Below are 56764 nucleotides of genomic sequence, written 5' to 3'. Positions count from 1 at the left end.
TACCGGACGTGCCGGCCAGCCGAAGAACGTGGTGATGCTGGCGGCCGACGCCTTCGGCGTGCTGCCGCCGATCGCAAAACTGACGCCGGCGCAGGCGATGTACCACTTCCTGTCCGGCTACACCGCCAAGGTCGCGGGCACCGAGCGCGGTCTCGGCAACGAGCCGCAGCCGGAATTTTCCACCTGCTTCGGCTCGCCGTTCCTCCCGCTTGATCCGTCGGTCTACGGCAACATGCTGCGCGAATTGATCGCCAAGCACGATGTCGATTGCTGGCTGGTCAACACCGGCTGGACCGGCGGCAAATACGGCACTGGAAGCCGGATGCCGATCAAGGTGACGCGGGCGCTATTGACCGCGGCCCTGAACGGTTCGCTGCGCAACGTCGAATTCCGCACCGACAAGTATTTCGGCTTTGCGGTGCCGACGGCGCTGCCGGGCGTGCCCAGCGACATCCTCAACCCCGTCAACACCTGGAAGGACAAGGCCGAGTTCGACAAGACCGCGCGCGCGCTGGTCGGCATGTTCCAGAAGAATTTTGCGAAATTCGAAGCCCAGGTCGATGCCGACGTCCGCGCTGCTGCCCCTGAGGTCAAGCTCGCGGCGGAGTGATCCGAACGTCATTTCTCGGAAATGAAGAAGGGCGACCGCAAGGTCGCCCTTCTTTTTTCACAGAACGCTTGTTCTTGATGCGGCCGCTCTAGTTATCGTCCTTGCAGCATCGCGTTTGTCGGCGTCCGGCGGTCGGTGATCTGCAGGCCGAACAGGCTGCCGATCAGTTCCACCGCGACGCGCGCGGTGCGACCGCGTTCGTCGAGGAACGGGTTGAGTTCGACGATGTCGACCGAGCGCACCAGTTCCGAATCATGCAGCAGCTCCATGATCAGATGCGCCTCGCGGTAGGTGGCGCCGCCGGGCACGGTGGTGCCGACACCCGGCGCGACCGCCGGATCGAGAAAATCGACGTCGAAGCTGAGATGCAGCACGCCGTTCTTCGCCTTCACGCGCTCGATGACGCGCCGGATCAGCACGCCGACGCCGAATTCGTCGAGCGCGCGCATGTCGGCAATGGCGACGCGGCGGTCCTGGACCAGCTTCTTTTCCAGGGGATCGATCGACCTGATGCCGAACAAATCGAGCTGGTCCGGCGTGATCGACGCGCGCGGCTGATCGCCGAGCAAATCGTCAAGCCCGCCTTCGCCGCACAGGAACGCCGAGGACATGCCGTGCATGTTGCCGGTGATGGTGGTGTCGGGCGTGTTGTAGTCGGCATGCGCATCGAGCCACAGCACGAACAGCGGCCGGCCCTGTTCTTTCCAATAGCGCGCGACGCCATTGACCGATCCCATCGAGAGCGAATGATCGCCGCCCATGAAGATCGGCACCGCGCCGGAACGCGCCAGGTGGTAGGCGCGCTCGCTGAGCAGCCGAATCCAGGTTTTCACCTCATCGTAGAATTTGGCGTTGGCAGGCGGCGGTCGATCCGAAATGACTTTCGATATCGAAAGGTCGCCGTGATCCTCGACGGTAAATCCCAACTGGTCGAGCACGCGTGCGATGCCCGCGGTCCGCAATGCCGCCGGTCCCATCAGCGTTCCGGCTTGCGAAGCACCGATTTCGATGGGGATGCCGAGCAGGGCGATATCGGGCTTTTTGACGTCGGGTTCGGACATGAGCCGCCCTCATATTCGGAATGCGTAGGGTGGGCAAAGCGCAGCGTGCCCACCATTCAAGACGTCACTGTGGATGAATGGTGGGCACGGCGCAAACGCGCCTTTGCCCACCCTACGCAGACTCGAACGGAATTGTTCCCTTACGCCTTGAAATACGCGATTTGCGTCGTCGTTGCGAGCAGGCGTCCGTTCGGCGACCACAATTCGCCGTTCTGGTCGCCATAAGACTTGTGGAAAATCTTGGCGTCGGCCACCGCCAGCACGCGGGTGATGTCTTCGGCGGCGAGATCGGCGGCGTCGGCGTGGAAATAGGTCGTGATCGACACCGTGCCGAACGGCACCAGTTCGCGCCTGGCGTGGAAGATGCGGCCAAAAAACGCGTCCGACATCGACATCAGCGACAGCGCGTCGATCTTCCGCGGCACCCGGTCGCCGATCCACAGTTTCGAGAACGAATTCGGCTCCGCCGACGACGTCGAGCCCCAACCCGGCTCGCCCTCGACGAAGCGGAAATCATACTGCTTGACCCAGGGGGCGGCGACCTTTCCGTAAGGCAGCGTCTGCTCGTAGGGTTTTGACGACGGGAACGGCGCCTGCGGGTGCGACCATGACGGACGGCGCTCGGCGAACACCGCGGTGGCCAGCGTCGCCACCTCGCCGCCGCCTTGCGTCATCTCCACGCACCAATGCTGCGTCGAGCGGTTGGCCTTGACCAGCCGCACGTCGAGATCGAAGGCGCCTTGCGCGACCGGCGCGCAGAAATTGACCGTGAGCGACAACGGATCGCCTGATCGTTGCGGGTGGTCCATGAGAGCGCGCAGGATTGTGGCCGCGGTGCAGCCGCCGAACGGGCCGACAAAGGCCCAGTAATCCTCGCTGGTCTTGCCCTGCCAGCGGCTGTCGCCGGCGGTGACCTGCGTGGCGTCGTCGAACAGATGCGGTGTCTTGGTGAGCATGGATACTTCCGTCGTTGTCTGCAACAAACGCAAAGCGTTTGTGCATGAGAGCGCAAGCGAAGCAATCCAGCGGCGACAAAGCAAGACTGGATTGCTTCGTCGCTGCGCTCCTCGCAATGACGCCCTGTGGTCAGGCCGGCACTATCACCACCCTCATCGCACATTCAATGATGTGGCAGGTAATGGCTTTGGGGAAGTTTCTCCGTCATGCCCGGGCTTGACCCGGCCATCCACGTCTTTGTGGCGGCGACACTGTAAGAACGTGGATGCCCGGGACAAGCCCGGGCATGACGACCGAGAGAGAGCGCCGGAATTCAGCCTGACACGCCGCGCTGGGCATCCTGCTCCTCCACGGGCGCCATCGGGAGCACCGGCACGTGCCAGATATCCTCGGCGTATTCGCGGATGGTGCGGTCGGAGGAGAACCACGGCATCCGCGCCACGTTGAGAATCGAGGCCCGCGTCCACGCCGGCATCACCTGCCAGCGCGCATCGATGCCGCGCTGCGCCTCGTAATAGGAATCGAAATCGGCGCTGCACATATAGTGGTCGAACTGGCGCAGCGTATGACCGATCGCCTCGAACCGGGCGGGGTCGCCCGGCGAGAAGTCGCCGCTCTCGATCGCGCTGATCGCCCGCGACAGTCGTGGCGAGCGGCGGATCACGTCGGAGGCATCCAGTCCCTGGCGCCGCCGGACCATGACGTCGCCGGCCTCCATGCCGAAGATCGCGATGTTTTCCGCGCCGACATGGTCGCGGATCTCGATGTTGGCGCCATCGAGCGTACCGATGGTCAGAGCGCCGTTGAGCGCGAGCTTCATGTTGCCGGTGCCGGAGGCTTCCATGCCGGCGGTCGAGATCTGTTCGGACAGGTCCGCCGCCGGGATGATCACTTCGGCCAGGCTGACATTGTAATTGGCGAGGAACACGATCTTCAGCCGTCCTGCGACCACGGGATCGTTGTTGACGATCTCGGCGACGTCGTTGATCAGCTTGATGATCAGCTTGGCGGTTCGGTAGCTCGCCGCCGCCTTGCCGGCGAAGATTTTCACCCGCGGCACCCAGTCGCGCTGGGGTTCATCCTTGATCGCCTGATACAGCGCCACCGCTTCAAGGATGTTGAGCAACTGCCGCTTGTATTCGTGGATGCGCTTGATCTGGACGTCGAACAGCGCCGACGGATCGACCTTGACGCTGAGGCGCTCGCCGATCACCCGCGCCAGCGCCAGCTTGTTCTGCAGCTTGACGTCGCGGAACTGCTGCTGGAACGAATTGTCGCCGCAATGGTCTTCGAGACGCTTGAGCTGCGAGAAATCGTCGAGCACCGCTTCGCCGCAGGTCTCGCGCAGCAGGCCGGTCAGTTTCGGATTGGCCAGCATCAGCCAGCGTCGGAAGGTGATGCCGTTGGTCTTGTTGGTGATGCGATGCGGATAGAGATGGTTGAGATCGTGGAACACGGTCTCCTTCATCAGGTCGGAATGCATCGCCGAGACGCCGTTGATGCGGTGCGAGCCGACAAAGGCCAGTTGTCCCATCCGGACCCTGCGGCCGGACCGCTCGTCGATCAGCGACACCGAGGCGCGGAAATCGACGTCGCCGGGGCAGCGCGCCTCGGCCAGCGCCAGATGCGCGGCGTTGATGCGGTAGATGATCTCCAGATGCCGCGGCAGCAGCCGCTCGAACAATTCGACCGGCCAGGTCTCGAGCGCTTCCGGCAGCAGCGTGTGGTTGGTGTAGGACAGCGTCGCGACCGTGATCTTCCAGGCTTCGTCCCAGCGGAAATTATGCAGGTCGACCAGCAGCCGCATCAGCTCGGTGACGGCGAGGCTCGGATGGGTGTCATTGAGCTGTACCGCGGCTTTTTGCGCGAGGCTGCGCAGCTGCCCGTCAGCGGCGAGGTGCCGCTTGACCAGATCCTGCAGCGAGGCGGAGACGAAGAAATATTCCTGGCGCAGCCGCAATTCGCGGCCCGCTGCGCTCTCGTCGTTCGGATAGAGGAATTTGCAGATCGATTCCGCGCGCGCTTCTTCGGCGACGGCGCCGAGATAGTCGCCGGCATGGAAGGCGTCGAGCCGCAGCGGATCGGGCGAGCGCGCCGACCACAGCCGCAGCGCATTCACATGCTGGCCGCGCCAGCCGACGATCGGGGTGTCGTAGGCGACGGCCTGCACGGTTTCGCCGGGATGCCAGCTGGCGCGTTCGCGGCCGCGGTCCGCGATATGGGTGACGTGGCCGCCGAAATGCACCTGATAGACCACCTCGGAGCGCTGGAATTCCCAGGGGTTGCCGAAGCCGAGCCACTCGTCGGGATATTCCTGCTGCCAGCCCTGCGCGATGATCTGGCGGAACAGGCCGAAATCATAGCGGATGCCGTAGCCGATCGCGGGAATGGCGAGGGTGGCCATGCTTTCCATGAAGCAGGCGGCCAGCCGCCCGAGGCCGCCATTGCCGAGCGCCGCATCCGGCTCGCAATTGCGCAGGTCCGACAAATCGACGCCGAGATCGCCCAGCGCCGCCTCGAACAGCGGCAGCAGGCCCATATTGTTCAGCGCGTCGGTAAACAGGCGCCCGATCAGGAATTCGAGCGAGAGGTAATAGACCCGCTTGCGGCCGGCGTCGTAGTTATCCTTCTCGGCCGTCAGCCAGCGGTGCACGATGCGGTCGCGCAGCGCCAATGCTGCGGCCTTGTACCAGTCGCGCTTGGTCGCCATGCCGGTGTCCTTGCCGATGGCAAGCCGCAGCTTGGCGAGGATCGCGCCCTTGATTTCGGAAAGCGCCAGTTCGTCGATCGGTTGGCCCGGCACCGGAAAACTCCCTGCGAATGCTTGTTCTTGCAACGCGTCAATCCCTGCAGTTCAGATTCACAAAAGGATACGCGCCTTGCACCACAACCGAAACCATCCAGACGTTTGTTGTGCACCGCGCTGGTATGTTTTTATGCAAGGACCGGGCCGATTTGGTGGCGTCGGCGTCCGGATTTCGGTGCTAGAATGGCATTCGAAAGCGATGATATCACGCCAGTTGAGGGGAGGACGCGCCATGAGATTGATCATCGAGATCGCCGCCGCGACGCTTCTGGTGTTCTGCATCAGCGCCACCAGTGCCGCGTTCGCCGCCGGCAAGGCGGGCAAAACCGCCGATGGATTGGGCTGCTCGTTCAGCGTCGCGAAGAATGCGTCCCCCGCCGCCCGGTGTGCGGCGATGAAGCGGCAATGCGGCGGAAAATTCTACGCCAATTATTGCGGCGGCAAGATGCTGTCGGCGATGTGAGGTAGTCGTAGCCCGGATGGAGCGAAGCGCAATCCGGGATGGGGCCTAACCACACATGAATGGTTCCCGGATTACGCTGGCGCTTCATCCGGGCTACGGGGCACGGCGTCGTTCCGTGCCACCAGATCGATCCGAGCGCGAGTCGTCAAAACATCACATGCCTCTGCTAGCAGGCGGCATGACCTATCTCTATTTGGGCATCGCGATTCTCTCGGAAGTCGTGGCGACAACCTTCCTGAAACTGTCGGACGGTTTCAGCAAGCCGCTGCCATCGCTGGTGACGGTCGCGGGTTACGCGGTCGCGTTCTATTTTCTGTCGCTGACGCTGCGAAGCCTGCCGACCGGCGTGGTCTATGCCGTCTGGTCGGGCGTTGGCGTCGTCCTCATCGCCACCATCGCCTGGGTGTTCCAAAGCCAGAAGCTGGACACCGCGGCGCTCTGCGGCATGGGCCTGATCGTCTCCGGGGTCGTTGTCATCAACCTGTTTTCCAGCGCGTCATCGCAGTAATTGCCGGCCTGCGGCGCTGATCTCCTGGGTTCATCGACCTGTCAGCCGCACCTCGCTATGCCGCCATGCGCGGAGATCGCCCACGCCCTCGATACTTCCGGATTCGGCCAATGCCTGGATGCGTGCGCTCAGCACGTCCAAATCGATGGGCCATGCAAGCGCTTTGCAGCGAATGGCAAGGTTGCCAATAACTTGGGCGGTCTTCTGCCAATTCGGTTTCAGAGCGGAAAAGATCAGCTCGTCGAGATCGGCCTGGGACACGGACTTGGGGAGCACGACATCCGCCCATTGCAGGGTCGAATCGATCGAGGACTCTTCGTCCGATGGCGGTCGCAAATCCGGATAGCGATCGTAAATAGCTCGCAAAAGTCCGAAATGCAGCGCGGAAACGATCTCTCCAAGGGGATCGGCGAGTGCTGCCCGATCCGGCTGATCAAGGTCAGCTATGATGGTGCCTGCTCGGTCCATGGCTGCGGCTGCATCGTGCAAGTGCCTGGCAATGTCGGTAGCCTGCGTCCGGTCCATGTCGAGATCCCACAAACTCAACTGGAACAAATTAAGAACACTTTAGCAAGTCTTTGATATATCATTGTGATTCGGCGCAGTGCCGACACAATATCTATGGTCTATCGCCAGTATCGGGGACTACATGTCCATGTCCACCATCGCCTTCGATCAATTCGCGCTCACCCGTATCGCCGACTTTGCGCGCTCGCTGTCGCGGCTGCATCAGGCCTCGCGCCGCCAGCCGGTCGATGACGACGCCATCGACCGTGAGTTCAACGCCGTCTGCATGTCGGTGTGGGGTTACACGACCGACGATTTCAGCGACGAGCTGTTCTCGATCGCCGATCACGCCTGGCTCGATTCGCTCGATGAGGCCCATGCGCGGATCTTTGCCGCCGAGCAGGGCTACGACCTCGTCGACGATCAGGGCATGCTGACCGACTGGTGGGGCTATTGCTGGATGATCCTCGCCGAAAAGCGCGGCCTGCTGACGCCGGAAAACCGCGCCGCGGCGCGTGCGGCGATCGAGGAAAAATACCTGTCGGCGCCGAACGTGATCGGGGTGATCGTCGGACGGTGATTCATTCCGTCATTCCGGGGCGATGCGAAAGCATCGAACCCGGAATCTCGAGATTCCCCGAGCGCAATTGCGCTTCTGAGGTCTGGTCCTGCGGACCATCCCGGAATGACGGCCTTGAGATGCACTGATGCTGTCTTCGGCTCGTGCGATCGGCCGTCAGTTCACTTCCGCCCGCTTCGCCGCCTTGGGGGCTGTGCTCTTCGGCACCACCGTCGCCGGCATCGCGATCTCGTTTCGCGTCTCGGGCATCACGGTTTCACCGACCATCTCGGCGCTGACAGGTGCGACCTTCATTTCACCGAGCCGTGCGCGGACGCTGGCGGTGAGGCCGGGATAGGAGGCGACGGGCGTGAATTCGGCGGTCTGCTCGGCGCCGAGGCGGACGCCGGTATAGGCCACCAGGCCGTCGGTGGTGGCGACGACGTCACCCGAGCGCAGCGAGGTGTCGAGCGCGAGGTCGACCGGCGCTAGGCCCGACGGGCTTCTGCCGTTGCAGGTGCAATCGGCGCGCAGCGCCTTGCGGTAGGCGAAGGCGTTTTCACTGTCGGCGTAGCGCTCGCCATTGCTGGCCGACGCGCTGTCGATGTTGCTGCCGTAGAACACCTTGGTGGTGCTGGCGGGGCAGAACGCCTGGCACATCTGAACCGGCGTGGCGTTGCCGCGCGTGGTCAGCGGAAAATATTTGCCGTCGCAGCTGCGGACGCAGAAGGCGGGTCCGGAGCCGGCGACACGCGGCGCCGGTGCGGGCTGTGCTGGCGGCTGATTGAGGCCGAACGGATCGGCAAAGAAATTCGCCTGGGGCGGGGCTTGCCGCGCCTGCTGTTTCTGGCCACCGCCAAAGAACATGTCGAACAGGCCTTCGGCCGATACGCTGCCGGGCACCAGCATGAAAGATGCTGCAAGCATGGCGGCGGCAATAGAGGTCGCGCGGCGCCGCATGCGCGAAAAAGCCAACTCTGTACGCAACGCTAACTCCACCCAACGCAACACTTACGCACCGACGCGCGACAGGCGTCAGTGGATTCACCATAATCCGGGATGGTAAACGAGCTATGAGCAAGCGCTCGGCGGCGGGAAAGAATTGCGGGCGACGCACTCCTGAATCTCTTCGTCATGGCCGGGCACAGCCGTCTGAAGGACGGCGTCGCTTCCGCTCGCCTATGACCCGGCCATCCACGTCTTTCTTTCCCGAGTTACCGAAGACGTGGATGCCCGGGTCAAGCCCGGGCATGACGGCTGAGAGAGCGCGGCGAAAAATACCGACTCAACCCTTCAAAAATTCACTGGCCTTGTAGAGCGATCGAAACTGTATGCCCGCTTCGGCAAACGCTTCCGTCGCGCCTTCCTCGCGGTCGACCATGGTGAATACCAGCACGATCTCGCCGCCGGCTTCGCGCACGGCCTCGGCGGCCTTCAGTGCCGAGCCGCCGGTCGTGGTGACGTCCTCGACGATCACGATGCGTTTGCCTTGCAGGCTCTCGCCCTTGGCAAGGCCCTCGACCGCAAGGCGGGCGCCATGCTCCTTCGGCTTCTTGCGCACGAAGAAGGCCGCGATCGGATGGCCCTTGATCCACGATAGCTGCGCGATCGCGCCGGCCAGCGGCACCGCGCCCATTTCCAGGCCGCCGACGTAGTCGAGCTCGTCGTCCTTCAGCGCCTCGTAGGTCAATTCCGCCAGCAGCGCCGCACCCTCGGGGTCGAGCATGGTCGGCTTGAGGTTGAAGTAGAAGTCGCTCTTGCGGCCCGAGGCCAGCGTGATCTCGCCGCGGCCGAACGATCGCTTGCGGATGATCTCGGCGAGGCGGGCGCGGGAGGCTGACTTGGACAAGGCGTATTCCCAAAGGTTTGAGGCGGGCGGCAATCTATCGGTGCTTACAGTCACATTCCAGAGCCGATCTGGCCCAATCAACAGGGCGCGGCAATGTGCCGGGCCCCCGCCGGGCGCAGGGAAGCCCCCTCGGAAACGGCGGTTGTAGGGCCGCAAGCTTCCGCGCTACGGGAAGTCCAAGCCTTATTGGGGGAAACCGTAGATGACCATTGAACTGCACACCTGGAACACGCCGAACGGCCGCAAGATCTCGGTCGCGCTGGAGGAAATGGGGCTGCCCTACAAGGTGATCCCGGTGAACATCAGCAAGGGCGAGCAGATGGCGCCCGCCTTCCTCAAGCTCAGCCCGAACAACAAGATTCCCGCGATCGTCGATCCCGATGGCCCGGACGGCAAGCCGGTCAGCATTTTCGAGTCTGGCGCGATCCTGCTTTATCTCGGCGAGAAGACTGGCAAGTTCCTGCCCAAACCGCTTAGCGACCGCATCCCGGTCTATGAATGGCTGATGTGGCAGATGGGCGGCTTTGGGCCGATGCCGGGCCAGGTGCACCATTTCATCGCGCTGGAGAACGAAACCAACCGCGCCTATGGCCTGAAGCGCTACATGGACGAGACTCGCCGGCTCTACGGCGTGCTGGACCGCCGGCTCGACGGCCGCGACTTCGTCGCGGATGCGCTGTCGGTCGCCGATTTCGCGATCCTCGGCTGGGCCTGGCGCCACCCGCGCCACAAGGTGGAACTGAAGGATTTTCCGAATGTCGAGCGCTGGTACAACGCGTTGATGGCTCGCCCGGCGACAAAGCGCGGGATGGAAGCGAAGCTGGATTGAGATTTCGGTGTCATTGCCGGGCATAGCCGTCTGAAGGACGGCGTCGCTTCCGCTCGCCTATGACCCGGCAATCCATCATTCTTCAGAAGATCATGTGCCTGATTACGCAGGCGACGGATGCGCGGGTCAAGCCCGCGCATGACGAGTGGGGATCACGCCTTCCTGGCCTCGAACGCCATTTTCACCGCCAGCCCCGCCAGCACGGTGCCCATCAGCCAGCGCTGCAGTAAAAGCCAGCTCGGGCGCGTGCCGAGGAACAGCGCGATCGATCCGGCCGCGAGCGCGATCATGGCGTTGACGCTGACGCTGATGACGATCTGGATGGAGCCCAGCGCCAGCGACTGTGTCAGCACGCTGCCGACGGTAGGATCGATGAACTGAGGCAGCAGCGCCAGATAGAGCATCGCGATCTTCGGGTTGAGCAGATTGGTGACAAAGCCCATCGCGAACAATTTTCGGGGGCCATCGACCTGCAGCTGCTTCACCTGAAACGGCGAGCGGCCGCCCGGTTTCAGGGCCTGCCACGCCAGCCACAACAAATAGGCGGCGCCCGCGAACCGCAACGCGTCATAGGCGTAAGGCACCGCGAACAACAGCGCCGTAATCCCGAACGCCGCGCACAGCATGTAGAACACAAACCCGAGCGCCACGCCGCCGAGCGACACGATCCCCGCCGCCGCTCCTTGCGTGATCGAGCGCGAGATCAGGTAAATCATGTTCGGCCCCGGCGTCAGCACCATGCCGAGCGAGACGAGCGCGAAACCGAGCAGGGCGGAGATGTGGGGCATGAGGGGACTCGCGGGAGGAACGCGCAGGTTCTAGCGCGCGAGACGCCGCGATGTCATTTCGGAAATTGTACGGAGAGCAATTCGGCCGCGGTGAGATCGGCGCTGCGCTCCCTCGCCTCGCGCTCCGCTGTCATCGCCCGGCTTGACCGGGCGATCCAGTAATCACCGAACGATCCGATAGTTGGTACTGCATGCTATGGGTTGCATGGGATCGCGGCGGTCCCTCGCAACGGCGCTGGAATACTGGATCGCCCGGTCAAGCCGGGCGATGACACCGAGGCTCAATGCGCCTCGTCCCAATTATTCGCAGCTCTCGCATCGACCTGCAGCGGCACCGAGAGCAGCACGGCCGGGAACGGCGCGTCCTGCATCACGTGCTGCACGACAGGCAGTGTCGCCGCGACTTCGTTCTCGGGCACTTCGAAGATCAGTTCGTCGTGAACCTGCAGCAGCATCTGCGCCGAGAGTTTCTTCTCGGCCAGCGCGTCTTCCATCCGGATCATGGCGCGGCGGATGATATCGGCGGCGGAGCCTTGCAGGCGGGCGTTGATCGCGGCGCGCTCATTGAAGGAGCGGACCGAGGCGTTGCTCGCCTTGATATCGGGGTAATGGCACTTGCGGCCGAACAGCGTTTCGACATAGCCGTTGGCGCGGCAGAAATCCCGCGTCGCATCCATGTAGGCGCGGATGCCCGGAAAGCGCTCAAAGTATTTCTTGATGTAGGCGGAGGCCTCCTCGCGCGCGATGCCGAGCTGATTGGCCAGCCCAAACGCCGAGATGCCGTAGATGATGCCGAAATTGATCGCTTTCGCGCGGCGGCGCACTTCGCTCGGCATGTCCTTGATCGGCACGCCGAACATTTCGGAGGCCGTCATGGCGTGAATGTCGAGCCCGTCGCGGAACGCCTGCTTCAGCACGGGGATGTCGGCGATTTCGGCCAATAGCCGCAGTTCAATTTGGGAGTAATCCGCCGACACCAGCTTGTGGCCGGGGGTGGCAATGAAGGCGCGGCGGATCTTGCGGCCGTCCTCGGTTCGCACCGGGATGTTCTGCAGGTTCGGCTCGTTGGACGACAGCCGCCCGGTGGTGGTCGCGGCCAGCGCGTAGGTGGTGTGAACGCGGTGGGTCTGCGGATGGACATATTCCGGCAGCGCATCGGTATAGGTCGATTTCAGTTTCGACACCTGCCGCCATTCCAGAATCTTCTTCGGGAATTCGTGGCCCTGTTCGGCGAGTTCATCGAGCACCTGCGCCGAGGTCGACCAGGCGCCGGTCTTGGTCTTGCTGCCGCCGGTGATGCCCATCTTGCCGAAGATGATATCGCCGATCTGCTTGGGGCTGCCGACATTGATCGGCTCGCCCGCGATTTCCTGCAGTTCGGCTTCGACCCGTGCGGCGGTCTGGGCGAATTCGCCCGACAAGCGCGACAGCACCTGGCGGTCGATCGAAATGCCGCGCCGCTCCATCCGCGCCAGCACGCTGACCAGCGGCCGCTCCAAGGTCTCATAGACCGCGGTCATGCGCTCGGCGACGAGGCGCGGCTTCAGCACGCGCCACAGCCGCAGGATCACATCGGCGTATTCGGCCGAGTAGGCGGTCGCCTTGTCGATCTCGACCTGGTCGAAAGTGAGCTTGCTCTTGCCGCTGCCGGTGAGGTCGCCATAGCTGATCACGGCGTGGCCAAGCCAGCGCTCGGCCAGCCCGTCGAGCCCGTGCGCATTGCGGCCGGCGTCGAGCGCATACGAGATCAATTGCGCGTCTTCGACATTGCGCAGGGTGATGCCATGCTGCGCCAGCATCACGGCGTTGAACTTGATGTTGAAGCCGATCTTGAGAATCCCCGCCGATTCCAGCAGCGGCTTCAATGCGGCGAGTGCGTCGCTCGGCTTGATCTGGTCCGGCGCGAGGCCGGCGTCGAACAACCCGGAGCCACCACCGGACTGCTTGTGGGTGAGCGGAATGTAGCTGGAATCGTTCGGTCCCAGCGCCAGCGCAATGCCGCAGATATCGGCCTGCATCGGATCGTCAATGTTCGCCTGCGCATCGATCGCGAAGTGGCCGACATCATGCGCACGCGCGATCCAGGCCTTGAGTTGATCGAGGCTGCGGATGGTCTGGTATTTGCTGCGATCCACCGGAAGTTTTCGCGCGGCTTCCGCGCGCGCGGCGGCGAGCGAAATCGGCGTGCCCTTCGGGCTCGCGGCCTTTTCCTGCTTGTCGGCCCCGGGCTTTGCTGTGGCGGGGGGGCTGGCAAAGAGATCGCCGGTAGCGCCGCCGGCCGCCTTGGCCGTGGCGGGTGCGGCAGCACTCTTGTTGCCGGCCGCGGCTTCCACGTCGGACGGATCGATCTGCGAATAATCGGCAACGCGGCGGGTGAGCGTGGAGAACTCCATCGCCTTCAGGAACGCGATCAGCTTTCGCGCGTCGGGCTCGTGTACCGCAAGATCATCGAGCGGCACGTCGAGCGCGACCTTGTCGTCGAGCAGCACCAGCTGGCGCGAGATCCTCGCCTTCTCGGCGTTCTCGATCAGCGCCTCGCGCCGCTTCGGCTGCTTGATCTCGCCGGCGCGGAACAGCAATTGCTCGAGATCGCCATACTCGACGATCAATTGCGCCGCGGTCTTGATGCCGATGCCGGGCACGCCTGGCACGTTGTCGGTCGAATCCCCTGCGAGCGCCTGTACCTCGACCACCTTCTCCGGCGGCACGCCGAACTTCTCGATCACCTCGGCAATGCCGATGCGGCGGTCCTTCATGGTGTCGTACATCATGACCTTGTCGGTCACGAGCTGCATCAAATCCTTGTCGGAGGAAACGATGGTGGTGGTGGCGCCGCGCTCACCCGCGATCCGGGCATAGGTGGCGATCAGATCGTCGGCCTCGAAGCCGCCTTGCTCGAGGCAGGGCAGGTCGAAGGCGCGCACGGCGTCGCGGATCAGCGAGAATTGAGGGATCAGATCGTCCGGCGCCGGCGGCCGGTGCGCCTTGTAGTCGGGATAGAGCTTGTTGCGGAACGTGATCTCTGACTTGTCGAAGATAATCGCCAGATGCGTCGGCCGGTTGTCCTCGGGCATGTCGCGCAGCAGCTTCCACAGCATGTTGCAGAAGCCGAGCACGGCATTGACCTGCAACCCGTCGGATTTGCGGTTCAGCGGCGGCAGCGCGTGATAGGCGCGGAAGATGTAGGAGGACCCGTCGACCAGAAAGACATGGTCGCCCTTGGCCGGAACTTTGGCAGGCGCCTTGGTTTCAGCCTTGGTTTCAGCCTTGGTCTGAGACTTGGTCTCGGACTTGGCTGCGGCTTTGGCGGGGGCGGGTTTGTCGGCTTTGGGGGCTGTTTTCGGCATGGCCGAAACTTAGGGATTTTTGCGCGGATTGACAGCCTCGGCGGGCGATTTTCCACGCTGTCATCAGCTGCCATTCAGGCTGCCAATTTTCGTCGTCCCGGCGAAGGTCGGGACCCATACCGCGTGATCTATCGATTGAGGAAATCTGGCTGACGCTTCCGCCAAACGAAGGCCAGTGGCTATGGGTCCCGGCCTTCGCCGGGACGACGATAGAATTATTCCGCCGCCTGCAACACTGGAGCGGCCTTTTTCGGCGCGATCCAGAACGCGCCGGGGCGATCGAACAGGAAGTTGGCATGCAGCGCCAGTGCCAGCCGCCAGATCCCCAGCGCGCCGACGACGCCCGCGACGGTGACGATCAGCGAGATCGTGCCGATGTCGATGGATAACCCGCTACGCAGCAGCAGCGCCCTTGTCGCCGCCATCGGCAGGAAGAAGGCGAGATAGATCACGATCGAATGCTCGCCGCAAAAACGCAGGAAATTGAGCCAGCGCATTCGCGCCAGCAGCGTGCCCATCACGATGATGGCGCCGGCGCCGGCAAATCCCAGTGCGAGCGAGATCAGCGGCCAGTCGCTGTAGTCCTTGATGACCAGGCCGCCATTGATCAAGGCCCACAATGCCAAACCCGCGAGCGCGAGTGCGGGCTGCGCCCGCGCGCGATCCGACACGGCGAAGACATAGGAAGCCAGCCAATAACCCGCATAGAAATACACGAAGCGCCCGCAGAATTCGTCGATCACGGTCCAGCCGGTCGCGACATGCGCCATTTCCAGCAACGCGGCCGCGGCAAAGATCGCCAGCGGCGGGGCGCTGCGTGTCAGTTTTGTGACGACGAAGAAGATCGGCAGCAGATAGATGAACCACAGCGTGCCGAACGGCTCGATGAAGGATTCCAGATACAGATAGCCGACATGTGCCCAACCGGTCCCGGCGGCAAAAGACGGCGCCTTGAAACCGAACTGGATCGTCACCCACAGCACGTAGAAATAGATGAAATGCACCACCTTGCGGTCGAGATACGTGCGCCAGTCGCGGTCGATCACGACCGCCAGGAACAGGCCTGAAATCAGGAAGAAATCCGGCATCCGGAACGGCTTGGCGAACATGACGAGCCAATGCATGAAACCGGTCTGGCCCGCTGCGGCCTCAACCCCCAGCACCGAATGCATCATCACGACCATGACGATGCAGATGCCCTTGGCATAGTCCACCCAGTCAACGCGCCCGGCCACGAAAGACGTGGCGCGTTCGGCGACAGGCAATGTGCCGTTTGGTGTCATGGATGTCCTGTTTTGGTCCGTTGGCGCCGCATCATCGGCCCGATCCGTTGCTTTCTCCTTTATTCATACAAATGACATGCCGTTTCTTGCGGGTTTCTTTCCGCCTATCGGCGTTTTCCGGTTTCCTCTTTGCGGCCAAATGCTTTAAGAGGCGGGCAGAATCCGGGCGACCCGTTAACCATCAAAAACAGGCTGTTTTCATGCGAATTGCCATGATTGGCACGGGCTATGTCGGGCTGGTATCCGGCGCCTGTTTTGCCGATTTCGGCCACCAGGTTACCTGCGTGGACAAGGACGGCGACAAGATCGCCGCGCTTCGGCGCGGTGAGATCCCGATTTTCGAGCCTGGGCTCGACGCGCTGGTGGCTTCCAATGTGAAGGCCAAACGGCTGGATTTCACCACCGACCTGACCGGGCCGGTCGCCGAAGCCGACGCGGTGTTCATCGCGGTCGGCACGCCGTCGCGGCGCGGCGATGGTCACGCGGATTTGAGCTACGTGCACGCCGCCGCGCGCGAGATCGCCGCGGTGCTTAAGGGCTTTACGGTCGTGGTCACCAAATCGACGGTGCCGGTCGGCACCGGCGACGAGGTCGAGCGGCTGATCCGCGAGGTCAATCCGTCAGCCGATGTGGTGGTCGCCTCCAATCCGGAGTTCCTGCGCGAGGGAGCAGCGATCCGCGATTTCAAATTCCCCGATCGCATCGTGGTCGGCACTTCGGACGAGCGCGGGCGCAAGGTGCTCGGCGATATCTATCGGCCGTTGTCGCTCAACCAGGCGCCGCTGATGTTCACGGCGCGGCGCACCGCGGAACTGATCAAATACGCCGCCAATGCCTTCCTCGCCACCAAGATCACCTTCATCAACGAGATCGCGGATCTTTCGGAAAAAGTCGGCGCCGATGTGCAGGAGGTCGCGCGCGGCATCGGGCTCGACAACCGCATCGGCGCGAAGTTTTTGCATGCCGGCCCCGGCTTCGGCGGCTCGTGCTTTCCGAAGGATACCCGCGCGCTGGTGAAGATCGCGCTCGATCACGACGTGCAACTGCGCATCGTCGAAGCCGTGCTCGGCGTCAACGACAACCGCAAGCGCGCGATGGCCCGCAAGGTGTCGAACGCGGCCGGTGGCAGCCTGCGCGGCAAGACGGTCGCGGTGCTCGGCCTCACCTTCAAGCCCGACACCGACGACATGCGCGAGGCGCCGTCGCTTCCGCTCATCACCGGGCTGCTCGACATGGGCGCAAAAGTGCGCGCGCACGATCCGGTCGGCATCGAGCAGGCGCGCAAGGAATTGCCCGATATCGAATATTGCGACGACCCCTACGACTGCCTGCGCGGCGCTGACGCCATGGTGGTCGTGACCGAATGGGTGCAATACCGCACCCTCGACCTGGAGCGCGTGAAGCGCGAGATGGCCAAGCCGGTCGTGGTGGATTTGCGCAACATCTATCGCCCCGAGGACATGGCGGCGCACGGGTTTACGTATGACAGCGTCGGACGGGGATCTGGGACCGGAGTTTGAGGTGCTTTCTTCCCTTCTCCCCTTGTGGGAGAAGGTGGCGCGGACATAGTCCGCGCCGGATGAGGGGGCTCTATCCGGGGAAACAGACCCCTCACCCGTCTCGCATCTTCGATGCGAGCCACCCTCTCCCACAAGGGGAGAGGGGAAGAACCGAGTACGAGCCGTAATTGCCCCGCAGCTTCGACACGCCCCTCCCGATCGATGCCGTGCTCGACGAGTTGGCGCGCACGCTGACGGACAATAATGCCGCGGTGCTGGTGGCGCCGCCGGGCGCGGGCAAGACGACGCGGGTGCCATTGGCGCTGCTGGACGCGCTCTGGCTCAAGGGCAAGAAGATCATCATGCTGGAGCCGCGGCGGATCGCGGCGCGTGCCAGCGCGGATCGGATGGCGCGGACGCTTGGCGAGCGGGCCGGCGAGACCGTCGGCTATCGCGTCCGCTTCGGCTCCAAGATATCGCGGGCGACCCGGATCGAGGTCGTCACCGAGGGGATTTTTTCGCGCCAGATTCTCGACGATCCCGAACTCAACGGCGTTGCCGCCGTGCTGTTTGACGAATTCCACGAACGCTCGCTCGATGCCGATCTGGGACTGGCGCTGGCGCGCGATGCGCAGACCGGACTGCGCGAGGATTTACGTATTCTCGTGATGTCGGCGACGCTCGACGGTGCGCGGGTCGGCAAACTCTTGGGCGACGCCCCGGTGGTCGCCAGTGAAGGCCGCGCCTTTCCGGTGGAGACGCGCTATCTCGGCCGCAAGTCCGATGCGCCGCTGGAGCGGCAGATGGCCGACGCGATCGCGACCGCGCTGCGTGCCGATCCCGGCTCGGTGCTGGCGTTCCTGCCGGGCGCCGCCGAAATCCGCCGCACGCAGAATTTTCTCGGCGAACGGGTCCATGATGCCAGCATCGAGATCGTGCCGCTGTACGGCGCGCTAGATGCCGCGGTGCAGGACCGCGCCATTCAGCCTCCGCCCAAGGGGCAGCGCAAAGTGGTGCTGGCGACGTCAATTGCCGAGACATCGCTGACCATCGAGGGTGTTCGGATTGTCGTCGATTCCGGCATGGCGCGGGTGCCGCGCTATGAGCCTGATATCGGCCTGACCCGGCTGGAAACCGTGCGTGCCTCGCGCGCCGCGGTCGATCAGCGCCGCGGCCGCGCCGGCCGCACCGAGCCCGGCGTCTGTTACCGGCTGTGGGACGAGCCGCAGACGGCTTCGCTCGCCGCCTACACGCAGCCCGAAATTCTCTCGGCTGACCTGTCCTCGCTGGTGCTCGACCTCGCGCAATGGGGCGTGCGCGATCCCGCGACCCTGGCGTTCCTCGATCCACCGCCGGCGCCTGCGTTGAAGGAGGCCAACAGTCTGCTTGCCGAACTCGGCGCACTCGATGGCGACGGCCGGATCACCGCGGAGGGCAAGAGCCTGCGTGCGCTGGCGCTGCCGCCGCGGCTGGCGCGCATGATCGTGGACTCGCATCGCGCAGGCGCGGGCGAGGAGGCCGCCGATATCGCCGCTGTTCTGACCGAGCGCGGCCTCGGTGGCGACAGCGTCGATCTCGATCACAGGCTGGATCAATTCCGCCGCGACCGTTCGCCCCGCGCCTCCAGCGCGCGCAGTCTGGCGCAGCGCTGGGCCTCGCAGGTGGCGGCCGAAGCGCCGTCTTCGCCGCAAGCGGACGACGATCTGAGCACCGGCGTGATGCTGGCCTTTGCCTTCCCCGACCGGGTCGCGCGCAACCGGGGAAACGGCAGTTTTGTGCTCGCCAACGGCAGGGGGGCGGCCGTGGAGCAGACCTCGTCGCTGGCGCGCGCGCCCTATATCGCGGTCGCCGAGCTGACCGGCACCGCCGCACAGGGGCGTATTCTCCTGGCGGCGCCGATCGCGCAGGAAGAGATCGAACGGCGCTTTGCCGATCAGGTCGAGAACGCCGAAGAAATTTCGTTCGATCGCGGCGCGATGGCGCTGCGGGCACGGCGCAAGCGCAGTCTCCACGCGATCACGCTGTCGGAGGCGCCGATGGCGCTACAGCCCTCGGCGGAAACCGCAAAGATATTTGCGGCTGGATTGGTCGCGGCCGGGCTCGACAAATTGCCGTGGTCAAAGGCGTTAAAGCAGTGGCGCGACCGCGTCATGTTCCTGCGCAAGGCGGAAGGCGAAGGCTGGCCTGATCTGTCAGACGACGCGCTCGCTGCCACAAGCGAGGCGTGGCTAGAGCCCGTTCTCTACGACAAGACCTCACTGAAGGAGTTGTCATCAGGCGATCTCTCCGACGCGCTGATGTCGCTATTGCCGTGGGATTTGCGCGCGCGGCTGGAGCGCGAGGCGCCGACCCATTTCGAGGCGCCGACCGGCACCATGCTGGCGATCGATTATGAAGCCGAGCAGGGGCCGACGATTGCCGTGCGGCTGCAGGAGTTGTTCGGGCTCAACACCCATCCCTCGATCGCCAAGGGCGCGGTGCCGCTGGTGCTGGAACTGCTGTCGCCGGCGCAGCGGCCGGTGCAGGTGACGCGCGATTTGCCGGGGTTCTGGCGCAGCAGCTATGCGGCCGTGCGTTCCGACCTGCGCGGCCGCTATCCCCGGCATCCCTGGCCGGAAGACCCGGCCAATGCCTTGCCGACGCGGCGGGTCAAACCGCGCGGCACCTGAATTCCTGTCATTGCCGGGCATAGTAGTCTGCCTTGCGCAGACTACGTAAACTTGTCTGCGCCCCCGGCAATCCATCCGTTAATGAAGGGCATTTTACGAAGATTGATGGATGCGCGGGTCAAGCCCGCGCATGACAGCCTTGGGCGTTAACGCTTCACTCATCCTTTTCGTCAAAATGGCAGCCTCGGCCGGCGTTGTTAGTCGCGGCTTGGCCGGCGCCGTGGTGTTATCGGCGGTCTGGCCCAGATGTAGCGTATCGAGTGTGGCGTCATGCGTAACCTGATGATTTTTGCCGCCGTCCTGGTTGCCCTTGGCAGCTTCATGGCCCAGATGGCGGACAAGTTTGCGCCGGCTCTCGCCAATACCGCTCCGCCAAAAGCGCAGGCCGCAGCGACGGTCGCGCAAGCCAGCGGCCGCAGCCTCAGCATTCCCAGAGACGCGCGCGGCCATTTCCAGACCGACGGCCGGATCGACGGCCAGCGCGTCGACTTCATGGTCGACACCGGCGCCTCGCTGGTGGCGCTGAACGAGAAGTCCGCGGCGCGGTTCGGCCTGCGTCCCTCGCGCGGCGATTACAACGCGACCGTCACCACCGCCAACGGGACCATCAAGGCCGCGCGCGCGCGGATTGCCATGATTGACCTCGGCGGAATCGTGGTGCGCGACGTCGACGCCATGGTGCTGCCCGACGAAGCGCTTTCGGAAAATCTGCTTGGCCTGTCGTTCCTGTCGAAGCTGAAGCGCTTCGAATACGCCAATGGCCGACTGGTGCTGGAGCAATAAAGCGTTTTCGAGCGAAGCATGCCCTCGGACTTGATCCGAGGGTGGATGCCGGTTCGCGTGAAGAAAACGCGTCAAAACAGGAATTTAGAGCTTCAGTTCTGATGCAATCAGAGCTGAAGCTCTAGGCAGTTCTGCCTTCAAATCCGCCGCAATTAATCGCCAAAAGCCGCTAATCCCGCCTTCCGCTGCAGCTGGGCTTTCGCTAAGCCTGCGGCGCTGCCCTTCTATATCTCAAGAGGCCATGTCAGATGTTTCCGAAGCCGAAATCCATGCTGGTTCCGAATACCTATGCCTATGAATCCGAGCCGATGGTGAAGGCGACGGGTTTTCGCGAATATGACGCGCGCTGGCTGTTCGGCAAGGAAATCAACCTGATGGGCATTCAGGCGCTGGGCATGGGGCTCGGCGCGCTGATCGCGGAACGCGGCGTCAAGCAGGAAATCGTCACCGGGCACGATTTCCGCGGCTATTCGGCCTCGATCAAATACGCGCTGATTTCGGGCCTGATGGCGGCGGGCTGCAAGGTGCACGATATCGGGCTCGCGGTGACGCCGATGGCCTATTTCGCGCAGTTCGACCTCGACGTGCCCTGCGTCGCCATGGTCACCGCATCGCATAACGACAATGGCTGGACCGGCGTCAAGATGGGCGCCAACCGGCCGCTGACCTTCGGCCCCGACGAGATGACGCGGCTGAAGGAAATCGTGCTCAACGCCGATTTCAAGAACAAGGCCGGGGGCTCCTATCAATTCCACGAGAATTTTCCGGCGCGCTACATCGCCGATCTCACGGGGCGCCCGAAGCTGAAGCGCAAGCTGAAGGTCGTGGTGGCCTGCGGCAACGGCACCGCGGGCGCGTTCGCGCCGCAGGTGATGGAAGCGATCGGCTGCGAGGTGATCCCGCTCGATACCGAGCTTGATCACACCTTTCCGAAATACAATCCGAACCCCGAAGACATGGAGATGCTGCACGCGATCCGCGACGAAGTGCTGAAGCACAAGGCCGATGTCGGCCTCGGCTTCGACGGCGACGGCGACCGTTGCGGCGTCGTCGACAACACCGGCGAGGAGATCTTTGCCGACAAGGTCGGCGTGATGCTGGCGCGCGACATGTCGGCGATCCACAAGGATGCGTTGTTCGTGGTCGACGTGAAGTCGACCGGACTTTTCGTCACGGATCCCGTGCTGCAGAAGCAGGGCGCCAAAACCGAGTATTGGAAGACCGGCCATTCCTACATGAAGCGCCGTACCAACGAGCTTGGCGCGCTGGCGGGCTTCGAAAAGTCCGGGCATTTCTTCTTCAACAAGCCGTTCGGCCGCGGCTATGACGACGGCCTGGTTTCGGCGATCGCGATCTGCGAGATGCTCGACCGCGCGACCGGCAAGTCGATGGCGGATTTGAAAGACGCGCTGCCGAAAACCTGGTCGTCGCCGACGATGTCGCCGCATTGCGCCGACGAGACCAAATACGGCGTCGTCGACGCCGTGGTGAAGCATTTCGAGGCGCTGCAGACCAAGGGCGAGAAGGTCGCGGGCCAAAAGATCCGCGATCTCGTCACCGTCAACGGCGTGCGCGTCACCGTCGAAGATGGCAGCTGGGGCTTGGTGCGGGCGTCCTCCAACAAGCCGGAGCTGGTGGTGGTGGTCGAGAGCCCCGTTGCCGAGCAGCGGATGCACGACATGTTCGAGGCGATGAATGTGGTGCTGCGCACCCATCCCGAAGTCGGCGAATACAATCAGAAGATTTGAGGTTTTTACCTCGCCCCGCCCACAACTGTCATACCCCGCGAAAGCGGGGTATCCAGTACGCCGCGGTTTCTCGGTTCTATCATCGGCGCCTCTGGAATACTGGATCGCCCGCCCCAGTGCGCGATTGCGCACAAGGCGGGCGACGACACCGAAATTATCGAATCCTACGCGACGTGAAGCGAGCCGAGAAAGCTGTCGACCTCGGATTTCAGCCGGCCCGATTGCGACGACAGGCCATTCGCGGCATCGAGCAACCGTGCCGTCCCGCGGCCGGCTTCATCGGAAGCCCGGCTGACGCTGAGGATGCTGTCGTTGACATCCCTTGTGCTGTTTGCGGCCTGCTGCACGTTCCCGGCGATTTCCCGCGTCGCGGCGCCCTGCTGATCGACCGCGGCGGCGATTCCGCTTGAGATCTCGTCGATTTCGGCGATGGTGCCGCTGATCACCTGGATGGCGTTGACGGCCTCGCCGGTGGCGGTCTGGATGGCTTGAATCTGCGCGGAAATTTCCTCCGTCGCGTTTGCGGTCTGATTGGCCAGCGCCTTGACTTCGCTCGCTACCACCGCAAATCCCCTGCCATGTTCGCCGGCGCGGGCGGCTTCGATCGTGGCGTTCAGCGCCAGCAAATTGGTCTGGCTGGCGATGCTCTGGATCAGCGTCACCACTTCGCCGATCTTCTGGGTGCCGGCGGCTAGTCCCTCGACCACGGAGTTGGTGCGACGCGCCTCTTCGGCGGCCTTGTTGGCGATCTCGGCGGAGCGCGTCACCTGCTGGGCGATGCTGTTGATCGAAGCCGCGAGCTCTTCGGTCGCCGATGCCACCGTTTCCACGTTTACCGAGGCCTGCGTCGATGCGGCGGCGACCGTGGCGGTCTGCCGCGAGGTTTCAGCGTTGCTTTCGCTCATCGAAGCCGACAGACCCTGCATCTCGCTGGCTGCCACGGCGACGGCCTCGACGACGCCACTGATCCTGCGCTCGAAGCCGGCGGACAGTTCGCGCCTTGCCGCATCACGGTCGCGCTTGGCTTGCTCGGCCATGTTGCGGTCGGCAGTGGCGCGCGCTTCGGCAGCGCTTGCCGCATCGGCCTCCGAGGTCTTCTGTGCCGCCATTTCGAACAAATGGGTGACCGTGGTCGTGAGCCAGATCAACACGCCTGCCTCGATAAGGAGGATGACGGCGTGGAGAACGACGCGGCCAAGGTCGGAGCCGCCGGGATAGACCGCGGCCGGCAGCAGGAAATTCAGCGTCAGGTGGTGCAGCGCGACAGCCACTGTTCCCAGGACGATCGGCCGGTAGTCGCAATAGGCGACCAGACATGCCAATGCGGCGAAGAAGTACATGTGCATGTCGACCTGCCAGCGATGTCCCGCGAGCTGGAAGACGAACATGGCGACATCGGCCATCAACGCGACGGCAACGATCAGGCGGGTGGAAGGTCCGTTCCCCGACATGCGCCACGACACGGTCGCGGCCAGCGCCATTGCGGCCATGAATGCGGCCGGTACCAGCCAGTCGGCGTCGCGCGCCATACCGATGACGAGAGCGATCGGGACATGCAGCCAGAGCACCGCGAGCAATATCTTGCTGGCTGTTTCGCGCAGGATTACCAGGTCTTCGCTTTCGAAGGTCATTCCCAGCTCCCAAATTGTAGGTCGTGAAGTACGCGTCTATTTCGTGAAGCAGGCCGCGATCGCCTGCGGGTCCATGGTCAGCCAGGCGCCGGCTTTGTGCAGTTGTGTCAGCCCGTCATTGTCGTCCGGTCGCACGATCAGAAGGGCCGGAACGGCGGTCGTCCTGACGATGGCGGCGTTGGCGGACGCGGTAGCAAGGAAGGCTTGCTGGTCGCTCCACCATGGCGGGAAAGCCACCGCCACGACCTCGGCGCCGGTCCTGACCTGCAACGACAGTGCTGCGATTCCGATCCAGCTCGCGATCAGCAGCGCGGCAGCGTTCAGCCAGACAGGCCGTCCGGTCGTTGGAATGATTTCCCCCCGCTCCATCACAAAACAATATCGTGACGAAGCTAACGGCGCGTAAACCTTCAGCCTAAGGTAGCGTTAGGGGGATGTCCGGCTGTTACGCCGCCGGCACCGGCAGCGCGGTGACCGACTTGATCTTCTCCATCGCAAAGCGCGAGGTCACATTCTTCAGCGGCACGGCGCTGATCAGCTTTTTGTAGAACACGTCATAGCTTGCCATGTCGGCGACCACCACGCGCAGCATGTAATCGACGTCGCCCGCCATCCGGTAGAATTCCATCACCTCGGGCATGGCGCTGACGGCGCTGGCGAAGGTCTTCAGCCAGGCCTCGGAATGGTCGGAACTCTCGACCGAGACGAACACGGAAATGCCGAGCCCGATCTTGTTCTGATCGACCAGCGCCACCCGGCGCAGGATCACGCCGTCGGCCTCTAACCGCTGGATGCGCTTCCAGCATGGCGTCGAGGACAGCCCGACCCGGTCACCGATCTCGGCTACCGACAGCGAGGCGTCCTCCTGCAGCACCGTCAGGATTTTGCGGTCAATGGCATCAAGGCGGCGATTGGCTTCGTGAAGCTGGACTGCAATGTCGGTCATGAGAAGAATGTTCCATGAATGAGGCTTTCATTCCTCATATATAGAAAATTCTTCTATAGCAAGCCTATCTTATTGGCCGGTCGAGGCCGGGTTGGTACTCTGGCCTTGGCTCAAAAGCTCTTCAACTTCAATACGTTGCGGCGCAGCAAAGGCGCCGCCGAAGCGGGTGCATTTCAAGGCTGCGGCAGCCGAGGCAAACCGAAGCGCCTGCCGCAATTCCTGCCCCTCGGTGATCGCGAGCGCGAAGGCGCCGTGGAACACGTCACCGGCGCCGAGGGTGTCCACCGTGTGGACCGGGAAGGCCGGGGTTTCCTGGATGACCTGATTCTCGTCGAGCCAGATGGTGCCGCGCGCACCGCGGGTCCCCGCCAGGAACGACTTGGTCAGTTTGGCGATCTTCTTCAGCGCCTGGGCGTCGTCGGCGACATCGGCGGTCTCCTGCAGCGGCTCGCTCGAGAACACCAGATGCGAAGACGCGTTGAGCAAGCCCTCCCGCAGCGACATCGCGCGGTCGACGTCGACGATCACAGGGATGCCGCGTCTTTGCGCCTCGGCGCAGAGATCGGTGCAGAATTCAGCGCAACGGCTCTCGGTGAGAATGGCGGCGCAGTCGTCCAGCAGCGTGTCGAAGTCGGGCAATTTCACATGCCACAGCTCTGGATCGCGGAAGGTCACGATGGTGCGCTCGCCGGAAGGATCGATCATCACAGCCGAGATCGGCGTCACCAGGCCGGGCATATGGATGAGATGTTTCGTCTCGATGCCCTCATGCGCCATCTGATCGAAGATGAAGCGAGCAGATGTTTCCTTGGCATCGCCCATCGGCCCGCAGATCGAGGCGCGGCCACCGAGCCGAACGATGCCGATCGCGCCATTGAGCGCGTTGCCGCCGCAGATTTCGTCGAATGCGGTGGCGTTCTCCTTGGAGCCGCGCCCAGGAACACCTGGCGTGTGAAAGGTCAGGTCGCGCACCGGCATGCCGATGCACAGGATGCGCGGCGGGGTTTTCGGCGCTTTATCGTGAAAGTTCATACCGGAATCCGTCATGCCGGTTCCGCCATGTGCCGGAACCCAGAAGAGAGTCCGGGGGTAATGATTTGGTCCATGGGAGAGTTCCTGCTATGCGCTCGAATCGGTTCCCCTATGCACCCAGCGGCCGATCAAATGGTGAGCGATCGCGAACGGATGCGCGGCAAACATGCCGTCGGGATGTGTGCGGCTGTGCATCAGGGCCACTTCGTCGCGAGTGAACCAGCGTGCATCCTCCAGTTCGGCCTTGTCGACCACGATTTCGTCCGAGGTTGCGCGCGCGGCGCATCCGATCATCAGCGACGACGGGTAGGGCCACGGCTGCGTCATGTAATAGGTCACGTCGGTGCAGTGAATCCCGGATTCCTCGAAAATCTCGCGCCGGACCGCGTCCTCGATGGTTTCGGCGACCTCGACGAAGCCCGCCAGGCACGACCACATCCCCGGCAAAAACTGCTTCTGCCGTCCCAGCAGACATCTGTCGCCATGAGTGACCAGCATGATCACGACCGGATCGGTGCGCGGAAAATGCTCGGCCTTGCAGTTCGGGCAGTCGCGCTTCCAGCCGCCTTCCTTCATCGCGGTGCGGGTGCCGCAATTGGCGCAATAACCATGGCGCTGATGCCAGCTCACCATCGATTTCGCCATCGCGATCGCCGAGAGCTGTTCGGTCGGCACGGCGCCCTGCATCACCATGCCGCGCAGTTCGGTGACCGCGACATCGTCGCGCGTCAGCAGCTTTTCCACCGCCGCCGCCGCGATGCCCATGCCGAAAACCGGCGCACCGTCGCGCAGGCCCAAAAAGATCGTGCCCGGATTGGCGCCCAGTTTCACGGCCTCGTCGACGCTGAGCAGGACGCGCGATCCTCCGGCCTCCTGCCGCACCACCAGCGAGTCGCGGTAGATCACATAGGCGCGGGCGTCGCGGTGGCTTTCCAGCGCGAACAATTTCTCGTCATTGCTGCGAAGATGCGCGGCGCGGTCGAGAACGTGGGTGACAAAAGCGGGCTTGCCGAGTGGAAACGAATCGAAAACTGACATGAATTTAACCTAGCCAAATCTTGCGGCGGAGCGCGCTGATAAAATTCTGGACTTCCTCGGCGTCATGCGCCAGTGGCGGCATCACGCCCCAGACCGGCCGCGGCCAGGCGGCGTCGCTGGAGCGGCGCGCGATGACGTGAACATGGAGCTGTGGCACCAGATTGCCCAGTGCCGCGATATTGAGCTTGTCGCATTTGGTGATCTCTTTGAGGGCGCGGGCGACGCGGGAGACTTCCGTCATCAACTGCGCCTGCGCGACCTCGTCGAGATCGATGATTTCCACCGCCCCCTCGCGGCGCGGCACCAGCAGCAGCCACGGGTAATGCGCGTCCTTGATCACCAGCACCCGGCACAGCGGCAGGTCGCCGATGTCGATGGTGTCTTTCTTGAGCTGGGAGTGCAGTGACCAGGCGGCGTCAGTGGACATACGTATTTCCTCGTCATGGCCGGGCATAGCCGTTTGAAGGACGGCGTCGCTTCCGCTCGCCTATCCCCGGCCGTCCACGCCCTTCCCGGTTGGGAACCAAAGGAAGGCGTGGATGCCCGGCACAAGGCCGGGCAATGACGGCAAGTAAAGCCTTTCCGCGTTTCTGCACAAGTCCCGCAAACCCCGCTTACCCGCTTGCTTTCCGGCCCTTTTGGCCCCAAATAAGGACCGGGAGATTGGCGGTGGACGAGCCACTCGCCAACCGGGTCAGGTCCGGAAGGAAGCAGCCCTAACGAGGTCCGGATCGGGTCGCTCGTCAGTCTCCTACCTGTTTTTCGAGCGAATCGCGCTGAAAGCGGCGAGGGCCGCCTTTGGCGCTTGATTCCTCTCCGTTCCGCAAACCGGCCTTGAGAGACAATCAATTGCGGATCGACCGATGAGTGATGCTGGCGCTCCCCAAGAAAAGCCTGAAGATCAAACAGATGGCGCCAATCAGGGCGGCTTCGCTCTCGGCGGACTGCCCGAGGCCGGAAAGCCCTATCGGGTGCTGGCACGCAAATACCGCCCCTCCAGTTTCGAGGACCTGATCGGCCAGGAGGCCATGGTCCGCACCGTTTCGAATGCGTTCGAAACGGGGCGAATCCCGCAGGCCTGGATTCTGACCGGGGTGCGCGGGGTCGGCAAAACCACCACGGCGCGGATTCTCGCCCGCGCGCTCAATTACGAAATGGCTGACGGCTCGGCGAAGGGGCCTGCGATCCAGATGCCGACGCTCGGCGTGCATTGCCAGGCGATCATGGAAAGCCGGCACATGGACGTGCTGGAAATGGACGCCGCGTCCCATACCGGCGTCGACGATGTCCGCCAGATCAATGACAGCGTGCGCTATGCACCGGCCTCTGCGCGCTACAAGGTCTACATCATCGACGAAGTCCACATGCTGTCGACCGCGGCCTTCAACGCGTTCCTGAAAACGCTGGAGGAGCCGCCGGAGCACGCCAAATTCGTGTTCGCGACCACCGAAATCCGCAAAGTGCCGGTCACGGTGCTGTCGCGCTGCCAGCGTTTTGACCTCCGCCGCGTCGAGGCCGACGTGCTGATGGGGCATCTGTCCAACATCGCAACCAAAGAGGGCGTCGAGGTCGAGCCGGAAGCGCTCGGCATCATCGCGCGCGCCGCCGAAGGCTCGGTGCGCGATTCGCTGTCGTTGTTCGACCAGGCGATCGCGCATGCAGCCGGCATCGTGCGCGCCGACGCCGTGCGGCAGATGCTCGGCCTCGCCGACCGCACCCGGGTGATCGACCTCTTCGAATCGCTGGCGCGCGGCGATATCGCCAGCGCCTTCAAGGAATTCCGCGAACAGTACGACGTCGGCGCCGATCCGGTGGTGGTGCTGTCCGATCTGGCCGAGTTCGTCAATTTCGTCACCCGCGTGAAAGTCGTACCGGCCACCGCCGACAACGTCGCCTATGGCGAAACTGAACGCGTGCGCGCCCGCGATTTTGCGGCAAAATTGTCGATGCGGGTGCTGTCGCGGATGTGGCAGATGCTCCTTAAAGGCATCACCGAGGTGCAGACCGCGACGCGGCCGGCGGCGGCCGCCGAAATGGTGCTGGTGCGCATCGCCTATGTCGCTGACATGCCCACCCCGGACGAAGCGATCAGGATGCTTGAACAAAATGGCGGCGGCTCGCCGGTCGTTTCGGCAAGTGCTGCGCCCTCGCGCGCGGCGCCGGCCTCGACCGTGTCCTCCATGTCGTCAGCGCCGATGCGTGCGCCCACGGTGCAGAGAACTGGCGCGGAAGCGTCCGCGCGGCCGCAAATGGCGGCGCCGGAGTCGCAGTCCGCGCCCGCTTTGCGAATCACCAGTTTTGCGCAGCTCGTCGCGCTGGCCGGCGAGAAGCGCGATCTGCTGATCAAGGCGGCACTCGAGGCCGACATGCGGCTGGTGCGCCTGGAGGATGGGCGGCTGGAAGTCGCGCTCGAGCGCCACGCGGCGCGGGCGCTGGTCAGCGATCTCTCCCGCAAGCTGGAACTATGGACCGGCCGGCGCTGGACCGTGATCGTCTCCAACGAGACCGGCCAGCCGACGGTTCGTTCGCAGAACGAGCATGCGAAGAACGAACATGCGCGGGCCGCGGAAGCCGATCCGCGCGTGCAGGAAGTGCTGGCGCGGTTCCCGGGCGCCAAGGTCGTCGAGGTGCGCAAGCTTGCCGCCGAGCCGCCGGAAACCGACGCGATCGGTGAGGACCCGGCCGAGCGTTCGGACAGCGACGACGATTGATCGATATCTTGAGAAGACGCACCCAAGGAAAACCCAATGGCTGATTTTCTCGGCATGATGAAGCAGGCGGCGCAACTGCAATCGAAGATGCAGGCGATGCAGGAAGAACTCGGCAATGTCGAAGTCGAGGGCATTTCCGGCGGCGGCATGGTTGCCGTGCGGATGACCGCGAAGATGGAAGTGAAGGGCGTCAAGATCGATCCGTCGCTGATGAAGGCGGAAGACCGCGAGATCCTCGAAGACCTGCTGGTGACCGCGCATAACGACGCCCGGCGCAAGGCGGAAACCGCGATGCAGGAAAAGATGCAGGCGCTGACCGGCGGGCTCGGCCTGCCACCAGGCCTTGGTCTTACTTGAAGCACTTGGTCATATCTGAAATGCCTGGTCTCATCTGAAATGGCTACTGCGGTTGCCGGCCCCGAAATCGAACGTCTGATCCAGCTCCTGGCGCGGCTGCCGGGGCTTGGGCCGCGTTCGGCGCGGCGCGCGGCGCTGCATCTGATCAAGAAGCGCGAGGCGCTGATGACGCCGCTCGCCGGCGCGCTGCAGGTGGCGATCGAAAAGATCCAGGTCTGCAAGACCTGCGGCAATATCGATACGCAAAATCCCTGCACGGTATGTACCGATCCGCGGCGCGATCCCACCACCATCGTCGTGGTCGCCGACGTCGCGGATTTGTGGGCGCTGGAGCGGGCCAATGCGACCAACGGCCGCTATCACGTGCTGGGCGCCACGCTGTCGCCGCTCGACGGCGTTGGCCCGCAGGATCTCACCATCGATGCGCTGGTGGCGCGCGCACATGACCAGCAGGTCGGCGAGATCATCCTGGCGCTGAATGCAACGGTTGATGGCCAGACCACGGCGCATTACATCACCGATCTGTTGCAGGAAGCCAACGTCAAGGTGACACGGCTGGCCCATGGCGTGCCGGTTGGCGGCGAGCTTGATTATCTCGATGAAGGTACGCTATCCGCAGCGATGCGGCAGCGAACGCTGTTCTAACCAAAACAACGGAACTGACATGACGAAATCACGATTCGCCAAGCGCCTTTGTATTGCGGCTACCATGGCGGCGGCCCTGGCCGCGCCTTCCGCACGGGCGCAGCAGGCCGAGCCCGCGCCGAAGCCGGGCAAGCTGATCAATGCCGGCGACGTCCTGTCGGGGGAACTCAATGCGATGAAGGTTCGCGGCGGCAAGAAAGGCAAACGCGTCGCCACCTATCAGCTGACCAGCGAGCCGCGCCGGCTGCCGCCGCCGAACGGGCTCTGCAATCTGGAGACCGGCCCCGAAACGTTCCAGCTCATCACCTCGAACGACGCGCAGGCCGCGCAACTGAAGAATTTCATCGGCAAGGAAATCTCGGTGAAGGTCGACGAAGTCGCCTGCGCGCAGGATGCCGGGCAGATGAGCGAAGCCGTGATCACCAAGTGGAGCGTCGTGACCAAGCATTAGTCGAAGTCACAACGTCGCTGTCATCGCCCGGCTCGACCGGGCGATCCAGTACGCCGCGGCCTATCGTTCAATTGTTGATGTCTCTGGAATACTGGGTCCCCGCCCCCCGTGCGCAATTGCGCACTCGGCGGGGACGACAACCGAGGTTGTTGACACAGCGTTCAACGCCCTTGCAGCCTAAACCTTCACCGGCCCCAGTTCATCGAAATGCCCGCGTCGCTGCAGCCACACCAGCAGGATCAGGCTCGGCACCGCGACCAGTACGGAGACCACGAAGAACAGCGGCCAGCCCGTCGCCTCGGCCACATAGCCCGAGCCGGAGGACAGATAGATGCGGCCGACTGACGCCAGCGCGGTGAGCAGCGCGTATTGCGTGGCGGTGTGCAGCGGGTTCTTGCATAGCGCAGAGAGATAGGCGACGAAGATCACCGTGCCGATCGCGCCGGTGAACGCTTCCACCGAGACGGCGACGGTCAGCGCCCATTGCTGCGGCCCGACCAGCGCCAGCCAGGTGAAGGTGAGATTGGACACCGCCTGCAGCAGGCCGCCGATCCACAGGCAGGTCACCAGCGAGGTGCCGCGCGCGAGGAAGCCGCCGGCGAAACCGCCGATCAGGGTCGCGGCCAGGCCGACGCCCTTGACGATGATGGCGTAGTCGTTGCGCGTAAAGCCGATGTCGATGATGAACGGCACTGTCATCGCGCCGGCGAAGGCGTCGGTGAACTTGAACAGCATCACGAACACCAGCACGACGATGGCATAGCGCTGGGTCAGGAACTCGCTGAAAGCGCCCATCGCGGCCTCGGCGATGCGGCTGACCGAAGGCTTTCCGCCTGCTGCGGCGTCAGCAATGCGGGACTGTTCCGGCTCCCGCGCGCACAGCACCGTGACGATGCCGATCAGCACCAGCGCCGCCATCGCCGCGAAACTCGCCATCCAGGCATCGAGCCGGTTCAGCCCGACATACTCGAAGCCGGTGACGAGAAACAGCGCACCGGCCGTGGACGCCACCATGCCGACGCGATAGGCCGCCACATAGGACGCCATGCCGGCGGCCTGTTCGTTCTCCGCAAGGCTTTCGACCCGGAACGCATCGACCACGATGTCCTGCGTTGCCGACGTCGTGGCGACCAGCAGGGCGCCGAGCGCCACGAAGAACGGCGAGCGTGCGGGATCGGTCAGCGCCAGTCCGAGGATCGCGGCCATCAGCAGCAGTTGGGTGAAGACCAGCCAGCCGCGCCGCCGCCCGAGCCAGCGCGTTAGCAGCGGAATGTTAAGGCCATCCACCAGCGGCGCCCACAGGAACTTGAGCGTGTAGGGCGTGCCGACCAGGGTGAACAGCCCGATGGTGCCGAGGCTGACGCCGTTCTCGCTGACCCATACCAGCAGCGTCGATCCCGACAGCGCCAGCGGCAGCCCGGACGAGAAGCCGAGCATCATCACGATCAGCACGCGCGGCTGCAGATAGACGGCAAGGCCATCGCGCCAGGTCGGCGCAGACGAGGGTGTTGCCGATGTCGAGGGGGCTTCGTTGGTGGTCATGAAGGGTTGTTAGCAGATTCGGCCGCCAAAAATGATACTGTCATCGCCCGGCCGAGCCACCCACCCGGCTGTCATCGTCCGCGAAGGCGGACGATCCAGTATTCCGCGAAGCCTCGGTTCTCCAACTATTTCCTCGTGCTACTGGATACCCCGCCTCCGCGGGGTATGACGGAGAATTGGATATAGCGGAGACATTCAAACGCCGGTTATGCTGGGGTAGAGATCATCCCAATTTGGATTGAGTTCTTCTATCAATCTGATTTTCCAGGCGCGATTCCATTTCTTCAGTAGCTTCTCGCGCTTGATCGCGTTTTCAGCGTCATCGAACTGCTCGAAATAGACCAGTTTGTCGACATCGTACTTCTTCGTGAATCCTTTGACCGACTTCAGGCGATGCTCGGCAACGCGACGAATCAGGTCGTTGGTGACGCCGACGTAAAGCGTCCCTCCGATGCGGCTGGCGAGGATATAGACGTAGAAGCTGCGGGGCCCATCGGCCGCCTCTGGGATACTGGGTCGCCCGGTCAAGCCGGGCGATGACACCGTTTGTGTAGCGCCTCCGTAGGCCCCTACTCCCCCGCCTGCAGCTTGCGTTGCAGGGGAAACAGCTCCGGTGCACCTGATTTGACGATGCGCGGGGCTTCAGCCGCTGGCTCGGACTTGCTGAAATCCAGTTCCTCGATCCGTCCGGCGCGCTTTTCGATCTTGTCGGCGGAAATCAGGATCTGGCGGACGTCCTCATTCACATCGCCAAAATGCTTTTGCAGCTTCAGCACGCGGTCGCGCAGTCGGCCGAGATCGTCGCCCAAATTAAGCACCTCGGTGCGGATCTGGTCGGCGGCGTCGCGCATCCGCGCGTCCTTGAGGATCTGCTGCATCACCTGGATCGCCAGCATCAGCAGCGACGGCGACACCAGCACGACGCGGGCGCGGTAGGCCTTCTGGATCACGTCGTCGAACCCGTCGTGAATTTCCGCGTAGACCGATTCCGACGGCACGAACATCAGCGCGGTGTCCTGGGTCTCGCCTGATATCAGATACTTCTCGGCGATGTCGTTGATGTGTCTCATCACGTCGGCGCGCAGGCGCTGGGTGGCGTATTTCTTTTCTTCGTCGGTGCGCGCGTCGTGCAGCGCGGTCATCGCTTCCAGCGGAAATTTCGCATCGATGCAGAGCGGGCGCTGGTCGGGCAGGAACACCACGCAGTCCGGCCGCTTGCCGGTCGAGAGCGTGTACTGGAATTCGTAGGCGCCCTTCGGCATGCCGTCCTGGACGATCGCTTCCATCCGCGCCTGGCCGAACGCGCCGCGCGACTGCTTGTTGGCGAGCACGTCGCGCAGTGTCGTGACCTGCGAGGTCAGGTCGGTGAGATTTTTATGCGCATTGTCGATGATGCCGAGCCGCTCATGCAGCACGCGCAAACTGTCCATGGTGTTGCGCGTGGTCGCTTCCATCGACTGGCCGACCCGGTGGGTCACCGAATCCAGCCGCTCGTTGACGGCGCGGGCCATCTCGGCCTGACGGCCGGCCAGCGCCTGTCCCATCGCATCGACCCGGCCGGTGGATTCGCTCTGCGCCCGCAGCATTTCGCTCAGGCGTTCCTCCAGCTCGTCGGCCCGGATCGCCTGCGCCATCGCGAGTTCCGCGCCGCGGCGGCCGGAGCGGGCAATCACGATGGCAATGGTCAGCAGCAGCACCAGCGCCAGCACGCCAAAGCCGATCAGCGCGTCGACGACACGAATCGGCAGGTCGCCGACCACAAAAAGAATCTCGTTCATGGCCTGCTTGTAGCCGATTCGCTGGTTAGCACGAACGAATAGGGAACATTTATGGTAAACAGATGCTTAATTTTCGTGGTTAACACCGCCTTAAAAATCATGGTTAAGGCCCCCTTAACCGGTTCCGCCGCGCATTGACCGCGGCAAACCGGCAGCTTAAATCGCCCCATCATGGCATTAAGAGAAATCATCATCCTGCCGGACAAACAGTTGCGGCTCGTCTCCAAACCCGTCGAGAAGGTGACGGCGGAGATCCGCAAGCTCGCCGACGACATGTTCGAGACCATGTACGACGCGCCCGGCATTGGCCTCGCCGCGATCCAGGTCGCGCAGCCGCTGCGGCTGATCACCATGGATCTGGCCAAGAAGACCGAGGACGGCGAGACCAGGCCGCAGCCGCGGGTCTTCATCAATCCGGAGATCATCTCCTCGTCCGAGGAACTGTCGGTGTATGAGGAAGGCTGTCTCTCGATCCCCGAATATTACGAGGCGGTGGAGCGGCCGGCGCAGGTGCGTGTGCGCTTCACCGATCTGGACGGCAAGGTGCACGAGGAGGACGCCGACGGCCTGTTCGCCACCTGCATCCAGCACGAAATCGATCACCTCAACGGCATCTTGTTCGTGGATTACTTGTCCAAGCTGAAGCGCGACCGTGTGCTGAAGAAGTTTACCAAGGCCGCGAAGAGGGCGGCGGAGTAGTTCGCAATTCGCTCCGCCTTCATGCCCGGCCTTGTGCCGGGCATCCACGTCTTTCTTTCTCGCCGCAGCAAAGACGTGGATGGCCGGGAGCGCAGACAAGTTTACGTAGTCTGCGCAAAGCAGACTACTATCGCCCTGCCATGACGAGTAGAATTAAATCGTCTCGGGATATCGTCACCACATGCCTCTTCGCTTGATCTTCATGGGCACGCCCGATTTCGCGGTGCCGACGCTGCTGGAGCTCGTGGCCCATGGCCATGACATCGCGGCCGTCTATACCCGCGCGCCGAAGCCGGCCGGGCGCGGCATGAAGCTGCAGGTAACGCCGGTCGAGCAGGAAGCGCGGCGGCTCGGCATAGCGGTTTTGACGCCGACCACATTGAAGACGCCGGACGCACTCGAAGCGTTTCGCGCGCACAACGCGGATGCCGCCGTCGTCGTCGCCTATGGCATGATCCTGCCGCAGGCGATCCTGGATGCGCCGCCGCTTGGCTGTTTCAACCTGCACGGCTCGCTGCTGCCGCGCTGGCGCGGCGCCGCCCCGATCAACCGCGCCATCATGCAAGGCGACGCCGAGTCCGGCGTGATGGTGATGAAGATGGACGTCGGCCTCGACACCGGCGACGTCGCGATGGCCGAGCGCCTTCCTATTTCGGACACGATGACCGCGGCCGATCTGCACGACGCGCTGGCCCCATTGGGTGCCGACCTGATGGTGCGCGCGATGGGCGGGCTGGAACGCGGCGGTCTGCAATTGCGCAAGCAAAGCGAGCAGGGCGTGACGTACGCCGCCAAGATCGAGAAGGCCGAGGCGCGGATCGACTGGAAGAGACCTGCGCGCGAGGTGCTGCGGCACATCCACGGGCTGTCGCCGTTTCCCGGCGCCTGGTGCGAGGCCGCGCTCGACGGCGAAGCGGCGCGTATCAAAATCCTGCGCTGCGAGCCGGCCAAGGGCGTGGGCGCGCCGGGTGACGTGCTCGACGAGCATCTGACGATCGCCTGCGGCGACGGTGCGATCAAAATTCTCGAATTGCAGCGCGCCGGCAAGGCGCCGATGAAATCAGCGGATTTTCTGCGCGGCACGCCGCTCAAGCCGCCGGCGCGGCTCGGCTGATGCCCCGCTACAAGCTCATCATCGAGTATGACGGCAGCCCCTTCAGCGGCTGGCAGATCCAGGACAACGCCCCAACGGTGCAAGGCGCGCTGGAAACCGCGGTCAAGGCGATCTGCGGCGAACAGGTTCGCGTGCACGGCGCGGGGCGCACCGATGCCGGCGTCCATGCGCTGGGGCAGGTCGCCCATTGCGATATCCAAAAACCGTTTCCGCCGGGTCGCTTGCGCGACGGGTTGAACGCGCACCTGCGGCCGCATCCGATCGGCGTGCTCAGCGCCGAGATCGTAGCCGACGATTTCGAGGCGCGGTTTTCAGCCATGAAGCGGCATTACCGCTATCGCATCACCAACCACCGCGCCAATCTCGCGCTCGATATCGGCCGCACCTGGCGGGTGCCACGGCGTCTCGACACCGACGCGATGCACAACGCCGCGCAGCGGCTGCTCGGCAAGCATGACTTCACGACGTTCCGCGACACCGAGTGCCAGGCGAAATCGCCGGAGAAGACGCTCGACCAGCTCGACGTCATCAGAGACGGCGATGCGGTTGCCATCGTGACCTCGGCGCGCTCGTTCCTGCACAGCCAGGTGCGCTCGATGGTGGGATCATTGGTCTGGGTCGGCGAAGGCCGCTGGAGCGCCGACGATCTCGCCGCCGCCCTCGCCGCCCGCAACCGCGCCGCCTGCGGCCCCGTCGCGCCGCCGGACGGACTATATCTGGTACGCGTGGATTATTAGGGCCCCCATCCATACTTTGCATGGGGTTGTTTTCGATGTTTTTTGTTTAGCGAAGCGACGCCATCACGCAAAATACCGGTCCAGCACGCCCCGATACACCTTCGTAAGCTTCTCCAGATCCGACACCGGCGTGCGCTCGTCGACCTGGTGCATGGTCTGGCCGACCAGTCCGAATTCGATCACCGGGCAATAGCTCGAAATGAAGCGCGCGTCCGAGGTGCCGCCGGAGGTCGACAGTTCCGGCTTGCGTCCCGTCACCTCTTCGATCGCACTGACGGCAAGGTCGGTGAAGGCGCCGGGTTTTGTCACGAACACGTTGGAGTTCGAGGGCTCCCATTTGATGTGCGCGCGGATGCGGTTGCCGCAGGCTTTCGCCAGTCTCTCATCGACCAGCGCCCGCAGCGTTTCCTGCGTGTGGTTGTCGTTGAAGCGGATGTTGAATTTCGCGCGTGCCTGTCCGGGGATGACGTTGCTCGCGGTGTTGCCGACATCGACGGAGGTGAATTCGAGGTTGGAGGCCTGGAACTGGGCGCTGCCGTGGTCGAGCGGCTCGTCGCTCAGCGCCACGATCAGCCGCGAAATATCCGGCACCGGGTTGGCCGCGCGATGCGGATAGGCGACGTGACCCTGCACGCCGTCGACGAACAGCGTGCCGGATTGCGAGCCGCGACGGCCGACCTTGATGCAATCGCCGAGCACCTCGACATTCGAGGGTTCGCCGAGCACGCAATGGTCGAATTTCTCGCCGCGCTCGGCGCACCACTTCAGCAGCTTGATGGTGCCGTTGACGGAAATGTCTTCCTCGTCACCGGTGATCAGGAACGAGATCGACCCTTTGCCATCTTCCCGCGGCTTGCCGTCATTGTCCGCGAGATATTGCAGCACCGCCGCGACGCTGCAGGCGATACCGCCCTTCATGTCGACCGCGCCGCGGCCGTAGAGAAAGCCGTCCTTGATGTCGCCCGAGAATGCGCCATGGCTCCATGCCGCTTCGTCGCCGGCGGGCACCACGTCGGTATGGCCGGCGAAGGTGATGTGCGGGGCACGATCGCCGATGCGGGCATAGAGATTGTCGATGTCTGATGTGCCGGGCTCACTGAAGGTGACGCGATGCACCTCGAAGCCGGCGGCCTTCAGGAGGTTTTCGAGAACACCGAGCGCGCCGGCATCGGCCGGGGTGACGGAAGGGCAGCGGACGAGGTCGCGGGTAATGGAAACGGCATCATTCATACCCCGGCTTAACACGTCATACCGGCGGCGGGCCAGCCTTGTGCGGCACCATCTCGATCTCGCTTTGCTGGTCCCAAGGCGGCCGCGTATCGATCGGCGCCAGCGGGTCGGCGCCGAACCGGTTGGTCCCGGTGGTGCCCTTGAGGAAAAGCAGTTCGATGAAACCCCAGATGCAGAAAACGAACGAGACGAGCCCGACAAACATCATGGCATAGGAATCGCCCAGCCGATCCGCGAATTGGTCGAAGAGACCGGGGAAGACGAAGAACAGCATCATCCACCAGGCGCTCTTGTTGCGGTCATGCAGCCGCTTGATCGCGACGGCCAGATAAATCCACAGGAACAAAGGGGTTCCGATCGCCTTGATGACGGCTTGACCGAGACTGGCTGCCGACAACGAACGATATGACTCGGGATCGAGCACGCCGAAGACGTCACCGATGTGGAAGCTGATCGATTCGGGACCGCCGAACAGTTTGCTGGCGATGATGGCCAATATGGCCAGCACCATCATCAGGCAAAGGACGATCGGCACTGCCAGCCAGAAATTGGCGCGGTTGAGGCGGCCTTCAAAGCGGAACAGGTACCAAGCGTAGTCCATGCGTAACTCCGGTGACCGGCCAGGTATCAACCACGTGCGGCCGGGCCGGCACGCTGCAGCAGGAAATCCGGAACGCCGAACGATTGCGGGTGGGAAACCAGGGGAGCCTTGGGAAGGGTGCGCGTCGGATCCGGTCCAAAGCGGTTGCGGCCATCGGTTCCGATCAGGAAAAACAGCTCGATGACCATCCAGGTTTGCAGAACGGAGAGCGCCACAGCACCCATCACGAACAGCAGCTCCCGCGCGCCGGAAACATCAACGCCGAAATAGAGCCCGAAGAAGAGCGCATAATACACGTAGGAGAGAGGGTTAACGATCAGCACCGCAATCGCCCACCAACCGCTCCTGTTGCGGTCGTGAAGCCGCTTGGCCGTCGTGGCGGCATTGATCCAGAGCATCGCGATGACGGCGCCGGCTTGCAAAACCTCCCATTGCCCGAACGGGGATTTCAGCCAAAGCACGAGCCAGCAAGTCAGGAGCGCGAGCTGGACAGCAAGGTACCTGGCGCGGTTGGTGCGGCCACTGAAACCGAACAGTAAACGGGCGTAATCCATCGCAACCTCCGGACGGCGGAAAAAACTCCACGGTTCCGAATATTGGTCGCATCCCCGCTATTTTGGTTCGATTCGGCCTGTTTTGGTTCGGCCCTGCACTATAAGCAGGCCGACCAGCGCCACCAGCGCAATGCCGGCACCGGCGAAGAACGTGGCTTCCGGCCCTGCACGGTCCCACAGCGCCCCGGCCAGGACGCTGGCCGCCAGCATGGCAAAGCCGCCCAGCAGGTTGAAAAATCCGAAAGCCGTGCCCCGCAGTTCGGGAGGCGAGGTATCCGCCACCAGCGTCGCCAGCAGCCCCTGGGTCAAGCCCATGTGCAGGCCCCACAGCGCGACGCCGAGCGCGACCCCCGCGAGCGAAGGCAGCAAAGCGAGCACGATATCGGCGGCAACCAGCACCAGGATGCCGACAGCCAGAACGGTGACGCGATTGACGCGGTCCGACAATACGCCGGCCGGATACGCGGCGGCGGCGTAAACCACGTTCATCAGCACCAGCACCGCGGGCACGAGGGTGAGCGGCATGCCGGCGCCCTGCGCGCGCAGGATCAGGAAGGCTTCGCTGAAGCGCGCCAGCGTGAAAACCGTCGCGACCGCCACCACCCACCAATAGGCCGCGCCGAGATTCCTGACTTCGGAAAGGCTGATCGGGTTGCGCACCTTGCGCAAGCCTGCGGGGCGGTCGGGCTCGCGCACCGCGAAGATGATCAAGGCCAAAGACAGAAAGCCGGGGACGACCGCAAACCAGAACACAGCCTTGAAATTGTCCGCGGTCAGCCACATCAGGCCGATGGCCAGCAAGGGGCCGGCGAGAGCTCCCACCGTGTCGAGCGACTGCCGCAGGCCAAAGCTTGCTCCGCGCAGATGCGCCGGCGCAAAGTCCGCCACCAGCGCGTCGCGTGGCGCGCCCCGAATGCCTTTTCCGACCCGATCGATGAAGCGCGCCGCGACCAGCCAGCCGACCGTCGGCGCCAGCGGAAACATCGGCTTGGTCAGCGCCGCAAGGCCGTAGCCAAACGCCGCGAGCCATTTGCGCTTGCCGAGCCAATCGGAGAGCGCGCCGGAAAATATCTTGGTGATCGACGCGGTCGCTTCCGCAATGCCTTCGATGATGCCCACCGTGACCATCGAGGTGCCGAGCACGGTGACAAGATAGATCGGCAGCAGCGCATGGATCATCTCCGATGAGATGTCCATCAGCATCGAGACGAAGCCCAGCGCCCACACCCCGCCCGGAATATCGCGCAGGGAGTGGGTGCGCGTGCGTGCCTCAGGCATGTGCTGAGAGCTAGCCCGCTATCCTAGTCCCGCAGCAGCTCGTTGATGCTGGTCTTGGCGCGGGTGCGCTCGTCGACGCGCTTGACGATCACCGCGCAGGCGGTGGACGGGCCGGGCTGGCCGTTCTTCAGGGGACGCGCCGGCAGGTTGCCGGGCACCACAACGGCATATTCCGGAACTTCGCCGATGAAGGTCTCGCCGGTGTCGCGGTCGACGATCTTGGTGGAGGCGCCGAGGAACACGCCCATCGAAAGCACCGCGCCCTTGCGCACGATCACGCCTTCGGCGACTTCCGAGCGCGCGCCGATGAAGCAATCGTCCTCGATGATGACAGGCTCGGCCTGCAGCGGTTCCAGCACGCCGCCGATACCGACGCCGCCGGAGATGTGCACGCGCTTGCCGATCTGCGCGCAGGAGCCGACGGTGGACCAGGTGTCGATCATGGTGGCTTCATCGACATAGGCGCCGAGATTGACGAAGGACGGCATCAGCACGACGTTGCGGGCGATGAAGGCCGAGCGGCGCACGATCGCGCCGGGCACCGCGCGGAAGCCGGCGTCGCGAAAACGGTTCTCGCCCCAGCCATCGAACTTCGACGGCACCTTGTCCCACCACGTCGCCTTGCCGGGACCGCCGGGGATCGCACCCATGTCGTTGAGGCGGAACGACAGCAGCACCGCCTTCTTCAGCCACTGATTGACTTTCCACTTGCCGTCGGCCGCGCGCTCGGCGACGCGCACTTCGCCCTTGTCGAGCAGTTCGAGCGAATGATCGACGGCTTCGCGAACTTCACCCCTGGTCGACGTCGAGATGCCGTCGCGGGCATCGAACGCGGTGTTGACGGTGGATTCCAGCGCGGACAGGGACATCGGGATTTCCTCAGGACATCGGGCCAATTGTGAAGCGAATTGGGAGGCTTTTTCGGGATTTGGCGGGGGAGAGTCAAGGCTTGCTCCGCCGTCGTCCCGGCCTTGAGCCGGGACCCATAACCACAGGGAGCTATGATTTGAAGAAGGTATCTACCCGCAGCGCCTCATAATATCCGCCGCGGCGTATGGGTCCCGGCGTTCGCCGGGACGACGTGGGGACACACCTTGCCCTAGCCCCGCGGCAACCCCTGCAAGAACCCCGTCAAATCGTCGGTCACATGATCGACATAGGCGGCGTCGCGGCCTTCCAGTTCCCAGTCCTCGCGCACCACTTCCTTGGCGCCGTCAGGCACTACCAGCACCGTGGTCATTCCAAGCTCGTGCGGCACCACGAGGTTGCGGGCGAGATCCTCGAACATCGCGGATTTCGTGGGATCGACGCCGTGCAGGCTGAGGAATTTCTGGTAGGTCTGCGGCGCCGGCTTCGGCTCCAGTTCAGCGGCGATGATGTCGAACACCGCCTCGAAATGCGCAGCCAGACCGAGCCGCTCCAGCACGGCGCCGGCATGGTCCGTCGAGCCGTTGGTCAGGATCAGCTTGCGACCCGGCAACCTGGCGATCGCAGATCCCATTGCAGGATTCGGCTCCAGCGGCGAATGATCGATCTTGTGCACGTAAGCCAGGTAATCGTCGGCGTGCACGCCGTGCTCGGTCATCATGCCGCGCATGCTGGTGCCATAGCGGCGGTAATAATCCTTCTGCAGCACCCGCGCTTCTTCCGCCGAGATCTTCAGGTAGGTGCTGATGAACTCGCCGATGCGGGCGTCGACCTGCTGCCACAGATTGACGTGATGCGGGTATAGCGTGTTGTCGAGGTCGAACACCCAGGTGTCGATATGGGTGAAGGCGCGGGGGGAGATGGTTTTCATTGCTGTCTCAACCCGTCGTCCCGGCGAACGCCGGGACCCATACGCCGCGGCTGTTATTGTTATGCACTGTGCGTGTTGCCTTTGGTCTCGGGTGGCATAGTAACCAAAACTCGGTTCGGTGGTTATGGGTCCCGGCTCCGTGCGCAACCGCGCACTCGGCCGGGACGACGATAGAGGGCGTTCCCTTCATGGCATCGCAAACCGCAATGTCCTGCCGCCGCCCGTCATGTCGACGACGGCAAAGCCGATCGGGCTGAGGCCGCGGCTGCCGCAATCGCCCTGTTCGTTGATCTCGAATTTGCTCTCGCGGGTGCAGAGCTCCTTGGTGCCGCCCCAGTTCAGCGGCCTTTCCTTGAGCTTGACCGTGCGGTTCTCGCCGTCGACGGCCTCGGCGAAACTGAACACCTGCTTCGGCTGGCCGGTCACGTCGGGATGCAGGCATTTGCCGGGATCGATCCGATACCAGCCGCGGCTGGTGACGGCCTTGCCGTCGTCGGTGGCGACCGCGGCCATGATCTTGTGCGGCGTGTCGTTGCACCAGGTCAGCCCCGTGGCGGACGGCGACTGCACCGCATCGATCATGGTGGCGAAGAAGTTCGGCGACTGCACGATGTCGGGGCTAAGCCCGCGATTTTTCAGGAATGCGCTCAGCGCGGCTTGCGTCTTCGGGCCATCGACGCCGTCGATCGGGGCAGCGTCATAGCCCGCGATCACCAGCAATCGCTGGATGCCGGCAAGGCGCGCCTGTTCGTCGTCATACTCGCTGCCCTCGGCCAGATAGGCGACCAGATTGCCATCATCGGTCTGCGTCGGCGTGACCTGGGTGAAGGGCGCCGGGGTCTGCCCGGTGCGGCACTGGCGCGCCGCGGCGATGATGAAGTTCTCTGGTGCGATGCACAGCGTGTCGTTGCCGCCCTGCGGGATCGGCGAGGCGCCGTAGACGCCGAGCGCGCGCGCATTGAGGAGGATGCGATCCGCGGTCAGCGCGCCCTGCAGCACGACGCGGCAGGCGGCGGGATCGATGCGAAACCAGCCCCGGGTGGCGGTCGCCGATTTGTCGTCGATGCCGATCGCGGCCTCGACCACATAGCTCATGCGGTTGCAGAGTTTCAAATCGGCCAGCGCCGGCAGCGACGAGACGATCAGCGAGATCGTGGCCGCCGGCAGCGCCAGGACCGTGCGCCTCCCATACCGCCGCATTCTGGCGCGGAGGCGCGTGAACGTCGCAGGCGGGGAGATCGCGCTTGTCACTTGTGGATCAGCGTGCCGGTGCCTTGATTGGTGAACAATTCGAGCAGCACCGCGTGCTGTGTCTTGCCGTCGATGATGACGACGCCCTGCACGCCCTGTTCGAGCGCATAGATGCAGGTCTCGACCTTGGGGATCATGCCGCCGGAAATCGTGCCGTCGGCGATCAGCTTGCGCGCATCCTTCACCGACAGTTCCGGAATCAGCTTCTTGGACTTGTCGAGCACGCCGGGAACGTCGGTCAGCAGCAGCAGGCGTTTTGCCTTCAGCGCGCCGGCCACCGCGCCGGCAAAGGTGTCGGCGTTGACGTTCAGTGTCTGCCCGTCGTGCGACGTCGCTAGCGGCGCCAGCACCGGGATCAGCTCATAGCCGATCAGCTGGTTCAGCAAGGTCAGGTCAACCTTGTCGGGGTCGCCGACGAAACCGAGGTCGACAGCCTTTTCGATGTTGGAATCCGGATCGACCATGGTGCGCGTCGTCTTCGACGCCTTCACCATGTTGCCGTCCTTGCCGCTGAGGCCGACGGCCTTGCCGCCGGCTTCGTTGATGTAGCCGACCAATTGCTTGTTGACCGAACCGGCCAGCACCATCTCGACGATTTCGATGGTCGCCGCGTCGGTGATGCGCAGGCCGGCGGCGAATTCGGACTGGATGCCGAGCCGCTTCAGCATGGTCGCGATCTGCGGCCCGCCGCCATGCACGACCACCGGATTGATCGCGGTCTGCTCCAGGAGCACGATGTCGCGGGCGAAAGCCTTGGCCAGATCTTCGGCGCCCATGGCATGACCGCCATATTTAATGACGATGGTCTCCTCGTCATATTGCTGCATGTGCGGCAGCGCCTCGGACAGGATGCGGGCCTGATCGAGTGGGCTGATATGTGGCGAGTCGGTCATGAAGCGGCTCTCGTCATTTCCAGATGTCGGGCCGGGTTCTAGCTGATTGGCGGGCAGGGCGCAAAGTGGGGGCGTGTAATTCCGTAGCCCGGATGGAGCCAGGTCGCGCGAATGCGCGCCCGATGACAGGCTCCGCGAAATCCGGGGAAGCCGATTGCTGGCTCTGACCCCGGATTGCGCTTCGCTTCATCCGGGCTACGAGGTAGCTAACGGGGTCTCGGCCACGCCGCAGCCACAGCCACCGCCAGCCAACTCACGATCAACAATGTCCCACCGGTTGGCGCGGCCATCGGAAACAGGCCGTGTCCGGCATATTGCCGCAGCGTCAGGTCGCCGGCGAACAGGCCGGCCGAGATGACGAAGCCGAAGGCGGCCACGATGCCGATGCGGGGGTGGATGAGGCCACGTTCGGCCAACGCCACCGCAGCGAGAACGGCGGTGGCATGGAACAGCAGCATCGATGACGCCGACGCCAGCCGCGACGCATCGGCCTGATGCGCGGAGGCGGCCGCCAGCATCACGCCATCGGCGCCCATGATGGCGGCCAGCACGATCAGGATGCGACAGGCGCGTGACATCAGCTGCGTTCACCGAGCAGACGCACCATCGCCGCGCGCAATTCCGGCATGCCGCTGCCGTCGCGCGAGGAGGTCACCAGCACGTCCGGAAACGCCGCGGGATGTTTGGCGAGCGCGGCTGTGGTCTCTTCGATGTGTTTTTCCAGCTCCGTGCGCTTGACCTGATCGGCCTTGGTCAGCACCACCTGATAGCTCACGGCGGATTTATCCAGCGTCTTCAGCACGTCCTGGTCAACGTCCTTGATGCCGTGGCGGGCATCGATCAGCACATAGACCCGCGCCAGCGTGGCGCGTCCCTGCAGGAATTGATGGATCAGCTTGGTCCAGGACGCGACCTTGGCCTTCGGCGCCGAGGCGTAGCCATAGCCGGGCATGTCGACCAGGCGCAGCCCGGCGTTCTCAGGGCCTTCGAAGAAGATCAGTTCCTGGGTGCGTCCGGGGGTGTGCGAGGTGCGCGCCAGCGCGTTGCGGCCGGTCAGCGCGTTGATGAGGCTCGATTTGCCGACATTGGAACGGCCGGCAAACGCCACCTCCACGCTGGCCATCGGCGGCAGCGTTTCAATCGACGGCGAGGCCCAGACGAACTGCCATTCGCCGGCGAAAAGCTTTCGCCCCTCTTCGATCAGCTTCGCATCGGTTTCCGCGGTCATGCGAAGGTTTCCTGTTCTTCGTCATGGCCGGGCTTGTCCCGGCCATCCACGTCTTCTCTTTTCGCGGGTCCCAAAGACGTGGATGCCCGGCACAAGGCCGGGCATGACGAATTGGAGTTTGCGTGGTCGTCAGGTTTTTGAATCGGCCTTCTTGGCGAACGTCGCCTTGAGATTGTCGAATAACTCCACCTTCACGCCGTTTTTGCGCATGATGAAGCTTTGCTGCAGCACCGACAGCAGGTTGTTCCAGGCCCAGTAGATCACGAGACCTGCCGGGAAGCCGGCCAGCATGAAGGTGAAGATCAGCGGCATCCAGTCGAAGATCATCTTCTGGGTCGGATCCGGCGGCGTCGGGTTGAGCTTCATCTGGAACCACATCGTGATGCCCATGATGATCGGCCAGACGCCGAGCATCAGATACGGGCCGATATGCGGTCCGAGCACCATGGGATCGAACGGGATGAGCCCGAACAGGTTGAAGATCGTGGTCGGATCGGGCGCCGAAAGGTCCTTGATCCAGCCGTAGAACGGCGCGTGGCGCATTTCGATGGTGACGAACAGCACCTTGTAGAGCGAGAAGAACACCGGGATCTGCAACAGGACGGGAAGACAACCGGCGATCGGGTTGATCTTCTCCTTCTTGTAGATCTCCATCATCTCCTGTTGCTGCTTCTGGCGGTCGTCGGGATAACGCTCCTTCAGTGCGGCCAGTTGCGGCTGTACCGATTTCATCTTGGCCATCGAGGCGTAGGATTTGTTGGCGAGCGGGAAGAACAGCAGCTTCACCAGCACCGTCACCAGCAGGATCGAGACGCCGAAATTGCCGACCAGGTGGAAGAAGTAATCCAGCGCCAGGAACATCGGCTTGGTGATGAAGTAGAACCAGCCCCAGTCGATCAACAGGTCGAAATGGTTGAGCTCGAGCTGCTTGTTGTAGCCGCCGTGGCCGGCGAAGGGAAAGTTGATGCCGACGACGTTGGCTTCCTTGGCGCCGGCGAACAGCCGCGCGTTGGTGCTGCCGGTGCCGCCGATCGCGACGGTCTGCGGATCCTGCAGGTAGTCGGTCTGATAACGGACCTTGGCGCCCGGTTCGGCGAGGAAGCGGGCCTTCAGGCGCGCCGACGTGTCAGGCAACAGCGCCGCAGCCCAGTACTTGTCGGTGATGCCGAGCCAGCCATTGGTGACATTGAACTCGAAGCCTCGGCCGCCACTGCCCAGAACCGGCGCCTCGGCGACGGCTTTGTAGCCGTGTTCCTGCAGGCCCTTGTCGCCGAGATAGCCGATCAGGCCTTCATGCAGGATGTAGTAGCCCGAGACTTCCGGCGTGCCGTGACGAGAGATGAGGGCGAACGGATAGAGCGTGACCGGCGCGGTGCCGACATTGGTGACGTCGTCCTTGACGCTGAACAGATAGCGGTCGTCGATCGAAATGGTGCGGCGGAAGGTGAGGCCTTCGCCATTGTCGTATTTCAGCGTCACCGGGTGGGTCGGCGACAGCGCGCCGGAGCCTTCCTGCTGCCACACCGTATCGCGGTCGGGAAGCCGCGCCGTCGAGCCTGCGGCCGCGACCCAGCCGAACTCGGCATAATAGGGATGGGCGGTGTTCGACGGAGAGAACAGCACGATCGCAGGCGATTTGGGGTCGACGGTGTCGCGGTATTGCACCAGTGCGAGATCGTCGATGCGGGCGCCCTTCAGCGCGATGCTGCCCGTCACCCGCGGCGTGTCGATCTTGACGCGGGGGCTTGCGGCAATCGCTGCGTCGCGGCTGACGACGGGCGCAGCCGCGCCCGGCTGGGCGGGCGTTGTGGCGGACGGGGTCGAACCTGGCGTCGGCGTGGTGGTGGTCGAGCCCGGCGCTGTCTGCGGCGAGGACTTTGCGAGCTCGGCCTGGGTCTGCGACTGCAGGCGCTGCCTTTCCATCTGCGGCGCGTTGTAGAAATATTGCCACGCGATCAGCACGAGGCCGGACAGAATGACGGCGAGGATGGTGTTGCGATTGTCGGTCATCGTTTCAAGGTCTCGTCATTCAACTCGGGTTCCGGCTCGCGCCGTCGTATTTATTTTGGTGTCTTTGGACGCGTTGTCTTGACGCGGAAGCGCTTTGGCCACTTTTGCCGGCTGCCGGTCGAGGCGAAGCAGCGCCTGGCGAAGGTCGTCGAGCATGGTCGTAAAGTCGCGATGCAGCGCCGCGCGCCGCCCGACTAGCACATAATCATGGTGCGGTCGCATCGGTATGACGTCCAGCCGCTTCACCAGTTCGCGAAGCCTGCGCCGGATACGATTACGCTCGGTAGCGGTACCGTTCTTTTTGGTAACGGTAAAACCGATCCGGATCGGGCCATCATCGTCGCGGCAGCGTCCCTGCACCACGAAGGCGGCGCTGTTGGCTCGCGCGCCATTGGCAACGGCGAGGAAGTCCGCCCGCTGCCTTAGCCGATCCATAATAAGGTCTCCGGAGACGTCCGGCTCAGGCGCTCAGACGCTTGCGGCCACGCGCACGGCGCGCAGCGAGAACCTTGCGGCCGCCGGTCGTGGCGAGACGGGCGCGGAAGCCGTGACGGCGCTTGCGCACCAGTTTGCTGGGTTGATAAGTCCGCTTCACGGGTAGTTCTCCGCTAACCTGGCAAGCTGCCGCTGAATTGCAAACTGCCGCTGAATTGATGGTAAGTCCGGTAATGCTGGCCGGCCCAAGACGGGCCATTGACGGCCCAAATGAGCCGCCCCCGGTCAGACCGGGCCATAGCGGACAATTGCGCGGCTTATACGGGAGCGACCTGTTTTCGTCAATGTTGCGCGGTGCCGCAATCGGGCTTCTTTGAAATGGCACAATTGGGGCGAATATTATTGTTTTCGCGGGGTTTTTAGGGGCGAGACGGCAACACGCCCCTGACATCGGAACCGGCCGACATTAGCGATCGGTAATTTGACCGGTCCGTGGCCGGAACGCATCCTCGCAAATCAGCGTGCGGGCGGCGGCCATGAAGCCGGTCTTAATCTTCCGGTCGTGCGCGTAAAACAAGGTTATCAAGGCGGATATTTCGTGTCAGCGACCGACGACCAGCCGACCATTGAAGCGCCGCGGCCCCCGACGCCGCGCCGGCTCGGCCTGTCCGGCAAGCTGCTGCTGCTCACCATTCCCCTCGTCATGATCGCCGGCCTGATGATCTATGTGCCCGCGATCGCGAATTTCCGCATCAACCGCCTGAACGACCGCATTGCCGCGGCGAGCACCGCGGCGCTGGTGCTGGACGCCGCACCCTCGGGCATGGTCCCGGAATCGCTGGCGCGGCAGATTTTGAAGAGCGTCGGCGCCCGCGCGGTCGCCATCAAGATGGGGCAGCAGCGCCGTCTGCTCGCCAGCGCCGATCTGCCGACGGCGATCGACCATGACATCGACATGCGGACCATCACGGTATGGTCCGCCATCGTCGATTCCATCGAAACCATGCTGGAGACCGACAATCATGTGATCCGCGTGGTGGGACCTGCGCCCGGCGGCGGGCAATTCATCGAGGTCGTCTTCGACGAGGCGCCGCTGCGGCAGGCGATGTACCGCTTCTCGCGCAACACGCTCCTGGTCTCATTGGCTATCGCCATGCTGACGGCGGCGCTGGTCTATTTCGCCATGCATCATCTGTTCGTGCGGCCGATGCGGCGGCTGACCGCGAACCTGGTCGGCTTCCACGAAAACCCGGAAAGTTCGGCGCGCATCATCGTGCCGAGCCAGCGCGGCGACGAGATCGGGGTCGTGGAGCGCGAATTGTCCGACATGCAGCGCGACCTGGTGTCGATGCTGCATCAGAAGAGCCGGCTCGCCGCACTCGGCCTTGCGGTCTCCAAGATCAACCATGATTTGCGCAATCTTCTGGCGTCGTCGCAATTATTGTCGGACCAGCTCGCCAGCGTGCCCGATCCGCGGGTGCAGCGCTTTGCGCCAAAACTGATGCGCTCGCTGGAGCGCGCCATCGACTTCTGCCAGTCGACCCTCTCTTACGGCCGCGTGCAGGAAGCCGCCCCCGACCGCCGCATGATGCTGGTCGAGCCCGTGGTGGCCGAAGTGCGCGAATCCGCAGGCCTTGCCGCCGATGCCTCGATCGCCTGGGTCAGTGCGATCGAGCGCGGGCTCACTGTGGACGCCGATCCCGATCAGATGTTTCGCGTGCTGCTCAATTTGGTGCGCAACGCCGCGCAGGCGCTCGAAAGCCGCCCGAAGGGCGATGCGGCGGCGCTGCAGATTCGCATCACCGGCCGCCGCGAAGGCGCGGTCGCGATCATCGAGGTTTCCGATACCGGCCCGGGCGTGCCGGCGCGGGCGCGCGAGCATTTGTTCGAGGCATTCCAGACCTCCGGCCGGCCCGGCGGCAGCGGGCTTGGCCTGGCGATCGCCGCCGAACTGGTTCGCGCCCATGGCGGCGATATTCATCTGGTCGAAGGCACCATCGGCGCCACCTTCCGGATCTCGATTCCCGACCGCCCGGTGGAACTGCAAAGCGTTCGCAACGAGCGGGCACGGGCGTAAATCACGCTATTTGCCGTCATTTTGTGACCGATCTGGCCGGTTTGCCCCGGCCAAATCGTTTGCCAGAACCCGCGTTCCAGAGCTTGCCAATCGGACGCGGAGCGGGTAGCTAAAGCGCTCTTTCGCGACGTTTCCGACACCATTCGGATGCATCGGGGCGATTAGCCCACGATGGCCCTAGCGAAAAACGCGCCCGTAGCTCAGCTGGATAGAGCACCAGACTACGAATCTGGGGGTCAGGAGTTCGAATCTCTTCGGGCGCGCCACCTTTCAATCTCATTGCCGGTCGTAGCTGCGCACGATCTTTTCCAGCGCGCTAATGAAGCCGGGATCCGCAATCGGTCGCCCATCCTTGTGTGCTTGACGCCGTCCGCGGTCGTCGCTCGGAGTTGACCCGAAGCGCTGCGTGTATCTCGACGATCTCGGCGTCAAATCTCAAGCCGGCACGCGAGATGGGCATGACCAGGATCAAGGTGGTTAACGCCGGGCAAGCTATCGCCGAGCTTGAAATGGCGACGGGATTGTAACTGTAGGTCGCCTGACCTCGACAAAGCCATGTGAGGGCATGCTTGGCCGTGCCGATGCGTCGGATCGTCCACATGGTGCTGGGTGGCTGGCGCAGCATCGAGGGCCGGCCGGTCCGCCCGGAGCAGGCCGTGCTTTCACCACACGCTCCGCGTGCTGACATCGGTAAGAAGATCGACCGCGGTGCAACAGGCAGCGGTGGATCCGTCGGGCGCGCCCTGCGCAAAAGCGCGCCCACGCTGCGGCAGACTGCCGGCGCTTGCTGCGGCCAGAAAGCAAGATGACAAATTGACGAGATGGTGGCAGATTGGTTTCGAGACCAAGCGCGGCAAGAAAAACGAAGAAAACGATCGCCAAGGTCACGTCGTCAAAGGGAGGAGAGGACTCATGAAACGCTTGTTTCTGGGATCGCTCGTCGCTGCCCTGATGGCATCGGCGTTTGTCGGATCCACTACTGCAGTCATGGCGCAGACGAAGACACTGAAGATGCAGGCCACGTGGCCGGCGTCGCTCACGCTCTATGATAACTTCACCTACTTCGCCGAGCGGGTGAACAAGCTATCGGCCGGCACGTTGAAGATCGAGACGATGTCCGCCGGCCAGGTCGTGCCAGCCTTCGAGGTGCTGGACGCGACCCACAAGAAGGTGCTCGACGGAGCGCATGCGTGGGCCGGCTACTGGACCGGCAAGAACAAGACCGCGATCCTTTTCACCGGCGGTCCCGGCGGCACGTTCGGCATGGACTACATGGACGTGATGGGCTGGTTCTATCACGGCGGCGGCCTCGATCTTTACAACGAGTTCTATCAGAAAGAGCTCAAGCTCAACGTTGTCGTGTTCCCCATCCTGCCTGCAGGGCCGCAGGCGTTCGGCTGGTTCAAGAAGCCGATCCAGACGGTCGAGGACATGAAGGGCATGAAATGCCGCCAGACCGGCATGGCCGGGGAAGTGTGGCAGGCGCTCGGCTTCGCGGTGGTCAACATGCCCGGCGGCGAGATCATTCCCTCCGCACAGCGCGGCGTGATCGATTGCGCGGAATGGGTCGGCGGCATCGAGGACATGCAGCTCGGCTTCCACAACGTCTGGAAGTACCACTATTCGCCCGGCTTGCATGAGAACGTGACGGTCGGCGAACTCGTGATCAACGGCGATGTATGGAAAGAGCTCAGCCCGCAGCACCAGGAGATCATCAAGTCGGCGGCCAACGAGACATTCCTCGTCTGGTGGACCAAGTGGCAGCGCCAGAACGCCGATGCGCTGATTGAGATGCAGCAGAAGCACGGCGTGCAGATCCTGCGCACGCCGACCGAGATCCTGCTGGTCTTCATCAAGAAGTGGGACGAGATCGCGGCGGCCGAGGGCGCCAAGAACCCGTTCTTCAAGAAGGTGCACGACTCGCAGAAGGCCTATGCCAGCGCTGTGGTGCCGTACAAGCGGTCCTATTTCCCGCCATACTCCTTCATGGCGAACTACTACTTCCCGGTCGAGAAATAGGACCTCGTCCGAGGGCGGCCGGGTTGGCCGCCCTCCATTGCCTGCATCGCGCCGCAAGGCGCGAACGGTAGGGGGAGGGATGGCTGAGGCAACAGACAGGCAGTCGCCGGCGCTGCTGACCATGATCCGGATCATTGACGGCTTCACGGATCGGACCGGCACGATCATCTCGTGGCTGGCGGTACCGCTGGTTCTGGCCGTCGCCTACGAGGTTGGAGCGCGCTACCTGTTCAACGCGCCGACCATATGGGCCTACGACGCAACCTACATGCTCTACGGCTCGCTGTTCATGCTCGGCGCCGCTTACGCGCTGCACAAGGGCGCTCACATCCGCACCGACTTCTTCTGGGAGAAGTTCTCCACCCGCAGGAAGGGCTGGATCGACACGATCTCCTATATCGTCTTCTTCTTCCCGAGCCTGATCATGCTGCTCCTGATCAGCTGGAACGAGTTTCACTACGCCTGGCAGATCAACGAGACTTCGGACCAGACACCGTGGCGGCCGGTGCTGTGGCCGTTCAAGTTCGTCGTGCCGCTCGCCTGCCTCTTGCTGCTGATCCAGGGCGTGTCCGAGTTGATCAAGAGCATCTACATGGCGCGCACCGGCGTCGAGCTCGAGCACAAGGAGAAGGTCGAGATATGACCGCAGAAGCGCTCATCGGCCTCATCATGCTCCTGGTCTTGCTTGGCGCGATCTTCATCGGTGTGCCAATCTCGTTCACGTTGCTGTTTCTCGCCTTTGCGTTCGGCTACGTGGGCATGGGCGCGACGGTCTTCGACCTTGCCTACTTCCAGACCATCGGTCTGATGAAGGAGGAACTCCTGGCCGCCGTGCCGCTGTTCATATTCATGGGCTTCATCACCGAGCAGGCGGGCCTCATGGAACGCCTATTTACGGCGTTCCGCATGCTGCTTGCGCCGGTGCGCGGCGCACTCTTCCTCGTCGTCATCCTGACCTCGACCGTGTTCGCGATGGCGACGGGCATCGTCGGAGCAGCCGTCACCGTTCTTGGCATCATGGCCTCGCCGATCATGATCAAGGCGGGTTATGACGCCAAGCTTTCAGCGGGCACCATCACTGCGGGCGGCACCCTCGGCATTCTCATTCCCCCGTCGGTAATGCTGATCGTGATGGGGCCGGTGCTCGGGGTATCGGTCGCCGATCTCTATGCTGCGGCCTTCGGGCCGGGCTTCCTGCTGGCCGGCCTGTACATCGCCTATCTGATGGGCCGCGCTTTCATAAACCCCAAACTCGGCCCGCCGGTGCCGATGGACGAGCGGATCTACTCGGCGGGGTACATTGCGCGCGAGGTGATCGTCGGCACGCTGCCCCTGCTCGGGCTCATCACGGCGACGCTCGGCTCGATCATCGGGGGTCTTGCGACGCCGACGGAGGCCGCCGGCATCGGCAGCGTCGGTGCGCTGATCCTGGCCATCGCATATGGCAGGTTCTCGCTCAGCGGACTACAACGAGCGCTGATCTCGACGATGGCGACGTCGAGCATGGTCCTGCTACTGGCGGTCACGTCGAACATTTTCGGTGCGGTGTTCGCCCGTCTCGGCTCGGCGAACTGGATCACTGAGACGATGCTCGGGCTCCAGTTGCCGCCCAGCCTCATGTTGATTGTCGTGCTGGTGCTCATTTTCCTGCTGGGTTGGCCGTTTGAGTGGCCAGCCATCATCCTGGTGTTCCTGCCGATCTTCTACCCCGTCGTGAAGGGCATGGGCATCGACCTCATATGGTTCGGAGCATTGGTTGCGGTGGTGCTGCAGACCGCCTTCCTGTCGCCGCCGGTCGCCATGTCAGCGTACTATCTCAAGCAGGTGGTCAAGGGCTGGAGTCTCGCGACGATTTACGCCGGCATGTTCCAGTTCATGATCCTGCAGGTGATCTGCGTTGGACTGATGATCGCCTTCCCCGGCATCGCGACCTGGTTCCCGCAGACGCTGCACGAGGCATCCCGCAGCCAGGTCATCCCCGAGGAGTACAAGAAAATCCTGGAACAGCAGAAGCGGGCACCGCCCCTGGAAGACGAAGACTGGCTGACACCAAAAAAGAAGTAGCCGGGCGTCGGCCGAATCAGTCGGCCCTTGGCGCAGCTCGTCCGGCCCTTTCACGCCAGATCGCGATGGCATAGAAAATCGAAGCTGGAACGGCGGCGCTTGCCCTTTCACGGGCCGCTGCGGTCTTTATGTGGCGCAATCAGAATTTGCGAGGAACACCATCCGCGTTGTGCTGGATGAGGCTACGCCGCCGCCTGTGCCCGCCAAGCCGAAGCGCACCTACGGCATGGCGGCGCTCTGTGCTAACAGTGGACAGCTTTATATATTAGTTTCAATAATAGTAGAGTTTGCGGCCATTATTCTGAATGGCGCGCCATTTCGCCGAATCTACGATTTCCCGTGAGCAGCCACGCCAGACTACGACGCAGAATTCGTAGGGCAGGTTCATCTTCGTCTCGGCCATCACAACCATTCGGCGGCGTGCGGGCGGTATCACGTCAGTCGAACGGAGATGCCGCCATCCACGATCATCGGGCTTCCCGTCATGAAGCTCGAGCGGTCGGAAAGCAGGAACAGGGCTGCCTGCGCCACCTCCTTTGCATTCGCCATTCGCTTCATTGGATGCAGATTTGCGATGAAATCCAAAGCGGCAGGATTTCCCTCTCCGCCGCTTGGCGTGATCGTGCCGCCCGGCAACAGTGAATTGACCCGGACGCCATCTGCGGCGTGGTCGGATGCCAGTGACCGCACCAGGCCGATCAATCCGGCTTTGGACGCCGCGTAGGCCCCCATTCCCGGCATTCCCCCGTTGCTGAAGCCGACAAAGGATGACGTGAAGACAATCGAACCTTGCCCTCGCTTCTTCATGACCGGTATCTGCGCCTTCGCGGCCAGGAACGCGCTTGTCAGATTGACCGACATGACGTCGTTCCAGTTGGCGATTCCCATATCGGCGACCGGCCCCATCTCTCCCACGATGCCGGCATTATTGAATGCGCCGTCCAACCCACCGAACTCCCTCATGGCGAGATCGACGAGAGCATTGGCGTAGTTTTCATTCCTTACATCGCCGGAAAGGAATACAGCCTTGCCATTGCCTTGATTGATTTGCCCGGCAAGCGTTTCCATCTCCGCCGATCGGCGCGCGCCAAGGACCACATTGGCGCCTTCGGCTGCGAACAGCAAAGCCGCCGCTGCGCCTATCCCACTGCTTGCGCCAGTGACGATGACCGACTTGTTTTTCAGTTCCATAACGAGCGCTCCAGAAGGTTGTGTCAGGGCGCTCTAACAGTTGGGTACGCAGCGCAGCCACCCGTTTCCCGACCTCAAGCAACCGGTGTCGGCGACATCACAAGAGAAATGGATCGCGCCAACCTGCCGATGAAACCAACCCATCACGGATGAGCAAAGGTTACGCTTCTCAATTTCGCCAATCGCGAGCGGGCCGCCAGAACGACTGGCTTGCTTCGTAGTCGACGGTGCCGGGATCGAGGCCGATGTCGCGGAGCATCCGCTCGTCGAGGCTGGCGAGTTCGCGGCGCGCCACGCTGCGGTGGCGCCACTCGCGCACGATGGCGACGATCAAGCCCAGGATCAGGTGCCAGCTGGCGCGCGGCGTCACCACCGCGTGAGCGGGGACAGCGGCTGCTGGCTCGTGCGTGGCCGGTGTCCGCGGGGTCGAGCGTTGCGCCGGGACTCGGTCCAGAAGTTTGGGCGCGATGATCGGCTGACGGCGTTCTGACACCAATGTCGACATGATCGTCTCCTGTTCTCTGTGCTGTGGTCATTCGCAAGAAATATCGTCGTAATTTCAGTGCGTTATGTCGTATTTCGCTGACCCGTGACGGTGTCGGCGATTGCTGTTCTGATTATGCGCCGCCATACCTGACAGGGTGTGTCAGGTATTTTCTGCTAGGCTGCGGAAATGCGCGCGAGCCGGCTATTGTCGATCCTGTTGCTTCTGCAAGCCCGCGGCCGGATGACGGCCGAAGAGCTGGCGAGCGAGTTCGAGGTTTCGGTTCGCACCATCTATCGCGACGTCGATCAGCTCAGCACCGCAGACGTGCCGATCTATGCGGATCGCGGCCCGAGCGGCGGATTTCAGTTGCTCGACGGCTACCGCACCAAGCTCACGGGCCTTTCGCCCGCCGAGGCCGAGACGTTGTCGCTCGCCGGACTGCCGGGACCCGCGGCGCAACTCGGGCTCGCCGACGTGCTCACGGCGGCCCAACTGAAATTGAGCGCGGCGTTGCCCGAACGGTCGCGCGCGAATGCAGGCCGCGTCGCCGCACGATTCCACCTCGATCCCGTTGGCTGGTTCCGCGGTGCCGATGACGCAAGGCTGCTGCCGGCAATCGCCAACGCGGTGTGGAACGAGAAGTGCCTCGACGTGCACTACCGGCGCGCCGAGGGCGCGGTCGAGCGCCGGTTGCAGCCGCT

Annotated in this window: 54 protein-coding genes, 1 tRNA gene, 1 other RNA gene and 1 pseudogene (2 of these 57 only partly in view); 24 read left to right on the top strand and 33 right to left on the bottom strand. The window is 63.4% G+C overall.

Features of this window, described 5'->3' with window-relative positions; genetic code table 11:
* Positions 1-610 carry the final stretch of a phosphoenolpyruvate carboxykinase gene (locus JQ567_RS16850; protein ID WP_212439861.1) on the top strand. It extends 1004 nt beyond the left edge of the window, so only the last 610 of its 1614 coding nucleotides appear in the window; its start codon lies off the left edge, out of view; the stop codon is at positions 608-610.
* Between the two features lie 92 nt (positions 611-702).
* Here JQ567_RS16850 and rocF read toward each other — a convergent pair whose 3' ends face one another.
* The 3 genes from rocF to JQ567_RS16835 all read right to left on the bottom strand — a co-directional run bounded on the left by rocF (position 703) and on the right by JQ567_RS16835 (position 5464).
* A complete protein-coding gene (gene rocF / locus JQ567_RS16845) occupies positions 703-1671 on the bottom strand; it encodes an arginase (protein WP_212439860.1) in 969 nt (322 codons plus the stop codon).
* 140 nt (positions 1672-1811) lie between these two features.
* Positions 1812-2627 carry an acyl-CoA thioesterase II gene (locus JQ567_RS16840; RefSeq protein ID WP_212439859.1) on the bottom strand — a complete coding sequence of 272 codons (816 nt, stop codon included), beginning with the start codon at positions 2625-2627 and terminating at the stop codon, positions 1812-1814.
* 314 nt (positions 2628-2941) lie between these two features.
* The gene (locus JQ567_RS16835) at positions 2942-5464 is read right to left on the bottom strand and encodes a glycogen/starch/alpha-glucan phosphorylase (RefSeq protein ID WP_212439858.1); all 2523 of its coding nucleotides are present in this window, start codon (positions 5462-5464) and stop codon (positions 2942-2944) included.
* 202 nt (positions 5465-5666) lie between these two features.
* On the opposite strand from JQ567_RS16835, the gene JQ567_RS16830 reads away from it, so the two are divergent.
* Together JQ567_RS16830 and JQ567_RS16825 are read left to right on the top strand one after the other, a co-directional pair.
* A complete protein-coding gene (locus JQ567_RS16830; RefSeq protein ID WP_212270035.1) occupies positions 5667-5897 on the top strand; it encodes a hypothetical protein in 231 nt (76 codons plus the stop codon).
* A 178-nt stretch (positions 5898-6075) separates the two neighbouring features.
* Positions 6076-6405 carry a multidrug efflux SMR transporter gene (locus tag JQ567_RS16825; protein ID WP_211999553.1) on the top strand — a complete coding sequence of 110 codons (330 nt, stop codon included), beginning with the start codon at positions 6076-6078 and terminating at the stop codon, positions 6403-6405.
* 30 nt (positions 6406-6435) lie between these two features.
* Here the strand turns inward: JQ567_RS16825 and JQ567_RS16820 are convergent, their stop codons facing one another.
* Entirely contained in the window at positions 6436-6930 is a 495-nt protein-coding gene (locus tag JQ567_RS16820) for a DUF3658 domain-containing protein (protein WP_212439857.1), read from the bottom strand.
* Positions 6931-7060: 130 nt separating this feature from the next.
* Here JQ567_RS16820 and JQ567_RS16815 point away from each other — a divergent pair, with 130 nt between their 5' ends.
* A complete protein-coding gene (locus JQ567_RS16815) occupies positions 7061-7492 on the top strand; it encodes a hypothetical protein (protein WP_212439924.1) in 432 nt (143 codons plus the stop codon).
* A 156-nt stretch (positions 7493-7648) separates the two neighbouring features.
* Here JQ567_RS16815 and JQ567_RS16810 read toward each other — a convergent pair whose 3' ends face one another.
* Together JQ567_RS16810 and pyrE are read right to left on the bottom strand one after the other, a co-directional pair.
* Positions 7649-8431, bottom strand: coding sequence for a DUF2865 domain-containing protein (locus tag JQ567_RS16810; protein ID WP_212439923.1), 783 nt, complete (start codon positions 8429-8431; stop codon positions 7649-7651).
* 325 nt (positions 8432-8756) lie between these two features.
* Positions 8757-9320, bottom strand: coding sequence for an orotate phosphoribosyltransferase (pyrE, locus tag JQ567_RS16805; protein ID WP_212439856.1), 564 nt, complete (start codon positions 9318-9320; stop codon positions 8757-8759).
* A 202-nt stretch (positions 9321-9522) separates the two neighbouring features.
* Here pyrE and JQ567_RS16800 point away from each other — a divergent pair, with 202 nt between their 5' ends.
* Positions 9523-10149: a glutathione S-transferase family protein gene (locus tag JQ567_RS16800; RefSeq protein ID WP_212036479.1), complete on the top strand. Its 627-nt coding sequence runs from the start codon at positions 9523-9525 to the stop codon at positions 10147-10149.
* 152 nt (positions 10150-10301) lie between these two features.
* Here JQ567_RS16800 and JQ567_RS16795 read toward each other — a convergent pair whose 3' ends face one another.
* The 3 genes from JQ567_RS16795 to JQ567_RS16785 all read right to left on the bottom strand — a co-directional run bounded on the left by JQ567_RS16795 (position 10302) and on the right by JQ567_RS16785 (position 15567).
* On the bottom strand, positions 10302-10937 hold the full coding sequence (locus tag JQ567_RS16795) for a LysE family translocator (protein WP_212439855.1): 636 nt from the start codon (positions 10935-10937) through the stop codon (positions 10302-10304).
* A 281-nt stretch (positions 10938-11218) separates the two neighbouring features.
* Complete coding sequence (polA, locus tag JQ567_RS16790; RefSeq protein ID WP_212439854.1) at positions 11219-14284, bottom strand: DNA polymerase I; 3066 nt, start codon at positions 14282-14284, stop codon at positions 11219-11221.
* Positions 14285-14499: 215 nt separating this feature from the next.
* Entirely contained in the window at positions 14500-15567 is a 1068-nt protein-coding gene (locus JQ567_RS16785; RefSeq protein ID WP_212439853.1) for an acyltransferase family protein, read from the bottom strand.
* 200 nt (positions 15568-15767) lie between these two features.
* On the opposite strand from JQ567_RS16785, the gene JQ567_RS16780 reads away from it, so the two are divergent.
* From JQ567_RS16780 to JQ567_RS16765, 4 genes are all read left to right on the top strand, one after another.
* Complete coding sequence (locus JQ567_RS16780; protein WP_212439852.1) at positions 15768-17087, top strand: UDP-glucose/GDP-mannose dehydrogenase family protein; 1320 nt, start codon at positions 15768-15770, stop codon at positions 17085-17087.
* 167 nt (positions 17088-17254) lie between these two features.
* The gene (gene hrpB, locus JQ567_RS16775; RefSeq protein WP_212439851.1) at positions 17255-19735 is read left to right on the top strand and encodes an ATP-dependent helicase HrpB; all 2481 of its coding nucleotides are present in this window, start codon (positions 17255-17257) and stop codon (positions 19733-19735) included.
* A 270-nt stretch (positions 19736-20005) separates the two neighbouring features.
* Positions 20006-20518: a TIGR02281 family clan AA aspartic protease gene (locus tag JQ567_RS16770; protein ID WP_249165513.1), complete on the top strand. Its 513-nt coding sequence runs from the start codon at positions 20006-20008 to the stop codon at positions 20516-20518.
* Positions 20519-20766: 248 nt separating this feature from the next.
* Positions 20767-22266 carry a phosphomannomutase/phosphoglucomutase gene (locus JQ567_RS16765; RefSeq protein WP_212439850.1) on the top strand — a complete coding sequence of 500 codons (1500 nt, stop codon included), beginning with the start codon at positions 20767-20769 and terminating at the stop codon, positions 22264-22266.
* A gap of 164 nt (positions 22267-22430) precedes the next feature.
* Here the strand turns inward: JQ567_RS16765 and JQ567_RS16760 are convergent, their stop codons facing one another.
* From JQ567_RS16760 to JQ567_RS16735, 6 genes are all read right to left on the bottom strand, one after another.
* Positions 22431-23897 carry a methyl-accepting chemotaxis protein gene (locus JQ567_RS16760; RefSeq protein ID WP_212439849.1) on the bottom strand — a complete coding sequence of 489 codons (1467 nt, stop codon included), beginning with the start codon at positions 23895-23897 and terminating at the stop codon, positions 22431-22433.
* Positions 23898-23933: 36 nt separating this feature from the next.
* On the bottom strand, positions 23934-24266 hold the full coding sequence (locus JQ567_RS16755; RefSeq protein WP_212439848.1) for a hypothetical protein: 333 nt from the start codon (positions 24264-24266) through the stop codon (positions 23934-23936).
* Between the two features lie 76 nt (positions 24267-24342).
* On the bottom strand, positions 24343-24843 hold the full coding sequence (locus JQ567_RS16750) for an Lrp/AsnC family transcriptional regulator (RefSeq protein WP_192739183.1): 501 nt from the start codon (positions 24841-24843) through the stop codon (positions 24343-24345).
* Positions 24844-24912: 69 nt separating this feature from the next.
* Complete coding sequence (locus tag JQ567_RS16745) at positions 24913-25875, bottom strand: sugar kinase (RefSeq protein ID WP_212439847.1); 963 nt, start codon at positions 25873-25875, stop codon at positions 24913-24915.
* Positions 25876-25962: 87 nt separating this feature from the next.
* Complete coding sequence (gene nudC, locus JQ567_RS16740) at positions 25963-26913, bottom strand: NAD(+) diphosphatase (RefSeq protein ID WP_212439846.1); 951 nt, start codon at positions 26911-26913, stop codon at positions 25963-25965.
* A 4-nt stretch (positions 26914-26917) separates the two neighbouring features.
* Positions 26918-27340 carry an HIT domain-containing protein gene (locus JQ567_RS16735; protein ID WP_249165512.1) on the bottom strand — a complete coding sequence of 141 codons (423 nt, stop codon included), beginning with the start codon at positions 27338-27340 and terminating at the stop codon, positions 26918-26920.
* Between the two features lie 231 nt (positions 27341-27571).
* Between JQ567_RS16735 and ffs the strand changes: the two genes are divergently transcribed.
* From ffs to JQ567_RS16710, 5 genes are all read left to right on the top strand, one after another.
* Positions 27572-27668: signal recognition particle sRNA small type (gene ffs / locus JQ567_RS16730), an RNA gene on the top strand.
* 108 nt (positions 27669-27776) lie between these two features.
* Positions 27777-29624 (top strand): DNA polymerase III subunit gamma/tau, encoded by a 1848-nt coding sequence (locus tag JQ567_RS16725; protein ID WP_212439844.1) that lies wholly within the window; start codon positions 27777-27779, stop codon positions 29622-29624.
* 36 nt (positions 29625-29660) lie between these two features.
* Positions 29661-29981, top strand: a complete 321-nt coding sequence (locus JQ567_RS16720) for a YbaB/EbfC family nucleoid-associated protein (RefSeq protein WP_192739178.1) — start codon at positions 29661-29663, stop codon at positions 29979-29981.
* A gap of 39 nt (positions 29982-30020) precedes the next feature.
* Positions 30021-30626, top strand: coding sequence for a recombination mediator RecR (gene recR, locus JQ567_RS16715; RefSeq protein ID WP_192739177.1), 606 nt, complete (start codon positions 30021-30023; stop codon positions 30624-30626).
* Between the two features lie 19 nt (positions 30627-30645).
* Positions 30646-31077, top strand: a complete 432-nt coding sequence (locus JQ567_RS16710) for a hypothetical protein (RefSeq protein WP_212270050.1) — start codon at positions 30646-30648, stop codon at positions 31075-31077.
* A 177-nt stretch (positions 31078-31254) separates the two neighbouring features.
* On the opposite strand, the gene JQ567_RS16705 is transcribed toward JQ567_RS16710, so the two are convergent.
* From JQ567_RS16705 to JQ567_RS16695, 3 genes are all read right to left on the bottom strand, one after another.
* Entirely contained in the window at positions 31255-32619 is a 1365-nt protein-coding gene (locus JQ567_RS16705; RefSeq protein ID WP_212439843.1) for an AmpG family muropeptide MFS transporter, read from the bottom strand.
* A gap of 195 nt (positions 32620-32814) precedes the next feature.
* Positions 32815-33162, bottom strand: coding sequence for a GIY-YIG nuclease family protein (locus JQ567_RS16700; protein WP_409363612.1), 348 nt, complete (start codon positions 33160-33162; stop codon positions 32815-32817).
* A gap of 26 nt (positions 33163-33188) precedes the next feature.
* Positions 33189-34397 (bottom strand): DNA recombination protein RmuC, encoded by a 1209-nt coding sequence (locus JQ567_RS16695; protein ID WP_212439842.1) that lies wholly within the window; start codon positions 34395-34397, stop codon positions 33189-33191.
* A 171-nt stretch (positions 34398-34568) separates the two neighbouring features.
* Between JQ567_RS16695 and def the strand changes: the two genes are divergently transcribed.
* The 3 genes from def to truA all read left to right on the top strand — a co-directional run bounded on the left by def (position 34569) and on the right by truA (position 36947).
* Positions 34569-35096 (top strand): peptide deformylase, encoded by a 528-nt coding sequence (def, locus tag JQ567_RS16690; protein WP_212439841.1) that lies wholly within the window; start codon positions 34569-34571, stop codon positions 35094-35096.
* A 181-nt stretch (positions 35097-35277) separates the two neighbouring features.
* The gene (gene fmt / locus JQ567_RS16685; protein WP_212439840.1) at positions 35278-36210 is read left to right on the top strand and encodes a methionyl-tRNA formyltransferase; all 933 of its coding nucleotides are present in this window, start codon (positions 35278-35280) and stop codon (positions 36208-36210) included.
* A complete protein-coding gene (gene truA, locus JQ567_RS16680; protein ID WP_212439839.1) occupies positions 36210-36947 on the top strand; it encodes a tRNA pseudouridine(38-40) synthase TruA in 738 nt (245 codons plus the stop codon). The genes fmt and truA overlap by 1 nt, the downstream gene beginning before the upstream one ends.
* Before the next feature lie 63 nt (positions 36948-37010).
* Here the strand turns inward: truA and dapE are convergent, their stop codons facing one another.
* From dapE to rpmH, 13 genes are all read right to left on the bottom strand, one after another.
* Positions 37011-38177: a succinyl-diaminopimelate desuccinylase gene (dapE, locus tag JQ567_RS16675; protein ID WP_212439838.1), complete on the bottom strand. Its 1167-nt coding sequence runs from the start codon at positions 38175-38177 to the stop codon at positions 37011-37013.
* Between the two features lie 16 nt (positions 38178-38193).
* Entirely contained in the window at positions 38194-38778 is a 585-nt protein-coding gene (locus JQ567_RS16670) for a DUF805 domain-containing protein (RefSeq protein WP_212439837.1), read from the bottom strand.
* Between the two features lie 26 nt (positions 38779-38804).
* On the bottom strand, positions 38805-39332 hold the full coding sequence (locus tag JQ567_RS16665; RefSeq protein ID WP_212439836.1) for a DUF805 domain-containing protein: 528 nt from the start codon (positions 39330-39332) through the stop codon (positions 38805-38807).
* Positions 39333-39389: 57 nt separating this feature from the next.
* Positions 39390-40610, bottom strand: a complete 1221-nt coding sequence (locus JQ567_RS16660; protein ID WP_212439835.1) for an MFS transporter — start codon at positions 40608-40610, stop codon at positions 39390-39392.
* 23 nt (positions 40611-40633) lie between these two features.
* Positions 40634-41479, bottom strand: coding sequence for a 2,3,4,5-tetrahydropyridine-2,6-dicarboxylate N-succinyltransferase (gene dapD / locus JQ567_RS16655; RefSeq protein ID WP_212270058.1), 846 nt, complete (start codon positions 41477-41479; stop codon positions 40634-40636).
* A gap of 230 nt (positions 41480-41709) precedes the next feature.
* Positions 41710-42408: a pyrimidine 5'-nucleotidase gene (locus JQ567_RS16650; RefSeq protein WP_212439834.1), complete on the bottom strand. Its 699-nt coding sequence runs from the start codon at positions 42406-42408 to the stop codon at positions 41710-41712.
* A gap of 186 nt (positions 42409-42594) precedes the next feature.
* A complete protein-coding gene (locus JQ567_RS16645) occupies positions 42595-43581 on the bottom strand; it encodes a DUF1036 domain-containing protein (RefSeq protein ID WP_212439920.1) in 987 nt (328 codons plus the stop codon).
* A gap of 74 nt (positions 43582-43655) precedes the next feature.
* The gene (gene argB, locus JQ567_RS16640; protein WP_212439833.1) at positions 43656-44552 is read right to left on the bottom strand and encodes an acetylglutamate kinase; all 897 of its coding nucleotides are present in this window, start codon (positions 44550-44552) and stop codon (positions 43656-43658) included.
* Positions 44553-44758: 206 nt separating this feature from the next.
* Complete coding sequence (locus JQ567_RS16635; RefSeq protein ID WP_212439832.1) at positions 44759-45130, bottom strand: DUF423 domain-containing protein; 372 nt, start codon at positions 45128-45130, stop codon at positions 44759-44761.
* The gene (gene yihA, locus JQ567_RS16630) at positions 45130-45780 is read right to left on the bottom strand and encodes a ribosome biogenesis GTP-binding protein YihA/YsxC (RefSeq protein WP_212209327.1); all 651 of its coding nucleotides are present in this window, start codon (positions 45778-45780) and stop codon (positions 45130-45132) included. The genes JQ567_RS16635 and yihA overlap by 1 nt, the downstream gene beginning before the upstream one ends.
* A gap of 129 nt (positions 45781-45909) precedes the next feature.
* Positions 45910-47790, bottom strand: coding sequence for a membrane protein insertase YidC (yidC, locus tag JQ567_RS16625; protein WP_212439831.1), 1881 nt, complete (start codon positions 47788-47790; stop codon positions 45910-45912).
* Between the two features lie 15 nt (positions 47791-47805).
* Positions 47806-48225 (bottom strand): ribonuclease P protein component, encoded by a 420-nt coding sequence (rnpA, locus tag JQ567_RS16620; protein WP_212439830.1) that lies wholly within the window; start codon positions 48223-48225, stop codon positions 47806-47808.
* A 25-nt stretch (positions 48226-48250) separates the two neighbouring features.
* Entirely contained in the window at positions 48251-48385 is a 135-nt protein-coding gene (rpmH, locus tag JQ567_RS16615; RefSeq protein ID WP_006609582.1) for a 50S ribosomal protein L34, read from the bottom strand.
* A 438-nt stretch (positions 48386-48823) separates the two neighbouring features.
* Here rpmH and JQ567_RS16610 point away from each other — a divergent pair, with 438 nt between their 5' ends.
* The 6 genes and pseudogenes from JQ567_RS16610 to JQ567_RS16590 all read left to right on the top strand — a co-directional run bounded on the left by JQ567_RS16610 (position 48824) and on the right by JQ567_RS16590 (position 54385).
* Positions 48824-50302: a HAMP domain-containing sensor histidine kinase gene (locus JQ567_RS16610; protein WP_312017415.1), complete on the top strand. Its 1479-nt coding sequence runs from the start codon at positions 48824-48826 to the stop codon at positions 50300-50302.
* A gap of 189 nt (positions 50303-50491) precedes the next feature.
* Positions 50492-50568 (top strand) — tRNA-Arg (locus JQ567_RS16605).
* Positions 50569-50681: 113 nt separating this feature from the next.
* A pseudogene (locus JQ567_RS38200) lies at positions 50682-50829 on the top strand (HAD family hydrolase); the annotation flags it as partial.
* Positions 50830-51214: 385 nt separating this feature from the next.
* Positions 51215-52321 carry a TRAP transporter substrate-binding protein gene (locus JQ567_RS16600; RefSeq protein WP_212439829.1) on the top strand — a complete coding sequence of 369 codons (1107 nt, stop codon included), beginning with the start codon at positions 51215-51217 and terminating at the stop codon, positions 52319-52321.
* A 79-nt stretch (positions 52322-52400) separates the two neighbouring features.
* Entirely contained in the window at positions 52401-52964 is a 564-nt protein-coding gene (locus JQ567_RS16595) for a TRAP transporter small permease subunit (protein WP_212439828.1), read from the top strand.
* Positions 52961-54385, top strand: a complete 1425-nt coding sequence (locus JQ567_RS16590) for a TRAP transporter large permease subunit (RefSeq protein WP_212439827.1) — start codon at positions 52961-52963, stop codon at positions 54383-54385. The genes JQ567_RS16595 and JQ567_RS16590 overlap by 4 nt, the downstream gene beginning before the upstream one ends.
* Positions 54386-54817: 432 nt before the next feature.
* Here JQ567_RS16590 and JQ567_RS16585 read toward each other — a convergent pair whose 3' ends face one another.
* Both JQ567_RS16585 and JQ567_RS16580 read right to left on the bottom strand, forming a co-directional pair.
* A complete protein-coding gene (locus JQ567_RS16585) occupies positions 54818-55576 on the bottom strand; it encodes an SDR family oxidoreductase (protein ID WP_212439826.1) in 759 nt (252 codons plus the stop codon).
* A gap of 169 nt (positions 55577-55745) precedes the next feature.
* The gene (locus tag JQ567_RS16580) at positions 55746-56081 is read right to left on the bottom strand and encodes a DUF1127 domain-containing protein (protein ID WP_212439825.1); all 336 of its coding nucleotides are present in this window, start codon (positions 56079-56081) and stop codon (positions 55746-55748) included.
* A gap of 168 nt (positions 56082-56249) precedes the next feature.
* Here JQ567_RS16580 and JQ567_RS16575 point away from each other — a divergent pair, with 168 nt between their 5' ends.
* A protein-coding gene (locus JQ567_RS16575; protein WP_212439824.1) for a YafY family protein crosses the window boundary here: on the top strand, positions 56250-56764 show its 5' portion. The gene runs 490 nt beyond the window's last position; only the first 515 of its 1005 coding nucleotides appear in the window; its start codon is at positions 56250-56252; its stop codon lies beyond the right edge, outside the window.

This window comes from Bradyrhizobium sp. AUGA SZCCT0431 (genome assembly GCF_018131065.1).
Lineage (GTDB): Bacteria > Pseudomonadota > Alphaproteobacteria > Rhizobiales > Xanthobacteraceae > Bradyrhizobium.
The sequence above is the reverse complement of the archived record's forward strand: the minus strand, read 5'-3'. Positions and strand labels throughout refer to the sequence as shown.

Bases quoted from the DNA above. Each gene is read 5' to 3' on its own strand.
- JQ567_RS16590 (WP_212439827.1), top strand. From the start codon at position 52,961: ATGACCGCAGAAGCGCTCATCGGCCTCATCATGCTCCTGGTCTTGCTT.
- JQ567_RS16660 (WP_212439835.1), bottom strand. From the start codon at position 40,610: ATGCCTGAGGCACGCACGCGCACCCACTCCCTGCGCGATATTCCGGGC.
- JQ567_RS16585 (WP_212439826.1), bottom strand. From the start codon at position 55,576: ATGGAACTGAAAAACAAGTCGGTCATCGTCACTGGCGCAAGCAGTGGG.
- JQ567_RS16780 (WP_212439852.1), top strand. From the start codon at position 15,768: ATGCGAATTGCCATGATTGGCACGGGCTATGTCGGGCTGGTATCCGGC.
- yihA (WP_212209327.1), bottom strand. From the start codon at position 45,780: ATGACCGCGGAAACCGATGCGAAGCTGATCGAAGAGGGGCGAAAGCTT.
- JQ567_RS16810 (WP_212439923.1), bottom strand. From the start codon at position 8,431: ATGCGGCGCCGCGCGACCTCTATTGCCGCCGCCATGCTTGCAGCATCT.
- JQ567_RS16635 (WP_212439832.1), bottom strand. From the start codon at position 45,130: ATGTCACGCGCCTGTCGCATCCTGATCGTGCTGGCCGCCATCATGGGC.
- JQ567_RS16755 (WP_212439848.1), bottom strand. From the start codon at position 24,266: ATGGAGCGGGGGGAAATCATTCCAACGACCGGACGGCCTGTCTGGCTG.
- JQ567_RS16670 (WP_212439837.1), bottom strand. From the start codon at position 38,778: ATGGACTACGCTTGGTACCTGTTCCGCTTTGAAGGCCGCCTCAACCGC.
- polA (WP_212439854.1), bottom strand. From the start codon at position 14,284: ATGCCGAAAACAGCCCCCAAAGCCGACAAACCCGCCCCCGCCAAAGCC.
- argB (WP_212439833.1), bottom strand. From the start codon at position 44,552: ATGACCGACTCGCCACATATCAGCCCACTCGATCAGGCCCGCATCCTG.
- JQ567_RS16600 (WP_212439829.1), top strand. From the start codon at position 51,215: ATGAAACGCTTGTTTCTGGGATCGCTCGTCGCTGCCCTGATGGCATCG.
- JQ567_RS16650 (WP_212439834.1), bottom strand. From the start codon at position 42,408: ATGAAAACCATCTCCCCCCGCGCCTTCACCCATATCGACACCTGGGTG.
- JQ567_RS16750 (WP_192739183.1), bottom strand. From the start codon at position 24,843: ATGACCGACATTGCAGTCCAGCTTCACGAAGCCAATCGCCGCCTTGAT.
- JQ567_RS16720 (WP_192739178.1), top strand. From the start codon at position 29,661: ATGGCTGATTTTCTCGGCATGATGAAGCAGGCGGCGCAACTGCAATCG.
- JQ567_RS16710 (WP_212270050.1), top strand. From the start codon at position 30,646: ATGACGAAATCACGATTCGCCAAGCGCCTTTGTATTGCGGCTACCATG.
- JQ567_RS16840 (WP_212439859.1), bottom strand. From the start codon at position 2,627: ATGCTCACCAAGACACCGCATCTGTTCGACGACGCCACGCAGGTCACC.
- JQ567_RS16830 (WP_212270035.1), top strand. From the start codon at position 5,667: ATGAGATTGATCATCGAGATCGCCGCCGCGACGCTTCTGGTGTTCTGC.
- JQ567_RS16735 (WP_249165512.1), bottom strand. From the start codon at position 27,340: ATGTCCACTGACGCCGCCTGGTCACTGCACTCCCAGCTCAAGAAAGAC.
- JQ567_RS16705 (WP_212439843.1), bottom strand. From the start codon at position 32,619: ATGACCACCAACGAAGCCCCCTCGACATCGGCAACACCCTCGTCTGCG.
- dapE (WP_212439838.1), bottom strand. From the start codon at position 38,177: ATGAATGATGCCGTTTCCATTACCCGCGACCTCGTCCGCTGCCCTTCC.
- JQ567_RS16595 (WP_212439828.1), top strand. From the start codon at position 52,401: ATGGCTGAGGCAACAGACAGGCAGTCGCCGGCGCTGCTGACCATGATC.
- fmt (WP_212439840.1), top strand. From the start codon at position 35,278: ATGCCTCTTCGCTTGATCTTCATGGGCACGCCCGATTTCGCGGTGCCG.
- nudC (WP_212439846.1), bottom strand. From the start codon at position 26,913: ATGTCAGTTTTCGATTCGTTTCCACTCGGCAAGCCCGCTTTTGTCACC.
- def (WP_212439841.1), top strand. From the start codon at position 34,569: ATGGCATTAAGAGAAATCATCATCCTGCCGGACAAACAGTTGCGGCTC.
- JQ567_RS16820 (WP_212439857.1), bottom strand. From the start codon at position 6,930: ATGGACCGGACGCAGGCTACCGACATTGCCAGGCACTTGCACGATGCA.
- JQ567_RS16795 (WP_212439855.1), bottom strand. From the start codon at position 10,937: ATGCCCCACATCTCCGCCCTGCTCGGTTTCGCGCTCGTCTCGCTCGGC.
- JQ567_RS16760 (WP_212439849.1), bottom strand. From the start codon at position 23,897: ATGACCTTCGAAAGCGAAGACCTGGTAATCCTGCGCGAAACAGCCAGC.
- JQ567_RS16800 (WP_212036479.1), top strand. From the start codon at position 9,523: ATGACCATTGAACTGCACACCTGGAACACGCCGAACGGCCGCAAGATC.
- JQ567_RS16665 (WP_212439836.1), bottom strand. From the start codon at position 39,332: ATGGATTACGCCCGTTTACTGTTCGGTTTCAGTGGCCGCACCAACCGC.
- rnpA (WP_212439830.1), bottom strand. From the start codon at position 48,225: ATGGATCGGCTAAGGCAGCGGGCGGACTTCCTCGCCGTTGCCAATGGC.
- truA (WP_212439839.1), top strand. From the start codon at position 36,210: ATGCCCCGCTACAAGCTCATCATCGAGTATGACGGCAGCCCCTTCAGC.
- JQ567_RS16580 (WP_212439825.1), bottom strand. From the start codon at position 56,081: ATGTCGACATTGGTGTCAGAACGCCGTCAGCCGATCATCGCGCCCAAA.
- JQ567_RS16745 (WP_212439847.1), bottom strand. From the start codon at position 25,875: ATGAACTTTCACGATAAAGCGCCGAAAACCCCGCCGCGCATCCTGTGC.
- JQ567_RS16825 (WP_211999553.1), top strand. From the start codon at position 6,076: ATGACCTATCTCTATTTGGGCATCGCGATTCTCTCGGAAGTCGTGGCG.
- JQ567_RS16815 (WP_212439924.1), top strand. From the start codon at position 7,061: ATGTCCACCATCGCCTTCGATCAATTCGCGCTCACCCGTATCGCCGAC.
- JQ567_RS16770 (WP_249165513.1), top strand. From the start codon at position 20,006: ATGCGTAACCTGATGATTTTTGCCGCCGTCCTGGTTGCCCTTGGCAGC.
- JQ567_RS16695 (WP_212439842.1), bottom strand. From the start codon at position 34,397: ATGAACGAGATTCTTTTTGTGGTCGGCGACCTGCCGATTCGTGTCGTC.
- dapD (WP_212270058.1), bottom strand. From the start codon at position 41,479: ATGTCCCTGTCCGCGCTGGAATCCACCGTCAACACCGCGTTCGATGCC.
- JQ567_RS16725 (WP_212439844.1), top strand. From the start codon at position 27,777: ATGAGTGATGCTGGCGCTCCCCAAGAAAAGCCTGAAGATCAAACAGAT.
- rocF (WP_212439860.1), bottom strand. From the start codon at position 1,671: ATGTCCGAACCCGACGTCAAAAAGCCCGATATCGCCCTGCTCGGCATC.
- JQ567_RS16765 (WP_212439850.1), top strand. From the start codon at position 20,767: ATGTTTCCGAAGCCGAAATCCATGCTGGTTCCGAATACCTATGCCTAT.
- JQ567_RS16785 (WP_212439853.1), bottom strand. From the start codon at position 15,567: ATGACACCAAACGGCACATTGCCTGTCGCCGAACGCGCCACGTCTTTC.
- yidC (WP_212439831.1), bottom strand. From the start codon at position 47,790: ATGACCGACAATCGCAACACCATCCTCGCCGTCATTCTGTCCGGCCTC.
- recR (WP_192739177.1), top strand. From the start codon at position 30,021: ATGGCTACTGCGGTTGCCGGCCCCGAAATCGAACGTCTGATCCAGCTC.